Source organism: Caulobacter sp. FW305-C-30-S16, from assembly GCF_058783025.1.
The window spans coordinates 217425-273687 of the sequence record NZ_JBYSYH010000003.1; the positions used below are offsets into that span (position 1 = coordinate 217425).

51 protein-coding genes and 3 tRNA genes (2 of these 54 only partly in view) are annotated in these 56263 nt (G+C 68.6%); 26 read left to right on the forward strand and 28 right to left on the reverse strand.

Annotated elements, in window-relative coordinates:
• Both AC3WJT_RS13130 and AC3WJT_RS13135 read right to left on the reverse strand, forming a co-directional pair.
• Positions 1-282, reverse strand: partial view of an NAD(P)-dependent alcohol dehydrogenase gene (locus AC3WJT_RS13130; protein WP_492343573.1) — the beginning only. The gene continues 822 nt to the left of window position 1, outside the view; only the first 282 of its 1104 coding nucleotides appear in the window; it begins with the start codon at positions 280-282; the stop codon falls past the left edge of the window.
• 11 nt (positions 283-293) lie between these two features.
• Positions 294-1379: a phosphotransferase gene (locus AC3WJT_RS13135; protein WP_492343574.1), complete on the reverse strand. Its 1086-nt coding sequence runs from the start codon at positions 1377-1379 to the stop codon at positions 294-296.
• A gap of 186 nt (positions 1380-1565) precedes the next feature.
• Here AC3WJT_RS13135 and AC3WJT_RS13140 point away from each other — a divergent pair.
• The 3 genes from AC3WJT_RS13140 (at position 1566) to AC3WJT_RS13150 (ending at position 2192) form a co-directional block, all read left to right on the forward strand.
• Positions 1566-1642, forward strand: a tRNA-Pro gene (locus AC3WJT_RS13140).
• A 29-nt stretch (positions 1643-1671) separates the two neighbouring features.
• The gene (locus tag AC3WJT_RS13145) at positions 1672-1977 is read left to right on the forward strand and encodes an ETC complex I subunit (protein ID WP_492343575.1); all 306 of its coding nucleotides are present in this window, start codon (positions 1672-1674) and stop codon (positions 1975-1977) included.
• A gap of 138 nt (positions 1978-2115) precedes the next feature.
• A tRNA-Arg gene (locus tag AC3WJT_RS13150) sits at positions 2116-2192 on the forward strand.
• Positions 2193-2226: 34 nt separating this feature from the next.
• Here the strand turns inward: AC3WJT_RS13150 and metC are convergent.
• The gene (metC, locus tag AC3WJT_RS13155; RefSeq protein WP_492343576.1) at positions 2227-3375 is read right to left on the reverse strand and encodes a cystathionine beta-lyase; all 1149 of its coding nucleotides are present in this window, start codon (positions 3373-3375) and stop codon (positions 2227-2229) included.
• An 82-nt stretch (positions 3376-3457) separates the two neighbouring features.
• Between metC and AC3WJT_RS13160 the strand changes: the two genes are divergently transcribed.
• Positions 3458-4543: an amino acid ABC transporter substrate-binding protein gene (locus AC3WJT_RS13160; protein WP_492343577.1), complete on the forward strand. Its 1086-nt coding sequence runs from the start codon at positions 3458-3460 to the stop codon at positions 4541-4543.
• Between the two features lie 18 nt (positions 4544-4561).
• Here AC3WJT_RS13160 and sseA read toward each other — a convergent pair whose 3' ends face one another.
• From sseA to kdsA, 7 genes are all read right to left on the reverse strand, one after another.
• Entirely contained in the window at positions 4562-5413 is an 852-nt protein-coding gene (gene sseA / locus AC3WJT_RS13165) for a 3-mercaptopyruvate sulfurtransferase (protein ID WP_492343578.1), read from the reverse strand.
• Positions 5414-5420: 7 nt separating this feature from the next.
• Complete coding sequence (locus AC3WJT_RS13170; RefSeq protein ID WP_492343579.1) at positions 5421-6419, reverse strand: cysteine synthase A; 999 nt, start codon at positions 6417-6419, stop codon at positions 5421-5423.
• Positions 6420-6524: 105 nt separating this feature from the next.
• The gene (locus AC3WJT_RS13175) at positions 6525-7724 is read right to left on the reverse strand and encodes a class I SAM-dependent methyltransferase (RefSeq protein ID WP_492343580.1); all 1200 of its coding nucleotides are present in this window, start codon (positions 7722-7724) and stop codon (positions 6525-6527) included.
• Positions 7660-8583: a DUF1365 domain-containing protein gene (locus AC3WJT_RS13180; RefSeq protein ID WP_492343581.1), complete on the reverse strand. Its 924-nt coding sequence runs from the start codon at positions 8581-8583 to the stop codon at positions 7660-7662. The genes AC3WJT_RS13175 and AC3WJT_RS13180 overlap by 65 nt, the downstream gene beginning before the upstream one ends.
• Positions 8580-9884: an NAD(P)/FAD-dependent oxidoreductase gene (locus AC3WJT_RS13185; RefSeq protein WP_492343582.1), complete on the reverse strand. Its 1305-nt coding sequence runs from the start codon at positions 9882-9884 to the stop codon at positions 8580-8582. Before AC3WJT_RS13185 ends, AC3WJT_RS13180 begins: the two co-directional genes overlap by 4 nt.
• Positions 9881-11353: a cryptochrome/photolyase family protein gene (locus AC3WJT_RS13190; protein ID WP_492343583.1), complete on the reverse strand. Its 1473-nt coding sequence runs from the start codon at positions 11351-11353 to the stop codon at positions 9881-9883. The genes AC3WJT_RS13185 and AC3WJT_RS13190 overlap by 4 nt, the downstream gene beginning before the upstream one ends.
• A 60-nt stretch (positions 11354-11413) precedes the next feature.
• Complete coding sequence (gene kdsA / locus AC3WJT_RS13195) at positions 11414-12265, reverse strand: 3-deoxy-8-phosphooctulonate synthase (protein ID WP_492343584.1); 852 nt, start codon at positions 12263-12265, stop codon at positions 11414-11416.
• Between the two features lie 111 nt (positions 12266-12376).
• Here kdsA and rfaE2 point away from each other — a divergent pair, with 111 nt between their 5' ends.
• The 3 genes from rfaE2 to AC3WJT_RS13210 are packed head-to-tail and all read left to right on the forward strand — an operon-like array spanning position 12377 to position 16058.
• Positions 12377-13843 (forward strand): D-glycero-beta-D-manno-heptose 1-phosphate adenylyltransferase, encoded by a 1467-nt coding sequence (gene rfaE2, locus AC3WJT_RS13200; protein ID WP_492343585.1) that lies wholly within the window; start codon positions 12377-12379, stop codon positions 13841-13843.
• A gap of 4 nt (positions 13844-13847) precedes the next feature.
• Positions 13848-14849 (forward strand): ADP-glyceromanno-heptose 6-epimerase, encoded by a 1002-nt coding sequence (gene rfaD, locus AC3WJT_RS13205; RefSeq protein WP_492343586.1) that lies wholly within the window; start codon positions 13848-13850, stop codon positions 14847-14849.
• A gap of 39 nt (positions 14850-14888) precedes the next feature.
• Positions 14889-16058, forward strand: a complete 1170-nt coding sequence (locus AC3WJT_RS13210) for a DUF3089 domain-containing protein (protein ID WP_492343587.1) — start codon at positions 14889-14891, stop codon at positions 16056-16058.
• A gap of 5 nt (positions 16059-16063) precedes the next feature.
• Here the strand turns inward: AC3WJT_RS13210 and AC3WJT_RS13215 are convergent, their stop codons facing one another.
• The 3 genes from AC3WJT_RS13215 to recG are packed head-to-tail and all read right to left on the reverse strand — an operon-like array spanning position 16064 to position 19498.
• Complete coding sequence (locus AC3WJT_RS13215) at positions 16064-16432, reverse strand: DUF6285 domain-containing protein (RefSeq protein WP_492343588.1); 369 nt, start codon at positions 16430-16432, stop codon at positions 16064-16066.
• The gene (locus tag AC3WJT_RS13220; RefSeq protein ID WP_492343589.1) at positions 16429-17406 is read right to left on the reverse strand and encodes a phosphotransferase family protein; all 978 of its coding nucleotides are present in this window, start codon (positions 17404-17406) and stop codon (positions 16429-16431) included. The genes AC3WJT_RS13215 and AC3WJT_RS13220 overlap by 4 nt, the downstream gene beginning before the upstream one ends.
• Positions 17407-17425: 19 nt before the next feature.
• Positions 17426-19498 (reverse strand): ATP-dependent DNA helicase RecG, encoded by a 2073-nt coding sequence (recG, locus tag AC3WJT_RS13225; protein WP_492343590.1) that lies wholly within the window; start codon positions 19496-19498, stop codon positions 17426-17428.
• A gap of 185 nt (positions 19499-19683) precedes the next feature.
• Between recG and AC3WJT_RS13230 the strand changes: the two genes are divergently transcribed.
• Both AC3WJT_RS13230 and mfd read left to right on the forward strand, forming a co-directional pair.
• Positions 19684-19953 carry an FAD assembly factor SdhE gene (locus tag AC3WJT_RS13230; protein WP_492343591.1) on the forward strand — a complete coding sequence of 90 codons (270 nt, stop codon included), beginning with the start codon at positions 19684-19686 and terminating at the stop codon, positions 19951-19953.
• Positions 19946-23407 (forward strand): transcription-repair coupling factor, encoded by a 3462-nt coding sequence (gene mfd, locus AC3WJT_RS13235; protein WP_492343592.1) that lies wholly within the window; start codon positions 19946-19948, stop codon positions 23405-23407. The genes AC3WJT_RS13230 and mfd overlap by 8 nt, the downstream gene beginning before the upstream one ends.
• On the opposite strand, the gene AC3WJT_RS13240 is transcribed toward mfd, so the two are convergent.
• The gene (locus AC3WJT_RS13240) at positions 23404-23793 is read right to left on the reverse strand and encodes a hypothetical protein (RefSeq protein ID WP_492343593.1); all 390 of its coding nucleotides are present in this window, start codon (positions 23791-23793) and stop codon (positions 23404-23406) included. The two genes, mfd and AC3WJT_RS13240, sit on opposite strands and share 4 nt — an antisense overlap.
• Positions 23794-23954: 161 nt before the next feature.
• On the opposite strand from AC3WJT_RS13240, the gene AC3WJT_RS13245 reads away from it, so the two are divergent.
• Both AC3WJT_RS13245 and AC3WJT_RS13250 read left to right on the forward strand, forming a co-directional pair.
• A complete protein-coding gene (locus AC3WJT_RS13245; RefSeq protein WP_492343594.1) occupies positions 23955-24398 on the forward strand; it encodes a (2Fe-2S)-binding protein in 444 nt (147 codons plus the stop codon).
• 11 nt (positions 24399-24409) lie between these two features.
• Positions 24410-26536: a xanthine dehydrogenase family protein molybdopterin-binding subunit gene (locus AC3WJT_RS13250; RefSeq protein WP_492343595.1), complete on the forward strand. Its 2127-nt coding sequence runs from the start codon at positions 24410-24412 to the stop codon at positions 26534-26536.
• Here the strand turns inward: AC3WJT_RS13250 and AC3WJT_RS13255 are convergent.
• Genes AC3WJT_RS13255 through AC3WJT_RS13265 form a run of 3 tightly spaced genes read right to left on the reverse strand, consistent with a single transcriptional unit; the run spans position 26529 to position 29029 of the window.
• Entirely contained in the window at positions 26529-27056 is a 528-nt protein-coding gene (locus tag AC3WJT_RS13255; protein ID WP_492343596.1) for a CcdC protein domain-containing protein, read from the reverse strand. The genes AC3WJT_RS13250 and AC3WJT_RS13255 overlap by 8 nt on opposite strands.
• On the reverse strand, positions 27053-27685 hold the full coding sequence (locus AC3WJT_RS13260) for a DsbA family oxidoreductase (RefSeq protein WP_492343597.1): 633 nt from the start codon (positions 27683-27685) through the stop codon (positions 27053-27055). Before AC3WJT_RS13260 ends, AC3WJT_RS13255 begins: the two co-directional genes overlap by 4 nt.
• 18 nt (positions 27686-27703) lie before the next feature.
• Entirely contained in the window at positions 27704-29029 is a 1326-nt protein-coding gene (locus AC3WJT_RS13265) for a diguanylate cyclase domain-containing protein (protein ID WP_492343598.1), read from the reverse strand.
• 131 nt (positions 29030-29160) lie between these two features.
• Here AC3WJT_RS13265 and AC3WJT_RS13270 point away from each other — a divergent pair, with 131 nt between their 5' ends.
• The 3 genes from AC3WJT_RS13270 (at position 29161) to AC3WJT_RS13280 (ending at position 32292) form a co-directional block, all read left to right on the forward strand.
• Positions 29161-29928, forward strand: a complete 768-nt coding sequence (locus tag AC3WJT_RS13270; RefSeq protein ID WP_492343599.1) for an SDR family NAD(P)-dependent oxidoreductase — start codon at positions 29161-29163, stop codon at positions 29926-29928.
• An 86-nt stretch (positions 29929-30014) separates the two neighbouring features.
• Positions 30015-31142 (forward strand): CaiB/BaiF CoA transferase family protein, encoded by a 1128-nt coding sequence (locus AC3WJT_RS13275; RefSeq protein WP_492343600.1) that lies wholly within the window; start codon positions 30015-30017, stop codon positions 31140-31142.
• A 214-nt stretch (positions 31143-31356) separates the two neighbouring features.
• Positions 31357-32292 (forward strand): YihY/virulence factor BrkB family protein, encoded by a 936-nt coding sequence (locus AC3WJT_RS13280; protein ID WP_492343601.1) that lies wholly within the window; start codon positions 31357-31359, stop codon positions 32290-32292.
• Here AC3WJT_RS13280 and AC3WJT_RS13285 read toward each other — a convergent pair.
• Genes AC3WJT_RS13285 through AC3WJT_RS13295 form a run of 3 tightly spaced genes read right to left on the reverse strand, consistent with a single transcriptional unit; the run spans position 32246 to position 35375 of the window.
• Positions 32246-32482: a sulfurtransferase TusA family protein gene (locus AC3WJT_RS13285; protein WP_492343602.1), complete on the reverse strand. Its 237-nt coding sequence runs from the start codon at positions 32480-32482 to the stop codon at positions 32246-32248. The two genes, AC3WJT_RS13280 and AC3WJT_RS13285, sit on opposite strands and share 47 nt — an antisense overlap.
• On the reverse strand, positions 32479-33891 hold the full coding sequence (locus AC3WJT_RS13290; RefSeq protein WP_492343603.1) for a mannitol dehydrogenase family protein: 1413 nt from the start codon (positions 33889-33891) through the stop codon (positions 32479-32481). The genes AC3WJT_RS13285 and AC3WJT_RS13290 overlap by 4 nt, the downstream gene beginning before the upstream one ends.
• Complete coding sequence (locus AC3WJT_RS13295; RefSeq protein ID WP_492343604.1) at positions 33888-35375, reverse strand: UxaA family hydrolase; 1488 nt, start codon at positions 35373-35375, stop codon at positions 33888-33890. Before AC3WJT_RS13295 ends, AC3WJT_RS13290 begins: the two co-directional genes overlap by 4 nt.
• Positions 35376-35487: 112 nt before the next feature.
• Between AC3WJT_RS13295 and AC3WJT_RS13300 the strand changes: the two genes are divergently transcribed.
• Genes AC3WJT_RS13300 through kduD form a run of 5 tightly spaced genes read left to right on the forward strand, consistent with a single transcriptional unit; the run spans position 35488 to position 40484 of the window.
• Positions 35488-36549 (forward strand): LacI family DNA-binding transcriptional regulator, encoded by a 1062-nt coding sequence (locus AC3WJT_RS13300; RefSeq protein WP_492343605.1) that lies wholly within the window; start codon positions 35488-35490, stop codon positions 36547-36549.
• 3 nt (positions 36550-36552) lie between these two features.
• The gene (locus AC3WJT_RS13305; protein ID WP_492343606.1) at positions 36553-37398 is read left to right on the forward strand and encodes a CPBP family intramembrane glutamic endopeptidase; all 846 of its coding nucleotides are present in this window, start codon (positions 36553-36555) and stop codon (positions 37396-37398) included.
• Positions 37399-37452: 54 nt separating this feature from the next.
• Complete coding sequence (gene uxaC, locus AC3WJT_RS13310; protein WP_492343607.1) at positions 37453-38865, forward strand: glucuronate isomerase; 1413 nt, start codon at positions 37453-37455, stop codon at positions 38863-38865.
• 18 nt (positions 38866-38883) lie between these two features.
• Positions 38884-39732 (forward strand): 5-dehydro-4-deoxy-D-glucuronate isomerase, encoded by an 849-nt coding sequence (gene kduI, locus AC3WJT_RS13315; RefSeq protein ID WP_492343608.1) that lies wholly within the window; start codon positions 38884-38886, stop codon positions 39730-39732.
• Positions 39729-40484, forward strand: a complete 756-nt coding sequence (kduD, locus tag AC3WJT_RS13320) for a 2-dehydro-3-deoxy-D-gluconate 5-dehydrogenase KduD (RefSeq protein WP_492343609.1) — start codon at positions 39729-39731, stop codon at positions 40482-40484. Before kduI ends, kduD begins: the two co-directional genes overlap by 4 nt.
• A 34-nt stretch (positions 40485-40518) precedes the next feature.
• On the opposite strand, the gene AC3WJT_RS13325 is transcribed toward kduD, so the two are convergent.
• Positions 40519-41907, reverse strand: a complete 1389-nt coding sequence (locus tag AC3WJT_RS13325) for a pectate lyase family protein (RefSeq protein WP_492343610.1) — start codon at positions 41905-41907, stop codon at positions 40519-40521.
• A gap of 267 nt (positions 41908-42174) precedes the next feature.
• Here AC3WJT_RS13325 and AC3WJT_RS13330 point away from each other — a divergent pair, with 267 nt between their 5' ends.
• The 4 genes from AC3WJT_RS13330 to AC3WJT_RS13345 all read left to right on the forward strand — a co-directional run bounded on the left by AC3WJT_RS13330 (position 42175) and on the right by AC3WJT_RS13345 (position 47915).
• Complete coding sequence (locus tag AC3WJT_RS13330) at positions 42175-45165, forward strand: TonB-dependent receptor (protein WP_492343611.1); 2991 nt, start codon at positions 42175-42177, stop codon at positions 45163-45165.
• 106 nt (positions 45166-45271) lie between these two features.
• The gene (locus tag AC3WJT_RS13335; protein WP_492343612.1) at positions 45272-45949 is read left to right on the forward strand and encodes a bifunctional 4-hydroxy-2-oxoglutarate aldolase/2-dehydro-3-deoxy-phosphogluconate aldolase; all 678 of its coding nucleotides are present in this window, start codon (positions 45272-45274) and stop codon (positions 45947-45949) included.
• On the forward strand, positions 45946-47052 hold the full coding sequence (locus tag AC3WJT_RS13340; RefSeq protein WP_492343613.1) for a PfkB family carbohydrate kinase: 1107 nt from the start codon (positions 45946-45948) through the stop codon (positions 47050-47052). The genes AC3WJT_RS13335 and AC3WJT_RS13340 overlap by 4 nt, the downstream gene beginning before the upstream one ends.
• A 62-nt stretch (positions 47053-47114) precedes the next feature.
• Positions 47115-47915: a hypothetical protein gene (locus AC3WJT_RS13345; protein WP_492343614.1), complete on the forward strand. Its 801-nt coding sequence runs from the start codon at positions 47115-47117 to the stop codon at positions 47913-47915.
• Between the two features lie 14 nt (positions 47916-47929).
• On the opposite strand, the gene AC3WJT_RS13350 is transcribed toward AC3WJT_RS13345, so the two are convergent.
• The 3 genes from AC3WJT_RS13350 to AC3WJT_RS13360 form a co-directional block, all read right to left on the reverse strand.
• The gene (locus AC3WJT_RS13350) at positions 47930-48289 is read right to left on the reverse strand and encodes a VOC family protein (protein WP_492343615.1); all 360 of its coding nucleotides are present in this window, start codon (positions 48287-48289) and stop codon (positions 47930-47932) included.
• A 70-nt stretch (positions 48290-48359) separates the two neighbouring features.
• Positions 48360-49661 carry an MFS transporter gene (locus tag AC3WJT_RS13355; RefSeq protein ID WP_492343616.1) on the reverse strand — a complete coding sequence of 434 codons (1302 nt, stop codon included), beginning with the start codon at positions 49659-49661 and terminating at the stop codon, positions 48360-48362.
• Between the two features lie 14 nt (positions 49662-49675).
• Positions 49676-50521: a 2-keto-4-pentenoate hydratase gene (locus tag AC3WJT_RS13360; protein ID WP_492343617.1), complete on the reverse strand. Its 846-nt coding sequence runs from the start codon at positions 50519-50521 to the stop codon at positions 49676-49678.
• Positions 50522-50651: 130 nt separating this feature from the next.
• Between AC3WJT_RS13360 and AC3WJT_RS13365 the strand changes: the two genes are divergently transcribed.
• Entirely contained in the window at positions 50652-52025 is a 1374-nt protein-coding gene (locus tag AC3WJT_RS13365) for a pectate lyase family protein (RefSeq protein ID WP_492343618.1), read from the forward strand.
• Positions 52026-52062: 37 nt separating this feature from the next.
• On the opposite strand, the gene AC3WJT_RS13370 is transcribed toward AC3WJT_RS13365, so the two are convergent.
• Positions 52063-53610, reverse strand: coding sequence for a carboxylesterase/lipase family protein (locus tag AC3WJT_RS13370; RefSeq protein ID WP_492343619.1), 1548 nt, complete (start codon positions 53608-53610; stop codon positions 52063-52065).
• Between the two features lie 165 nt (positions 53611-53775).
• On the opposite strand from AC3WJT_RS13370, the gene AC3WJT_RS13375 reads away from it, so the two are divergent.
• Positions 53776-54174 carry an SRPBCC family protein gene (locus tag AC3WJT_RS13375; protein WP_492343620.1) on the forward strand — a complete coding sequence of 133 codons (399 nt, stop codon included), beginning with the start codon at positions 53776-53778 and terminating at the stop codon, positions 54172-54174.
• 42 nt (positions 54175-54216) lie between these two features.
• Positions 54217-54306, forward strand: a tRNA-Ser gene (locus tag AC3WJT_RS13380).
• Positions 54307-54317: 11 nt separating this feature from the next.
• Here AC3WJT_RS13380 and AC3WJT_RS13385 read toward each other — a convergent pair.
• From AC3WJT_RS13385 to AC3WJT_RS13395, 3 genes are all read right to left on the reverse strand, one after another.
• Complete coding sequence (locus AC3WJT_RS13385; protein WP_492343621.1) at positions 54318-55883, reverse strand: cryptochrome/photolyase family protein; 1566 nt, start codon at positions 55881-55883, stop codon at positions 54318-54320.
• Positions 55880-56044 carry a DUF2256 domain-containing protein gene (locus AC3WJT_RS13390; RefSeq protein ID WP_492343622.1) on the reverse strand — a complete coding sequence of 55 codons (165 nt, stop codon included), beginning with the start codon at positions 56042-56044 and terminating at the stop codon, positions 55880-55882. The genes AC3WJT_RS13385 and AC3WJT_RS13390 overlap by 4 nt, the downstream gene beginning before the upstream one ends.
• Positions 56045-56146: 102 nt before the next feature.
• Positions 56147-56263 carry the end of an SRPBCC family protein gene (locus tag AC3WJT_RS13395; protein WP_492343623.1) on the reverse strand. Its footprint extends 375 nt past the window's final position, so only the last 117 of its 492 coding nucleotides appear in the window; the start codon falls outside the window, past its right edge; its stop codon occupies positions 56147-56149.

Consider the following 56263-nt stretch of genomic DNA (forward strand, 5'->3'; position numbering starts at 1 on the left):
GTCGCACTGGCCGCAGGAGCGGAACGTCAGGGCCACCCGGTCGCCGGCGGCGACCTTGGTCACGGCCGACCCGACCCGCTCGACGACGCCGGCGCCCTCATGGCCGAGCACGGCGGGCATCGAGAAGGGCATGGCGCCCTCGCGGGCGACCAGATCGGTGTGGCAGACGCCGACGGCGGCGATCCGCACGAGGATCTCGTCGGCGCGCGGTTCGTCGAGCTCGACCGTCTCGAGCGTGAAATCAGCGCCCGGAGCGCGGGCGACAGCGGCGGTGACCTGCATGGCGGAGCCTCTCAAACAGTCCAGAGATCGAAGGTGTCGTGGTCCAGCGCCTGGGCGCAGGCGCCGCGCGTCATGGTCAGGAACAGCGCGTCGCCGCGCTCGGTCCGTTCCACGGCGATCGCCGAGAAGACGCCCATGAAGACGCCGTGCACCGCCATCCGGCGGTAGTCGGCCCAGCACAGGTCGGCGCTGTAGTCACTGACGCCCAGGCGGCGCAGTTCGTCATGATAGGCGCCGACCAGCTCACGCTCATTGGCGCGGCGCACCTCGGGCGAGACGCCGGCGCTGAGGAAGTAGGTCACGTCGGTCATGCCGTGGCCGATCGCGAGGGTCTGCCAGTCCAGCGTGCCCATGCGGCGAGCGCCGCCCTGGATATCAAACAGGATGTTGTCGAGGCGGAAGTCGCCGTGCTGGATCGTGAAAGGCCCCTCAGAGGCGCCCTGGAACTGGCCCATGATCTCCGGCAGGCGCGTGACCAGCGCCATATGGTCGTCCTCGAGGATGCCGTCGTAGCGCTCGCGGAAGGCGGTGATGATCCCGGGCAGGGCGGCGATGATCGCCGGGTACATGTCGACGCCGGACGTCAGCCAGGCGATGTCCTTCAGCGACGGGTCATTCCAGCGCGGCGCGTGCAGGGCCGCCGCCTCGAGCATTGCGGTCCGGGCGTCGGCGATCGAGCAGCCGGTCAGCTGGTCGCCGGCGCGCGCCGGGCCGAAGTCCTCGAAGATCAGGGTGAAGGCGGCGGTCTCCGGGTCGATCCGGGCGAAATGCGTCTTGGGCGTGATGATCCCGACGCTCGCGGCCAACTCCCGGTAGAAGCCGACCTCGCGGCCATAGAGGTTGAAGGCCGCGCCCGTCGCCCGGCTGGCCGGATCGGCCGCAGCGAACTTGCCGACCACGCTGGCCGGCGCGGAGGCCGGAGCGCCATCATAGGTGATCGCCAGACGAAAGCTGTCGCCGACCAGGCCGTTGCCGACCGGCTTCACGTCGAGCGCAACGACCTCGCCCGTCGGCAGGGCGCCGGACGCGCGCAGCGTTGCGGTCATCCAGGCCGGATCAATGGCGTCGACGCCGGCGGCGATGGCTGGTTCGGTCATGTGCGTTTCCCGATCGCCGGCGCTCGTGGCGACGCCTGGCGAAGGCTGATCCCGGCTACCGGCCTAGAGCATCCGTCCGGGTCCGAAAACCTCCTTTCGACGGGTATCGTCGGGGAACCGCGAGCCTTCTGCGCAATACGTTTGCTCCCGGGGGCGAAGCTTTGTAGAGCAAGGCCTTCGTGATCGCGGGGTGTGGCGCAGCCTGGTAGCGCATCTGGTTTGGGACCAGAGGGTCGGAGGTTCGAATCCTCTCGCCCCGACCACGGAACAGACGACCAACACGAGGCCCGGCATGCTCGCGCGCATCTATCGCCCCGCCAAGACCGCCATGCAGTCTGGCCGGGCCAAAACGAAGGACTGGCTGCTCGAGTTCGCGCCGGCCTCCGCCCGTCGCACCGATCCGCTGACCGGCTGGACCCAGTCCACCGACATGAACGGCCAGGTGCGGCTGACCTTCGAGACCCGCGAGGAGGCCGTCGCCTACGCCCAGCGGCACGGCATCGCCTTCCAGCTGTTCGAGCCGAAGGAACCGAAGAAGATCCTCAAGGCCTACGCCGACAACTTCGCGACCAACCGCCGACAGTCCTGGACGCACTAGAGCCGGTGCGTCCTTCGAGACGCGGACCTGACGGTCCGCTCCTCAGGATGACGACGAGGGGCGGATTGCACTACTGTTCGTCATGGTGAGGAGCGAGCCGCAAGCGAGCGTCTCGAACCACGCCAAACCGCCGTTGAAGACCCCATAGCTCAACCGGATAGAGCACCTGCCTTCTAAGCAGGGGGTTGCAGGTTCGAGTCCTGCTGGGGTCGCCAGCCTTCGCCCGTCGGGCTTCGGCGCGGCAAGCCGCTAGGTCCCGTAAGCATCCAGGCCGGTTCGCAGGTCCGTGGTCAGGTCGGCGGGGGCCTCGAGGCCGACATGCAGCCGGATCAGCGGGCCGCCGTAGTCGATCGGGACCTTGCGGCAATTGAGCTGCGGGTCGCAGCTGATCGCCAGGCTCTCGAAGCCGCCCCAGGAGAAGCCGAGGCCGAAGACCTTCAGGGCGTCGAGGAAGGCCTCGACGCGCTCCGGCGAGCCCGGTTGCAGCACGACGCCGAACAGGCCGCACGCGCCGCTGTAGTCGCGGCGCCAGAGGTCGTGACCCGGTGCGCCGGGCAGGGCCGGGTGCAGCACCTGCAGCACCTGCGGCTGGTCGGCCAGCCAGGCGGCGACCGTCAGGCCGCTCTCGCCGTGGCGGTCGAGGCGTGTGGCCAGGGTCCGCAGGCCGCGCAGGGCCTGGTAGGCGTCCTCGGGCGCCACGGACCAGCCGTGATCCTGGATCGAGGCCTTCATCAGCGCGGCCAGGCCCGCATCTGAGGTCGCCACCGACCCCATGAAGACATCGGAATGACCGCAGACATATTTGGTCAGGGCCTGGACGCTGATGTCGACGCCATGGGCCAGCGGCTTGTAGAGCCGTCCGGCGCCCCAGGTGTTGTCCAGCAGGGTCAGGACGCCCCGCGTCCGCGCCAGCGCCGCGATAGCGGCTACGTCCTGAATCTCGAAGCTGAGGGAGCCCGGCGATTCGAGCACGATCAGCCGGGTGGCGGGCGTGGCCAGCGCCAGCACGCCGTCGGAGCCCAGTCGCGCGTCGTAATAGTCGACCGACACGCCGAACCGCCGCAGCACCCGGTCACAGAAGTAGCGCACCGGCCGGTAGACGGTGTCGACCACCAGGACATGATCGCCGGCCTTGAGCACCGCCAGGATGGCGGCGGTCATCGCAGCGAGGCCGGAGGGATAGAGCTGAACGTCCTCCGCGGCCTCGAGTTCGGCGAGCGCGTCCATCAGGGCGAATTGCGCCGACAGGCCCGCGCGGCCGTAGCCGAGCGTGCCGTCATACAGGGCCCTGGCGTTGGGCAGCAGGACGGTGGAGCCGCGCTGGACCGGCGGGCTGACCGTCCTGGCCTGCAGCCCGTCGGTGTGGCCGGCGTGGATCAGGCGGGTTTCTTCGTCCATGCGGGTTGCCAGCCTTGGCGCGTCAGAGCGATTGTCCTTCTCCCATAGGGCGGCTTGGCGTCGCCGATCAAGGAAACCCGCCGTGAAACGACTCGCGCTCGCCCTGCTGCTCGCCCTCTCGGCGGCGGCGTGTGAGCGAAAGGCGCCGGTGACGAGCGCGCCGGACCCGATTCCGGTCGTCGACGGGGCCGGTGCGGCGGCGACCGCGAGCCGGACCCTGGCGGCGGTCAAGGCGCGCGGCGCGCTTCGGTGCGGCGTCTATCCGGGGCTCGCGGGGTTCTCGCTCGCCGACTCGTCCGGCCAATGGCGCGGGTTCGATGTCGACTTCTGCCGGGCGCTGGCGGCCGCCGTGCTCGGTGATCCCGACAGGGTGGCCTTCGTGCCGCTGACCAACGAGGAGCGGTTCTCCGCGCTCAAGGCAGGCCGGGTCGATCTGCTCTCGCGCAACACCAGCTGGACCTTCAGTCGGGATGTGGGCGAGAGCGTCGATTTCGCCGGCGTCGCCTACTACGACGGTCAGGGGTTCCTGGCCCCCAGGGACCTCGATCTGCAGAGCGCGTCGGAACTCTCAGGGGCCAAGGTCTGCGTCCAGTCAGGCTCGACCAGTGAACTGAACCTGCGCGACTGGTTCAAGGTGCGCGACATCAACTGGCAGCCGGTGCTGGCGCCGACGCTGGAGCGGGCGCGGCAGGACTATGAGCGCGGGATCTGCGACGTGCTGTCGGCCGACATTTCCGGTCTGGCGTCGGCCCGCGCGACCATGGCCGACCAGGGCGCCCATGTGTTGCTGTCGGACGTGATTTCCAAGGAGCCGCTGGGGCCGGCCGTCCGTCAGGGCGATCCCGGCTGGACCGATGTGGTGCGCTGGACGCTGAACGCCCTGATCCTCGCCGAGGAACTGGGCGTGACGGCAGACACGGCGGAGAAGCTCCGGAAGGAGTCGACCCGACCGGAGGTGCGGCGGCTGCTGGGCGTCGACACCGGCTATGGCGCCATGCTCGGCCTGGACGACGCCTGGGCCTACCGGGCGATCACCGCGGTCGGCGCCTACAATGAGATGTTCGACCGCAGCCTCGGCAAGGACTCGGCGCTGAAGCTGGAGCGGGGGCAGAACGCCTTGTGGAACGCGCGGCCGGCGGGCCTGCTGTATTCGCCGCCGTTGCGGTAGTTTGCCGCTACCTCACCGTCACGCCGGCCCCGTCACCACGGCCGTATCGTCGCGACCGCCCCATTCGGTCCATGATCCGTCATAGACCGCCGCCCGCTCCTTGCCGAGGCGAGCCAGGCCGAGTGCGAGGATGGCGGCGGTGATCCCGGAGCCGCAGCTGGTGATGATCGGCTTGTTGATGTCGACGCCCGCTTTCTCAAATATATCAGCAAGCTGCGCCGCTGACTTCATCGTTCCATCCGGGGCGATCAGCTCGCTTGCGGGCACGTTGCGGGCGCCGGGCATGTGACCGCCGCGCAGCCCGGCGCGGGGCTCGGGGGCCTCGCCTGTGAACCGGCCTGCCGGACGGGCGTCGACCACCTGCTCCCGGCCGGTCTCCAGCGCCCTGGTCACCTGGTTCAGGTCGCGGACCAGATCGCCGCTGTAGCGTGGCGTGAAGTGACGCTCGCGCGGCGGCGCGGGCATGTCCGACACCGGACGCCCTTCGGCGATCCACTTGGGCAGGCCGCCGTCGAGCACGACCACGTCGAGGTGGCCCATGGCGCGGAAGGTCCACCAGACCCGCGCCGCCGAACGCAGGCCCAGCTGGTCGTAGACCACCATGCGCGAGCCGTCGCCGAGGCCCAGCTTGCGGACGCGCGACGCGAACTTCACCCCGCTGGGCAGCATGTGCGGCAGGCCGGAGGTTTCGTCGGCGATATCGTCAATGTCGAAGAACACCGCACCCGGAATATGGGCCAGGGCGTACTCCGCCTTCGCGTCGCGCTCCTCCTGCGGGAAGTACCAGCTGGCGTCGATGATCCGGACGTCGGGAGCCTGGAGGTGCTCGGCGAGCCAGGCGGTGGAGACGAGCGGATCAGTCATCGGCATCAGGTCCCTAAAGCCAGTCAGGGACCGGCAGGCCGCGTTCGCTGAGGAACGCCGGATTGAACAGTTTGCTTTGATACCGCGATCCGTAGTCGCACAAAATGGTCACGATGGTGTGGCCCGGGCCGAGCGTGCGCGCGAGCCGCATGGCGCCGGCGATATTGACGCCCGAGGAGCCGCCGAGAACCAGGCCTTCGTGCGCGGCCAGATCGAACACGATCCGCAGCATCTCCTCGTCATCGATCCGGTAGGCGTGGTCGACGACCAGACCCTCGAGATTGGCGGTGATGCGGCCCTGGCCGATTCCCTCGGTGATCGAAGTGCCCTCGGCCTTCAGCTCGCCGGTCGTGTAGTAGCTGTAGAGGGCCGCGCCGCCAGGGTCGGCCAGACCGATAGCGACCTCAGGCTTCTTCGCCCGCAGGGCCGCCGCGACTCCGGCCAGGGTGCCGCCCGAACCGACCGCGCAGATGAAGCCGTCGACCTTGCCGTCGGTCTGCGCCCAGATTTCCGGACCGGTGGTGCGCTCATGCGCCTGGCGGTTGGCGACGTTGTCGAACTGGTTGGCCCAGATGGCGCCGTTGGGATCGCTCGCGGCCAGTTCCTCGGCCAAACGGCCGGAATAGCGGACGTAGTTGTCGGGGTTGGAGTAGGGGACCGCGTCCACCTCGACCAGTTCGGCGCCGGCGAGGCGAATGGCGTCCTTCTTTTCCTGGCTCTGGGTGCGGGGGATGACGATCGTCGTCCGATAGCCGAGCGCGCTCGCGACCATGGCGAGGCCGATGCCGGTATTGCCCGCCGTGCCCTCGACGATACGGCCGCCGGGACGCAGGAGGCCTTTGGCCTCCGCGTCGCGGATGATCCCGAGCGCGGCGCGATCCTTGACCGACTGGCCGGGATTGAGGAATTCGGCCTTGCCGAGAATCTCGCAGCCGGTCGCCTCGCTGGCGGCCTTGAGCCGGATCAGCGGGGTGTTTCCGATCAGGTCCAGGACGCTTGCGGCAGCAGACATGGGCGACGTTCCAGCGGCCGCAGGGCGACCTTGATGCAAGCCTACATCATGCGCCGCGAGCCAATCGCAACCCCAGAATATCTGAAAGCCGCCCCGCAGGATGGGTCAGGTCCGCGAGAGTCCCAGCTGGATCACGTTGGTCCGCTCGGTGCGGAAACCCGCCTCGCAGTAGCTCAGGTAGTAGCGCCACATCTTGCGGAAGCGTTCGTCGAAGCCGAGGCCGCGGATATCGTCCCACGCCGCGTCGAACCGCCTCGTCCATTCGGCCAAGGTGTCGGCGTAGTGCTGGCCGTACCGCGGCGCGCCCTCCCAGGTCAGGCCGGCGCGATCGGTTTCCTGCCGCAGACGGGTCTCGCTGGGCAGCATGCCGCCCGGAAAGATGTACTTCTGGATGAAGTCGGCGTGCCGGCGATAGCCGTCGAACAGCTCGTCGCGAATGGTGATGATCTGCAGGCCGGCGCGTCCGCCCGGCGACAGCACGTCGTGGATCTTGCGGAAATAGGTCGGCCAGTACGCCTCGCCGACGGCTTCGAACATCTCGATCGAGGCGACCCGGTCGTAGCGCCCCCCGACATCGCGATAGTCGATGAGCTGGATGTCGGCCTTCTCGGCCAGGCCCTGGTCGAACAGTCGCTTGCGGGCGAAGTCGTACTGCTCGCGCGAGATCGTGATGCCGGTCACCCGGGCGCCGACTTCAGCGGCGGCGAACTCGGCGAAGCCGCCCCAGCCGCAACCGATCTCCAGGACGGTCTGGCCGGTCTGCAGGCCCATCGAGCGGGCGAGCGCGGCGTACTTGTGCTTCTGGGCCAGCGCCAGCGGCTCGCCCTGCTGCTCATAGACCGCCGCGCTGTAGGTCATGCTGGAGTCGAGCCAGCGGGCGTAGAAGTGGTTTCCCAGGTCGTAGTGGGCGTGGATGTTCTTCTTCGACCCGCGACGGTCGTTGCGGCGCAGGGCGTGGGTGATCAGGTTCACCGCCCGCATGACCGGATTGCCGTCGACCAGCGCCTGAAGCCGGTCGAAGTTCAGCGCGAAGGCCGAGAGCAGGGCCGTCAGGTCGGGCGTCTCCCATTCGCCGGCCATGTAGCCCTCGGCAAAGCCGATCGAACCGGCCGCCAGGCAGCGCCGGATGAAGCGGTAGTCCCGCACGACCAGGCGGGCGTCCGGGCCGGGCTCGGGACCTCGACAGGGGAATTCCTGACCGTCGGGCAGAACCCAGGTCACGGTCCCGTACCGCCAGTTGTCAGCGCAGATGCGAATGGCCGTCCGCAGGACGGCGGGCGCCCGTTTCAAGGCGGGCAAGTCCATCGGCTGTCCGTTCGCAACCGGCGTCAGGTCCGTGAACGACATCGGCGCTCCTTTCCTTCCCACAGAGAGTAACATCGTTTTTTCCCGTGGCGCGAGAGGTGAGGGTCGCCCGGCTGACGCCAACGTCGGGCGAAGGGGGGCGCGGCGCGAGCGCAACGCCCTTGAGAAACAGGCGCAAGGCCTCCCAGTGGATCGCGGCGACGACCTTCAGCGTCATCAGCGGCATCGCAAGGAAAACGCCCAGCAAGGCGAGATCGTTCAACGGGCGCCGCCTGAGCGCCAGAGTGGCGGTGAAGTCCGGCCGACCGCCGCTGGTCTTGACGATCGACAGGTCGAGGCGGTCGTCGGGCGGCGTGACGTCGAAGCGGTAGCTGCCGTCGACTCCGTAGAAGGGGGAAACGAACAGGCGCTTGTCTGCGACCTGCCGTTGGCGACCGCGCCCGTTGGCGGGCGCGACATAGGCGTGGGTCTGCCCGAAGGTGCTGTTGACCTCGTAGATCACCGCCTCGAGGTTTCCGGCAGCGTCCTCGACATAGACCAGCGAGACCGGATTGAAGACGAAGCCCAGCACGCGGGGAAAGGTCAGCAGGCGGATGCGGCAGGCCGTCGCGGCGACGCCGGCTTCCGCCAGGCGGGTCTCGACCCAGCCGCGCAACGGGCGGCCGTCGCGCCAGCCGTGGTCCCGGTCATCGAGCGAGAACAGCCCGACCCGGCCGCGCCGGAGCAGCTTCAGGCCCCGCAGGTCCTGATCCAGCCGGTCTGGATCGACCAGCACCTGAAACAGGCTGTAGCGGAACCTGTGCTTCACCGCCCCCAGGCGATGGTGGGTGGTCTCGCCGACATAAAGGGCGGCGGTCATGCGGCCGTAGCGAGCGGCGCGGACGTCGCGGCGACGTCGGCGACGCGGTGGTCGACGAACGTCCACGGGATCTTGCCGCCGAGGGCCAGGGCCGCCTTGACGCCGGAGGTGACGCCGTCCTCGTGGAAGCCGTAGCCCAGCCAGGCGCCGGCATACCAGACGCCGCCACGGCCCTGGATACGCCCGAAGCGGCGCTGGGCGGCGAGGGCGGCGGTGTCGAACTGCGGGTGTTCATAGTCGAACGCGCCGAAGGTCAGCGCCGGATCCGGCGTCGGACCATTGAGGCTGACGAACAGCGGCCGGGCGGCGTCGATCCCCTGCAGATTGTTCATCCAGTATGTGACGTAGGGGTCTGTTTTTCCGTCGGAATCGGTCACGTAGTTCCAGCTGCCCCAGGCCTGTTCACGGCGGGGCATCAGTCTCGGGTCACGATGCAGCCAGGCGCGGTTCGGCGCATAGCGGATCGCGGACAGCAGGGCGCGTTCCTCGGGATCGGCGTCGGCGAGCATCGCCATCGCTTCCGGAGCGTGACAGGCGAGGATCACCTGGTCGAAGCGCTCGTCCTGGCCCCGGCTGTCGCGAACGATGACCCCGGCCTCCGTCCGCGTCACCCGCGTGACGGCGGTGTTGAGCCTGACGCTGTCGCCGAGCGCGGCGCCGATCTTCCCGACATAGGTTCGGCTGCCGCCGATCACGGTGCGCCACTGCGGCGGCTTGAACTGCAGGAGGCCGTGGTTCTGCAGGAATCGCAGGAAGCTCTCGGCCGGGAATTCGCCGATGCCGCCCTCGGTGGTCGACCAGATCGCCGCGCCCATCGGCAGCAGGAAGCGATCACGGAAGCCGCCGCCGAACCGGCGCAGCTTGAGCCAGGCGCCGAGGGTCAGGTCGTCGAATTCACCGCGCAGCAGATCGGCGCGCGCAACGGCGTAAAACCGCCGTATGTCATTGAGCATGCCCAGGAAATCGGGCCGCACGAGATTGCGCTTCTGGGCGAAGACGCCGCGCGGGAAGTTGGATGACCACTCCACGCCGCCGCCGGCGCAGGCGAAGCTCATGTCGGTCAGGCGAGTCTCGACGTCGAGCGCACTCAGCAGCCCACGCAGGTTGGGGTAGTTCTCCTCGTTGTAGACGATGAAGCCGGTATCGACGTCGATGCGAGCGCCGTCGTAGTCGATCGTCACCGTGTTCGCGTGGCCGCCCAGACGGTCGGCGGCCTCGTAGAGGACGACCTCGTGCAGGCCTTCCAGCGCCCAGGCGGCGCCGAGGCCGGCCACTCCGGATCCAATGACGGCGATCTTCATGCGGCGTTCCTGACGGCGGCGTAGGCGGCGAGGGCCCGGTCACGGGCCTTTGCGTGGTCGACGATCGGCGCGGGGTACGTCTGGCCGAGGGCCACGCCGGCCTTACGCAGGTCCAGCGGCGACGCCGTCCATGGCGCGTGGATCACGTCTTCAGGCAGTCTGGCCAGCTCCGGAACCCAGCGGCGAACGTAGAGGCCCTTCGGGTCGAACTTCTGGCCCTGAGTGACCGGATTGAAGATGCGGAAGTAGGGCGAGGCGTCCGCGCCGGAGCCGGCCACCCACTGCCAGTTGGCGGCGTTCTGGGCGATGTCGGCGTCGAGCAGGGTGTCCCAGAACCAGGCTTCGCCGCGCCGCCAGTCGATCATCAGGTCCTTGATCAGGAAGGAAGCGACGATCATCCGCACGCGGTTGTGCATGAAGCCGGTGGTCCACAGCTCGCGCATGCCGGCGTCGACGATCGGATAGCCCGTCTGGCCACGCGACCAGGCCCGGAAGCCCGGCTCGTCCTCCCGCCAGGTGAACTGGTCGAACGCCGGCTTGAAATTTTCGCGCGGCAGGTCGGGCCAGTGGAACAGGATGTGGTGATTGAACTCGCGCCAGCCGATCTCGGAGAGGAACTTGTCCGCTTCGCTATCGGGGGCGGCGCCCTTCACGGTCGCGGCGTGAACCGCGCGCCAGATCTGACGCGGACCGATCTCGCCGAAGTGCAGGTGCGGGGACAGGCGCGAGGTGCCCTCGACGCCCGGCAGATTGCGATTGTCGCCATAGCCGCTGATCGCGCCGGTCAGGAACCGGTCGAGGGCCGTCGCAGCGCCGGCTTCACCTGGCGTCCAGTCCGAGAACCCGGTCGACCAGTCCGGCGTCGTCGGATGCAGGGACCAGTCCGCGAGCGCATCGCTTTCGGGCCAGATCCGCGGCGGGGCCAGGCGCACGGGCGCGGGAAGCGCTGGAACGTCGTCGACCATCGCCCGCGCCGCGCGCCAGTAGGGGGTGAAGACGCGGTACGCCTCGCCAGAGCCATTCCTGACGGTCCAGGGCTCGTTCAGGAGCGATCCGTTGCAGGAAACGACCTCGATACCGTCGGCGGTCAGATCCGACTTGATGCCGCTGTCACGGGCGACCGCGTGCTTGTCGTAGAGGCGGTTCCAGTAGACTGCCGACGCGCCGGTCGCGGCGATCATCTCGCGCAGCTGGTGGGCCGGATCGCCGCGGCGCAGGACCAGCTTTCCCCCGCGCGCCGCGATTGCGTCGCCCAGGACGGTCAGCGACTTGTCCAGCCACCACAGGCTCGCGCCGCCGAGCGGCCGTGCGTCCGGCGTTTCATCCAGAATGTAGAGGGGGATGATCGCCCGCCCGCTGGCGACCGCCTCGGCGAGGGCCGGGTTGTCCGCAAGCCGCAAGTCCTGACGGAACCAGACGATGGCCGGGCCGGCGGAACGGGACGGGTCCTGGGGAAGCGCGCTGGTCACAACAGGTCTACGCCGCGACCGGCCGGTCGGATCATCCCGCCACGAAAATCGGCCCGCGGATCAGGCGCGGGCGGCTTCGTGCAGCGCCTTCAGGGTCTTCAAAAGGGCTGCGGCGCCATCGAGCGGCAGACAGCTGGGGCCGTCGCAGAGCGCCTTGTCCGGTTCCGGGTGGAACTCGAGGAACACCCCGTCCGCCCCGGCGGCGATGGCGGCCTTGGCGATCACCGGAACGCCGGCGCGGCGGCCGCCCGTCGAGGCGCCGCCGGTGCGCGGATCGGCGCCGGGCAGCTGGACGGCGTGGGTGGCGTCGATGGTCACCGGAACGCCGAGCTTCTGCATCTCGCCGATGCCGAGCATGTCGACGACCAGGTTGTTGTAGCCGAACGAACTGCCGCGCTCGCAGAGGATGATGTCGAGGTCAGGGGCCGCCTCGCGGGCCTTGTCGATGATGTTCTTGCAGTCCCAAGGCGCGATGAACTGCGCCTTCTTGACGTGCATGACGCCGCCCGCCGCCGCCGTGGCGCGGGCCGTGGCGACGATCAGATCGGTCTGGCGACAGAGGAAGGCCGGCACCTGCACCAGATCCGCCACCGCGGCCACCGCTTCGGCCTGACCGGCTTCATGCAGGTCGGTGGCGATCGGCACGTTCAGCTGCGCCTTCACCTCGGCCAGCATGGCCAGGCCGTCCTTCAGGCCGGGCCCGCGATAGCTCTTGATCGAGGACCGGTTGGCCTTGTCGAAGCTGGCCTTGAAGACATAGGGCAGGCCGAGATCAGCGCAGATCGCCTTGAGTTCCTTGCCGACGCTCAGGGCCAGATCGAGGTTTTCCAGCACGTTCAGGCCAGCGATGACTACCAGGGGATGCCCCTCGCCGATGGCGAAGTTCCAGCGTTTCAGGGTCACCACAGGCATCGGTCACATTCCGGGTCTTGAGCGAGTCGGCGGCCGGGCCGACATTTCGAGGGCAGCTATATAGGACGGCCCGCTTGACCACCCTAGCGTCAAAGCTCACACCCTGACCGCATGGATCTGGCTTCCCTTCAGTCATTGCTGACCGCCGTGAGCGGCGTGCGTGTGGTCTGCGTCGGCGACGTGATGATCGACCGCTTCGTCTATGGCGAGGTTCATCGGACCTCGCCCGAGGCGCCCGTGCCCGTGCTGGCGCGCGGTCGGGAGACCACCATGCTGGGCGGGGCCGGCAACGTGGCGCGCAACGTCGCCGCGCTCGGCGGCCTCGCCGCCCTGACCGGCGTGATCGGCGATGACGCGGCCGCCAACGAGGCCCTGGGTCTTGTCGGCGACGAAGCCGGGATGGAAGGCCATCTGGTCGCCGAGCGCGGCCGACCGACGACCGTGAAGACCCGCTATGTGGCCGCCGGCCAGCAGCTGCTGCGCGTCGATTCGGAAGACTCGCGGCCTGCGAGCCGTGAGGTGGAGGCCCGCCTGGTCACCGCCATTCGCCACGCGTCGGGCGAGGCGGGTGCGATTCTGCTGTCCGACTACGGCAAGGGAGCGGTGTCGCCCGCGGTGATCGAGGCCTGCCTCGCCGCTGCGAAGGCCACGGGCGCCGTTCTGATCGTGGACTCCAAGGCGCGCAGCTTCGCTCGCTACGGCGCGGCCGACATCGTCAAGCCGAACGCCGCCGAACTGGCCGCGGCGACCGATCTGCCGACCGAAACCAACGAACAGGTTGAGGCGGCCCTCGCCCGGGCGCTGGACCTCTCACGGGCGAAGGCGGTTCTGGTTACACGCGCCGCCAAGGGCATGAGCCTGGCGGTTCGCGGGCAGGGCGTGCGCCATTTTCCCGGCCAGCCGCGGGAGGTGTTCGACGTTTCCGGCGCCGGGGACACCGCGCTCGCGGCCCTGGGCCTGGCGCTGGCGGCCAAGGCCTCGCCTGATCTGGCCGTGGCGTTTGCGCTGCTTGCCTCCGGCGTCGTGGTCGGCAAGGCCGGCACCGCCGTGGCAACGCCGCATGACCTGATCGAGGCCGAGATCGCCGCCCACATGGCGCCGGCCGAGGCCAAGGTCGTCCTGCCCGCGCAGATGGCCGAGAAGGCCGCCGCCTGGCGCGCCCAGGGCCTGAAGGTCGGCTTCACCAACGGCTGCTTCGACATCCTGCACAAAGGGCATGTGGCCTATCTGGCCCAGGCCCGCAGCTGGTGCGACCGGCTGATCGTCGGCGTCAACAGCGACCGCTCGGTCCGGGCGCTCAAGGGCGAAGGACGGCCGGTCAACGATCTGGAGTCCCGGGCGCTGGTGCTGGCGGGCCTCGGCTCTGTGGATCTGGTCGCGCCGTTCGACGAGGACACGCCGGTCGAGCTGATCCGCGCCGCCCGCCCCGACGTCCTGATCAAGGGCGCCGACTACACCGTCGAGGGGGTCGTCGGACACGACCTCGTCCAGTCCTGGGGCGGTGAGGTCAGGCTGGCGCCGATCGTCGAGGGCTATTCCACCACCGCCGCCATCGCCCGCATGATCGAGAAAGCCTGACCCCATGAGCCGCCGCATTGTTTTCGTCACCGGCGGGGCCGGGTTCATCGGCTCCAACATCATCGCCAGGCTGGCCGAGGACCCGTCGCTGGACCTCGTCGCGTGCGACTGGCTGCACGAGGCCGACCTCGGCAAGTGGCGCAACCTCTCCAAGCATCCGATCGGCGACTTCGTCGCGCCGGAAAACATGATGGAGTGGCTGGAGAAGCGCTGGCAGGATGTCGCGCTTGTCGTCCACATGGGCGCGATCAGCTCAACCACCGAGCCTGACGCCGACAAGATCATCCACCAGAACTTCGGCCTCTCGCGGGATCTGTTCCGCTGGTGCGCCGATCGCCAGCGCCGGCTCATCTACGCCTCGTCTGCCGCCACCTACGGCGACGGGGCCCAGGGGTTCGAGGATCGCGACGACATCGACTCGCTGAAGGCTTTGAGGCCACTGAACACCTACGGCTGGTCCAAGGCTCTGTTCGACCTGTTCGCCGCCCGTCAGGCCGCCCGCGACTACGCGCCGCCGCAGTGGGTCGGACTGAAGTTCTTCAACGTCTACGGGCCCAACGAAGAGCACAAGGCGTCGATGAAGTCGGTCGCCTCGCAGATCTGGCCGCATGTGAAGGACGGCCGGTCGGTGCAGCTCTTCAAGTCGCACCATCCCGACTACGAGGACGGCGGCCAGCTGCGCGACTTCGTCTACGTCCGCGACGTCGCCGATGTGGTGCAGTGGCTGAGCCAGAACGAGCAGGTCAACGGCGTCTACAATCTCGGGTCGGGCAAGGCGCGCTCGTTCCGGGACATGGCCGAGAACGTGTTCAAGGCCGCCGGGCGCGATCCGCAGATCGACTACATTCCGATGCCGACCTCGATCCGCGACAAATACCAGTACTTCACCGAGGCGAAGATGGATCGTCTGCGGGAGGCCGGCTATCCGGGCCAGATGACCACGCTGGAAAGCGGGATCGCCGACTATGTCGGTGGCTATCTGAACACCGGCGACCCCTACCGATAGGGTTCTCGACCGCCGGTCTGTCGTGTAACGCTCGGGGCCATGGTCGTGACCGGATTCAAACGCTGGATCGCTGTGGGGCTGGCGGTGCTGTTCGTGCTGGTGGCCGTCAGCGCGTTTGTGTTCCGCGTCGACATCCTGCGGACTTCGCTTGACCCGAAGGTGCCGTTCCAGGCCTACACGCCGCCCCGCACGCCGAACTATGCAGACGCCAAGGCCTGGGCCTTGCCGATCAACGTCCGGCCGGGGCCGGAACTCCCGGCGGACGTCTTCCTGGTTCACCCGACCACCTTCGACGGCGGCAACCACTGGAATTCGCCGTTCCGCGACCAGGACGCGATGCGGCAGCTCGACCGGGTGATGCTGCCCAACTACGCCGGTCCCTTCGCGCGGGTCGGACGGATCTTCGCCCCCCGCTATCGCCAGGCCAGCCTGTACTCCCAGCTGACGTTGCGCGAGGACGCCCGCGCCGCGCGGGGCTTCGCCTATGGCGATGTGCGAGAGGCGTTCCGCTACTGGAAGGCCAACCACGACCGCGGCAGACCGCTGGTGATCGTCGGCGTGGAGCAGGGCGGCCTGCTGCTCGAACGGCTGCTGCGCGAGGAGATCGCGCCGGACGCGGCGCTGCGCGCGCGACTGGCGGGCGTCTATCTGATCGAGACCATTGTTCCGGCCAGCAGCTATGACGGCACAGCGCTCGTGCCGGCCTGCACCAGCCGCAACCAGGCCCGCTGCGTAGTCGCCTGGGCGACGCCGCGGGACGGAGACCGGCGCCGGACCCGCGACAGGGCCCTGATCTGGGACGACAGCGGCATCCTGACCGGCCTGCAGGGCCGTGAGGTCCTGTGCGTAAACCCGCTGACGGGGACCCGGACCAACGCCGCTGTCGGCGAGCAGGCGAGCCTGGGCGCCGCCAACGCGACGGGGATGGGCTACGGCGTTCGGCCGCCGTTCCTCAAGCGTCAGGTCCGCACGCAATGCATCGAAGGCTTCCTCGATGTGTCGAAGGCGAAATCGTCCGCCTTCCGGCCGGCGCGCGGCTGGGCCGACCAGTTGAAGGTCACGCCCTACAACCTGTTCTATGGCGATCTGGAAGCGGACGCCCAGGCGCGCGTCTCAGCGCTGCTCGGACGTCAGGTCTATGGCCGGATGGCCCCGCCGCTGACGGCTCCGGTCGAGGTCAGGACCTCGCCGGTTCACCGGATCGACTGATCAGTTCAGGACGTCAGGGTCTTCAGGCCGCTGTACTGCGGCTGGTCGATGCGCACCTGGTCGATGATGCTGGCCTTCATGTGCGCCAGCACCGCCGGATCGAGCGGATCGATGGCGCCGGACTGAATGCCGTCGCAGAGGGCCGCGTTGAGCGTGGCGAAGTCGCCGTCCTGCCCCAGCAGGGCGCGCAGACGCTCGACAGCCACAACCTCCGCCGCAGGACCCTGCTCGATCTCGCGCTTCACGGCGGCCAGGGCGTTGACGGCGACCCGGCAGAGGAAGGCGTCGCGGTCCTTCAACTGCGGCGCGGCGCGCTCCTCGATGAAGCGGATGACCGAGTCGATCAGTTCGGGCGCTGTGGGATGGGTGATCATGCCGCGCGCTCCAGCAGGGCCATCAGGTCGATTTCACATTCCGAGGTGCGGCGGCCGATCATCGCCCGCTCCACCGACGGATCCGTGCCGTTCGCGAAGGAGGCGTACATGCCCTCGCACATCACGCCCCACTTCAGCGACCCGAGCATCTGCCAGTAGAGCACCCGCTCCAGCGGGATCGGCGTCCCGCCGGCGGCCTCGTAGCCGGCCAGCAGATCGGCGTAGTCGCCGAAGCCGCCCACGGGCTTGGCCCCGCCGAAGCGCCAGGAGGCGGTGCAGACCCACCCCATGTCCTCGGCCGGGTCGCCGATGTGGACCAGCTCCCAGTCGAGCACGGCGGCGAGGCCCGTCTCCGGCTGGAACATGATGTTCCCGTTGCGAAAATCGCCGTGCAGCATGACCGGACGGTCCAGCGGCGGCGCGCGGTCCTTCAGGTAGCGGAAGGCCGCCTCGAGGATGGGCCGACGGGCGCCGAGGTTGCGATAGACCGTCTCGTATTTCTCCAGCTCATCCAGGGCGCTCGAGCGGTTGAGCGGCGGCAGGCTGTCGTCCAGCGGGATGGCGTGGATCTTCGCCAGCGCCTCGCCGCACTGGAACGCCAGCTTCGGGCGGATGGCGGCGAAATTGTCGTCGCGGGCGATGCGTTTTCCGAGCGTCTCGCCCTCGACCGCGGCCATGACGTAGGCCTCGCCGACGTCGCTGTCGGGATCACAGATGGCCAGCACTTCCGGCACCGGCGCACCCTGCAGGGCGGCGGCGCGGATCAGCGCGGCCTCCGTGGCCAGCGGCGTTGCGGTTCCGGTGACGCCGGCCGTGCCCGGGGGCTTGCGGCGCAGGATCAGCGGCCGGCCCGTATCGAGGCTGAAGGCCCAGGTTTCCTGGCTCGCCCCACCTGACAGGCGACGCAGGTTCTCGATGGTGATCCCGCCCAGCTGGGGCGCGATGGCGGTGAGGGCGGCGTGCAGATCGCTCATGGGACTGGATTGGGACCCTTCACCCGGCGTCAGTCAAACCGCCCGCGCGCCAGTCGAACAGTTCCTGGAGAATCCGGACCGCCTGGCCGCGCGGCGAGGTCAGGTCCGGATCGCGGTTCAGGATCAGCCGGGCGTCGTCGGCGGCGGCCGCGATCATGGCGCGGTGGGCGACGGGGTCGGCCAGGCGGTAGGCCGGGAAACCGCTCTGTTTCAGGCCCAGCGGATCGCCGCCGCCGCGCAGTTCGAGGTCCTTCTCGGCGATCAGGAAGCCGTCGTCGGTCTTGCGCAGGATATCGAGGCGCTGCTGGGCGGTTTCCGACAGCGGCGGATCGTACAGCAGCACGCAGGCGCTCTCCCGCCGACCGCGCCCGACGCGGCCGCGCAGCTGGTGCAACTGGGCCAGACCGAAGCGTTCGGCCTGTTCGATGACCATGATGGTGGCGTTGGGCACATTGACGCCGACCTCGACCACCGTGGTCGCGACCAGCACCGGCAGGCGACCCTCGGCGAACTGCGCCATCACGGCGTCCTTCTCGGCCGACGGCATCTGGCCGTGCACCAGGCCGACCTGGGCGCCCATGATCTTCTGCAACTCGCGGGCGCGAATCTCCGCGGCGGCGAGGTCGGCGAACTCGCTCTCGCTGACCATCGGACAGATCCAGAAGGCCTGGGCGCCGCCCCGGACCGCCTCCTGGAGCCGTGCGATGATCTCGCCCATGCGCGGGGAGGGGACGGCGCGGGTCGCCACGGGCGTGCGGCCCGGCGGCTTCTCGTCGATACGGCTGACGTCGAGGTCGCCGAACACCGTCAGCTCCAGCGTGCGCGGGATCGGCGTGGCCGACATGGCCAGCAGATGCACGCTCTCGCCCTTGTCCTGCAGTCGCTTGCGTTCGCTGACGCCGAAGCGGTGCTGCTCGTCGATGACCGTCAGGCCGAGGCTGCGGAAGCGGACGTCGTCCTGGAACAGCGCGTGGGTGCCGACGGCGATGTCGGCCGTGCCGTCCATCAGGGCCATCAGCTTCTCGGTGCGGACCCCGCCCTTGTCGCGACCCGTCAGCAGCACGACCCGCAGGCCCTGGGCTTCCAGAGGCGCGGCGATCGTCTCGAAATGCTGACGCGCGAGGATCTCGGTCGGCGCCATCAGCACCGACTGCAGCCTTGCCTCCGCCGCGTCGGCCATGGCCAGCATGGCGACGATGGTCTTGCCGGCGCCGACGTCGCCGTGCAGCAGCCGGCTCATCCGCTCGCCCGACTGCAGGTCGCCGCGCACTTCGGACAGGGCGCGGATCTGGGCGCCGGTGAGCGTCCAGGGGAGAGCGGCTTCGATGCGGTCGGCGAGGCCGCCGGCAGGGATCACGGGGGCCGGCTGCGACCGCCGCGCCGCCTTGCGCTGGGCCAGCGCCAGCTGGTGGGCCAGCAGTTCGTCGAAGGCCAGCCGTCGGCGATGCGCGGACAGTGGCGACAGGTCAGCGTCGCTCTGCGGGTTGTGGAACCGCTCCAGCGCCGCGCGCCAGGTCGGAAAGCCCTCGCGGGCCATCCAGGTGGGGTCCTGCCACTCGGGCAGCTCCGGCGCGCGCGAAAGGGCCTCATGCGCCATCTTGCGCACGTTGCGGGCGGGCAGGCCGGCCGTGGCGGGATAGACGGCCTCGGTCTCGGGGATCTCGGCGGCGCGCTCGACCGGGACGATATAGTCCGGATGCGCCATCTGGATCTCGTTGCCCCAGCGCTCGATCTTGCCGCTGACCACCCGTTTGGACCCGACCGGGTGCTGACGCATCAGGTGGTCGCCGTGGCCCTTGAACCAGATCAGGGTCAGGAAGGCCGTGCCGTCGAAGCAGCGGATCTTCCAGGGGATGTCCATGCGGGCCGGTTTGGTGTGCAGCTCGACATCGACCGTCAGGGTGTGGACCTGGCCGTCGACGACGCTGTCGACGGTTGTCGGCGTGCGATGGATCAGCGACTGCGGCCCGAGGAACAGCATGTCCCGCACCAGCGGCCCGGCGACCCGCTCGACCAGCGGCTCAACCTTCGGCCCCACGCCTTTCAGCGTGCTGACCGGGGCAAAGAGCGGGAACAGAATCTCGGGGCGCATCGCGGGGAGTGTAGCGCGGTCTTGGTGCGTCCTTCGAGACGCGATCCAGAGGGATCGCTCCTCAGGATGACGGACAGGGGCGGCCAGCCCCCTTCCGTCATGGCGAGGAGCGAGCTTCAAGCGAGCGTCTCGAACCACGCACACTGGCGCAGCACGGCAACCCGCTCTATATCCGCCGCCTCCACATGGACGACATCCGCCTCAAGAAGATCAGGCTGCGGGCCTGGCGCCGTGGCTTCCGGGAAGCGGACCTCATTCTGGGGCCGTTCGCGGACAAGCATTGCCCGCAGATGACCGACACCCAGCTCGACGCCTTCGAGGCGCTGATGGATGAGGCCGACCAGGACATCTACGACTGGTACCTCGGCAAGACCCCGGTCGCAGACCACATCGATCCCGAGATCTTCGCCCTGTTGCAGGCGTTCGATCCGTCAGGACGACCGGCCGGTGGCTGATCTCAAGTATGTGGCGAAGGCCGACGGTCGCCTCGAGCTGACCGGTGCGCCTGAAGGGTTCGACGCCCTGGTCATGGCCGACATCGCCCGGGCGCGCGGCGGTCTGACGGTGTTCGTGGCGCGGGACGGAGCGCGGGCGAGCGCCTTCATCGACGCCATGCGGTTCTTCGCGCCGGAGATCCCGGTGCTGCAGCTGCCGTCGTGGGACTGCCTGCCGTTCGACCGGATCGGGCCCTCGGCCGGGATCGCCGCGCAGCGGATGGCGACGCTGTCGCAGCTGGCGCGCGGGGACTTCGCCGGCAAGGCCACGCTGCTGGTGACGGCCGCGCCGGCGATCCTGCAGCGTCTGCCGTCGCGGGCCGATCTCAAGCGGGCGGGCTACAGCGCAAAACCCGGCCAGGATGTCGCGATCGGCGACCTGGAGCGCTATTTCGCGGTCAACGGCTACAGCCGGGCCTCGACGGTGTCCGAGCGCGGCGAGTTCGCCATCCGCGGCGGGGTGATCGATGTCTTCCCGCCGGGCGGCGAAGAGCCGGTGCGGCTGGACCTGTTCGGCGACACCCTGGAATCGATCCGCGCCTTCGACCCCGAGACCCAGCGCTCGACGAAGCAGCTGAAGGAAATCGACCTGCTGCCCGTCAGCGAGGTGCTGCTCGATCCAGACGCCATCGCCCGGTTCCGCAAGGGCTATGTCTCGCGGTTCGGCGCCCCGGGCGACGACGCGCTCTACGAGACGGTCAGCGCCGGCGGCCGCAGGGCCGGCATGGAGCACTGGCTGCCGCTCTACTACGAGCGGCTCGAGACGCTGTTCGACTACCTGCCGGGAGATACGCTGGTCGCCATGGACCACCTGGTCGGCGAGGCCGAGGCCGAGCGGATGGCGATGATCGCCGACGCCTATGACGCCCGGGCCAGCGCCGACCGCAAGTCGTCCTACCGGCCGGTCGAGCCCGACGCGCTCTACCTGACCGCCGAGGAGCTGGCCGCCCGGGTGTCCGAGCGCCCCAACCGATGGTTCACGCCGTTCCAGAGCGACGCCATCGGCGCGGTGGACATGGGCGCCAAGCTCGGCCGGACCTTCGCGGCCGAACGGTCGCAGGACAGCGTCAATCTGTTCCAGGCGACGGCCGATCACGCCACCGCCCAGTCCGCCGCCGGCAAGCGCGTGCTGTTCGCCTCTTGGACCGAAGGCTCGTCCGAGCGGCTCGGAACCATGCTGTCGGATCACGGCCTCAAGCGCGTACCGTTCTCGCCCTACTGGCAGGCGGCCAAGGCGGCGGACCCGAAGATCCCGCAGCGCGTCGTGCTGCCGCTGGAAGCCGGCTTCGAGACCGACAACCTCGCGGTCATTTCCGAGACCGACATCCTCGGCGACCGGCTGGCGCGACCGCGCAAGAAGCGCCGGGCGGCCAACTTCCTGGCCGAAGCCAGCGCCCTGACGCCGGGCGATCTGGTCGTGCACATCGATCACGGCATCGGCCGCTATGCGGGGCTGAAGACGCTGGACGTGCAGGGCGCGCCGCACGACTGCCTCGAACTGCACTACGCCGGCGAGGCCAAGCTCTACCTGCCCGTCGAGAACATCGACCTGCTGACGCGCTACGGCGCGGACGGCGAGAACATCCAGCTGGACAAGCTGGGCGGCGCCGGTTGGCAGAGCCGTAAGGCCAAGGCCAAGCAGCGCCTGCGCGAGATGGCCGAGGGCCTGATCCAGATCGCCGCCGCCCGCCAGCTGAAGGCCGTCGAGGAGATCGATCCGCCGTCCGGCCTGTTCGACGAGTTCTGCGCCCGCTTCCCGTACGAGGAGACGGACGACCAGCTGAACGCCATCGCCGACGTGCTGACGGACCTGGGCTCCGGCAAGCCGATGGACCGGCTGATCTGTGGCGACGTCGGCTTCGGCAAGACCGAGGTCGCCCTCCGCGCGGCCTTCATCATGGCGATGAGCGGCAAGCAGGTGGCCATCGTCTGCCCGACGACGCTGCTGGCGCGTCAGCATTTCAAGACGTTCAGCGAGCGTTTCCAGGGGTGGCCGATCAAGGTCAGCCGACTGTCGCGTCTCGTGCCGGCCAAGGAGGTCGCCGAGACCCGCGAGGGGCTCTCGAACGGCGAGATCGAGATCGTCGTCGGCACCCACGCGGTGCTGAGCAAGCAGGTCAGCTTCAAGGACCTTGGGCTGGTGATCGTCGACGAGGAGCAGCACTTCGGGGTCAAGCACAAGGAGAAGCTCAAGGAGCTTCGCGCCGACGTGCACATGCTGACCCTGACCGCGACGCCGATCCCGCGCACCCTGCAGATGGCGCTGAGCGGCATCCGCGAGATGAGCATCATCGCGACGCCGCCGGTCGACCGGCTGGCCGTCCGCACCTACATCACGCCCTGGGACCCGGTGACCCTGCGCGAGGCGCTGCTGCGCGAGAAGTACCGTGGCGGGCAGGCCTATTTCGTCGTGCCGCGGATCAAGGACCTGACGGACGTCGAGCGGTTCCTGCGCGAGCAGGTGCCCGAGGTGAAGTTCGTCGTCGGCCATGGCCAGATGAGCCCGACCCAGCTCGAGGAGGTGATGAGCGCCTTCTACGACGGCCAGTACGACGTGCTGCTGGCGACGACGATCGTCGAAAGCGGTCTGGATATCCCCACGGCCAACACCCTGATCATCCACCGCGCCGACATGTTCGGCCTGGCCCAGCTGTACCAGCTGCGCGGGCGCGTCGGCCGGGCCAAGGCGCGCGCCTACGCCTACATGACGACGCCCGCCGAGAAGCAGCTGACCCTGTCGGCGGAGAAGCGACTCAAGGTGCTGCAGTCGCTCGACAGCCTGGGCGCCGGCTTCCAGCTTGCCAGCCACGACCTCGACCAGCGCGGCGGCGGCAATCTGCTGGGCGACGAGCAGAGCGGACACATCAAGGAAATTGGCGTCGAGCTGTACCAGCAGATGCTGGAGGACGCGGTCGCCGAGCTGCGGCAGCGTCAGGGCGCCGAGGCGCTGGCCGATCGCGGCTGGTCGCCGCTGATCAACACCGGCGCGGCCGTGATGATCCCGGAAGCCTATGTCCCGGACCTGAACGTGCGGCTGGCGCTCTATCGCCGCCTGTCCGAGGCCGAGCAGGCGCAGGACCGGGAAGCGCTCGCGGCCGAACTGATCGACCGGTTCGGCCCGATCCCGCCCGAGGCCAGCAGCCTGCTGAAGGTTGTGGCGATCAAGGGGCTGTGCCGCGAGGCCAACGTCGCCAAGATCGATGTCGGCCCCAAGGGCGCCGTCGCCAGCTTCCGCAATGACACGTTCGCCAACCCTATGGCGCTGGTGAAGTTCATCCAGGCCAACCAGATCGTCTGGAAACTGCGGCCCGACCAGAAGATCGTCATCAAGGGCGAGTGGGACACCCCCGCCCAGCGGCTCGACGCCGCCGAGCGGATCCTGACGACCCTGTCGAAGCTGGCGAAGGCGGCCTAGGTCGGGCTCGCCGGCGCGCTGGCCGGGACCGGCTCGGCGGTCGCCGAAGGCGGGTTCATGATCATCGCGCCACCGAGGATGAAGCCCAGCAGCGGGACGATGAAGGCCCAGTAGCGGGTCGGGACGAAGAAGAACGAGCCGGCGCTCGGCTTGACCGTGAAGTGTTCGTTGGTTTTGGCGTCGATGAACTCGCGGCCCGGCTTGGACTCCTGCCAGCGCGCCGTGAAATAGATCGCGCCGCCGGCGAGGGCGCCGGTGAGAAGCATGCCCACGCCGACCCCCAGATCCTCCGAAAGGTGGAACGGCGTCAGAGCCAGAATCACCAGGAAGAAGGCGAGCACCACGTAAAGCGGGACCTGAATCCCCCAGCCAGACCAGACAATCATCGAAACCCCCAGATACTGAGCGCCGGCCCCCGCCGGACAAGGTCCGGATAATGCCTGCCGCCACCGATCTGGCAAGCCGGCCGCGGATTGTCGCAATTCCGCGCTGGCGTGGCCGGCGCCAGTTCCCCTAACCTCGTGGCGACGGCGTGGAGGATGGGCCCATGACAAGGCTGACGATCAACGGCAAGACGATCACGGTGGCCTCCGATCCGGACACGCCGCTGCTCTGGGTCCTGCGTGATGAGCTGGACCTCAAGGGCGCCAAGTATGGCTGCGGCATCGCCCAGTGCGGCGCCTGTACGGTCCACGTCGGCGGTCAGCCGGTGCGGTCCTGCAGCGTGCAGATCGGTGATCTCGACGGCCAGTCGATCACCACGATCGAGAGCTTTGACGGAAAGCATCCTGTTCAGCAGGCCTGGGTCGCCGCGCAGGTTCCGCAGTGCGGCTTCTGCCAGCCCGGCCAGATCATGAGCGCCGCGGCCCTGCTCAATGAGAACAAGGCGCCGAGCGACGACGACATCGATGCGGCCATGGCCGGAAACATCTGCCGCTGCGGGACCTATCCGCGCATCCGCGCCGCCATCAAGGCGGCGGCCAAGGCCTGAGGGAAACGCACATGAACGCTCCCAGCCTCGACCGCCGCGCCTTTCTGACTGCCGCCGGCGCCTTCACCCTCAGCTTCACCGTCGCCGACGCGCGCGCGCAGCAGACCGGAACACCCGCCCCGCAATGGACGGCATACCTTGCGATCGGAACAGATGGACGGGTCGCGCTCCAGTCGCCGACCACGGAGATGGGGCAGGGGACCCACACGGCCCACGCCGCCATCATCGCCGACGAGATCGGCGTGCCGCTGAGCTGGGTCGGCGTCGAGACCGCCCTGCCGTCCGATCCCTTCCGCCGGAACGGCGCGATGGGCTCCGGCGGGTCGGCAGGCGTGCGGGCCTGGTACGCGGCCCTGCGCCAGGTCGGCGCCAATGCGCGGGCCAGCCTGATCGCCGCGGTCGCGGGCAAGACCGGCGCGCCGGTGGGCGAGGTCACCCTGGTGGACGGCCGGTTCATGCGGGCCGGCAAGGCGCTGCCCGTCGCGCTGGGCGAAGCAGCGGCGCTGGCGGCGGGACAGCCGCCTGTGCAGGGCGCCCTGCGCGATCCGGCGACGTTCAAATACGTCGGAAAGGCCACGCCGCGCGTCGACATTCCGGCCAAGGTGCGGGGCGAGCCGATCTTCTCGCAGGATTTCACCCGGCCCGGCATGGTCTACGCCTGCGCCGTGCTGGCGCCGGTCTACGGCGGGGCGGCCGACGGGTTCGATGACAGCGCGACCCTGGCGATCAAGGGCGTCCAGCAGGTGGTCGCCATCCCGGGCGGCGCGGCGGTTGTGGCGACATCGCAATGGGCGGCCATGAAAGGCGCGGCGGCTCTGAAGGTCCGCTGGAAATCCACGGCGATCGACGGTCTGACCTCCGGGGCCATTTCGGCCGCCATGCTGGCCGGGCTCGACAAGGACGCCGAGGCCATTGTCGGCAAGGCTGAGGGCGATACGGCCGCAGCGCTGGCCGGCGCGGCGCGGGTGTTCGAGGCCGACTACGAGGTTCCCTATCTCTGCCATGCGCCGATGGAGCCCTGGTCCGTGACCGTTGAGCCGACAGCGGACGGCGGCCTCGAGATCTGGGGGCCATTCCAGACCCAGGACCGCAATCGCAGCACGGCCGCCAGGACCGCAGGCATCGATCCGTCGAAGGTCACACTGCACACCCTGATGCTCGGCGGCGGCTACGGCCGGCGCCTGGGCGATGACGGCACACCCGGCGCTGTTCTGGTGGCGCTGGCCGTGAAGAAGCCGGTGAAGTTCTTTTGGCGGCGCGAGGACGAGATCGGCCAGGGCTGGTACCGGCCGGCGCAGGTCGCGCGGCTGCGGGCCGGGATCGACGCGAGCGGCAAGGTCGTCGCCCTGCATGTGCGCACCGCGGGTCCGTCGATGCGCCACACCTTCTCGCCGACCGGCCTGCCGAAGGGCGAGATCGACGGCTCGTCCGTTCAGACCCTGACCGACACCCGCTATCGCACCGGCGCCTATCGGGTCGACTGGGTGAGGGTCGATCAGGCGGTGCCGATGGCCCCCTGGCGGGCCGTCGGGGCCACCCAGAACGGCTACTTCATGGAGGCGTTCGTCGATGAGCTGGCCCGGTCCCTGAAGAAGGACCCGGTGGCGTTGCGGCGGGAGCTGCTGGCCCACGATCCACGGGCGTTGAAGGTCATAGACGTGGCGGCGAAGGCCGGTGACTGGGGCAAGCCGCTGGCTGCAGGGCGGGCGCGCGGCTTCGCCTATGTCGAAAGCTACGGCAGTCTCTGCGCCCAGGTGGTCGAGGTCTCGCTGAAGGACGGCGCGGTCACGATCCACAAGGCGACCTGCGTGCTCGACTGCGCCCAGGTGGTCACGCCGGACGGCGCGCGGAACCAGGTCGAGGGCGGCATGATCCAGGGCCTGTCGTCGGGGCTGTTCGAGGGGATCGAAATCGCCGGCGGTCAGGCGACCAATCGAAACTTCGACAGCTACCGGATCATGCGGATCAACGAGGCGCCGCACGCGGTGAAGACGGTCTTCATCGAGAACAGCGAGACCATCGGCGGCGTCGGCGAGCCGCCCGTGCCGCCGGCGACGCCGGCCCTCGTCAATGCGCTGTTCGCCCTGACCGGCAAGCCGATCCGCAAGCTGCCGATCGCGGCGACGTTGGCTAGCTGACGATCTTCCCGGCGGCGCGGGCGTCTTCGAGGAGCCTGCGCGCGCGCAGGAACATCTCCAGCCGGGTGACCGCCAGCAGGCCGACGGCGAAGACGACGAAGACGTCGGTCACAAAGGCGGCCGAAACATGCAGCGCGCCGGCCTCCTCGGTCAGAACGGACCGCAGGCCGAAGCGGATCGCGACCAGAACGACGAGGAAGATCATCGCCGCCGGCGACGCCTGCTGGTTCAGCATGTGCGTCTGCGGGTCGACCGTGATGGCCATCAGCCGACCGCGTTGCCATCCGAGGCCCGCGCCGGCTCCAAACGCCAGGGCGAGCCAGAGCCATTCCAGCCCCTGGGGCGGAAACTGGGAGATCAGCGCGCAGGCGAGGGCGATCAGAACGAGCGGCATGACCCACATCCACTCGAGCTTCAGCGGTCGCTGCTTCTGGCCGCGCAGCAGCCGGATCGACATCACGACCACCAGCACCGCAACGCCGATGAGCGGGCCGAGGGTCTCCCGGTCGAGCGCGTTCACGCGGCCAGTTCCAGCGCCTTGTCGATCGCCTTGACCAGGCGCTCCGGCGGCTCGGCGCCCGAGACGGCGATCTTGCCGTCGAAGATCATGAACGGCACGCCGGAAACCCCGGCCTGATGGGCCTGGAAGTGCTCGCGCGAGACGGCGTCCTTGTCGGTTCCCTCGGAAAAGGCCTGAAGCAGCCGCATCCGGTCCATGCCGGCCTTCTCGCCGATGTCCGCCAGCACCACCGGATCGCCGATGTCGCGCAGTTCGGTGAAATAGGCGGCCAGCACGCCTTCCAGAACAGGGCCCTGCAGGCCTTCGCCCTGGGCCCAGCGGATCAGGCGATGGGCGGCGTTGGTGTTGGGCGATACGGGAATGTCCGCCAGGTTCCAGGTGATGCCATCCTCGGCCGCGGCCTGGTCGAGCACCTTGCCGATCTCGGCGCGGCGCTCGGTGTTCGGAAACTTGGCGGCCATATAGTTGCGCCGGTCCACACCCTCTTCAGGCAGGGTCGGATCAAGCTGGTAGGGCCGCCATGTGATGGTGGCGTTGAGATCCGGCCGCATGGCCAGCGCCTTCTCCAGCCGTCGCCAGCCGAGGTAGCACCAGGGACAGACGACATCGGCGATGAAGTCGATCTGCATGGCGGGATCTCCTGAAAGCTAGCCGGCTTCGCGCTGCAGGGCGCGGCTGGCGGCGCGTTCCAGCGCGCGGGCGGCGTTCTCGCCCGGTTCGAGCTGGGCGATGCCGATATCGAAATCGACGGTGAAAGGCGTCTTGCCCTCGCCGGCCTCGAAGGCCGTGCAGGCGATGACGGCGGCGATCCGCTCTGCGGCGGCGCGACCGGCCGACTGCGGCGTGGCGGGCAGGGCGAGGGCGAAAACCTCCGGCCCGAGCCGCGCGGCCGTGTCTTCAACCCGCACAAGACGGCCGATCATCGAGCCGATCTGGGGAATAGCGCGATCGAGCCAGCCGCCGGCGCGGGCGGCCGCGGTCTCCGGCCGGTCGGCGAGACGCAGCACGCAGACGCTCATCGGACGATTGCGGACCCGCGAGGCATGGGCGAGCCGGACCAGGTGCCCGGCGAACAGGTCACGGGTGAACAGGCCGGTCGCGGCGTCCATCAGGCCGCTGCTGCGGGCCCGCTCCAGCGCCTTGCGGATCGACACCGCCCGCCGATAGCTGCGGGACAGCTCGATGACGCGCTTGGCGGTTTCGGTCTCGGGCGTTTCGGGCGAGGCGACGTCGGAGACGCCGCGATGGAAGGCTTCGGACGTTGTGACGTAGCTCTCGCCGCGCAGATAGAGCAGGGCGGGGATGTGATAGAGCCGGGTGTTGCGGCGCATGCCCGCGGCGATGCTGAGCGCCTCGGCGCTGTTGTCGCCGGCCCAGAGCACCACCGAGTCGAAGTCCCGCTCATGCAGGTAGTCGAAGGCGGTGAAGGCGGTAAAGGCGCCGACGACGTCCGCGCCGCTGCGCGTCAGGGCGTTGCTGAGCGCCAGGAACTGCGGGGCCGGCTCGCCGACGGCCAGCACGCGATAGGGATCGGCCTTGGGCTCGGGCAGGTCGAGGCGACGCCCCCGCTCGGCGAAGGTTTCCAGCCGCAGTTCGAATTCTTCCTCGGCCACGGCCATCCGGACCAGCGACTCCAGCCGCAGCACGGCCTGGGCCGGATGCAGCGGCGGGGCCAGCGTCAGGTCGAAGGCGTAGCTGTCCAGCTGCGGGTCGGGATCGCCGATAGCGATGACCGGCAGCCGACGCGGCGCGCAGGCCGCCTTGAGCCGCCGGGCCAGGGTTAGAGCGTCGTGGCCGCCGCTGGCGACGTCGACGATGGCGGCTTCGATGGCGAGGTCGCCGAGCGCGGCGATCGCCGCATAGGGCCCCCGCGCCGTGATCGTGCGCCAGCCAAGCCGATCCAGCCCTTCGGCCAGCGGTCCGGCGAGCGCATCGTCGCGCGCCACGATCAAAATGCGGGCCTGAATTGACAAGCCGTCTGAACTCCCGCCCTTGACGCCGCCGGGCCCCCGTCGGCTATCCGCTGCGCGTCAAGATTCGCAACGGTTCACCATAGCAGAGGCATGGGGCGGGCATAGCGATACAGCGCCGCAGGAGGCTTCCGATGAGCGATAAACCACTGGCCGGCCGGGTTGCGGTCGTTACGGGCGCCTCCAGCGGGCTCGGACGCCGCTTCGCGCACGTGCTTTCAGACGCCGGCGCGGCGGTCGCGCTGATGGCCCGGCGCACCGACCGACTCGACGCAGAGGTCGCCGCGATTGTCGCCAGGGGCGGCAAGGCGGTGGCGATTCCGCTGGACGTCCAGGATGTGGCGGCCATCGGTCCGGCGTTCGACGCGGTGGAAGCGGCGCTGGGGCCGATCTCGATCCTGGTCAACAACGCCGGCGTCGGCGGCGACGGCATGGCGATGGACATGTCCGTCGAGACCTTCGACCAGACCTTCGCCGTCAATGTGCGGGGCGTCTATTTCGGCGCGGTCGAGGCGGCCAGGCGCATGATCGCCAGCGGCGTGGCCGAGGCCGGCGAGGCGCGGATCATCAACATTGCCTCCATCGCCGCGTTCAACCAGCTGCCGGGCCTCAGCGTCTACTGCGCCTCCAAGGCCGCCTGCGCCTCGTTGACCAAGGGCCTGGCCCGCGAATGGGCGCGCCCGCGGATCGCGGTGAACGCCATCTGCCCCGGCTATATCGAGACCGAGATCAACAGCGACTGGTTCAAGACCGAAGGCGGTCAGAAGCAGATCAAGAGCTTCCCGCGTCGCCGGCTGATGGACGAGGACGTGCTGGACGAGGCCCTGCTCATGCTGGCCGGCCGCCGCGCGCATTTCATCACCGGGACGCTGATCAGCCTGGATGACGGGCAGACTCTCTAGGTCATTGAGCGCCATCGACGGGAGGGACGGTGCTTGCCTGACCGAACGTCACCGCCTCTAGTTCTCTCCCAAACGGGAGAAACACCATGGGCAAGGGTCCGCTTTCGGGTCTGAAGATCGTCGAGTTCGCCGGCATCGGGCCGGGGCCGTTCTGCGGCATGCTGCTGTCAGACCTGGGCGCCGACGTGGTGCGGGTCGACCGCAAGGGCGCGGGCCGCGCTTCGCCCGCCGACGTCACCAGCCGCGGCCGACGGTCCGTGGCGCTGGACCTGAAGTCGCCGGCCGCCATCGAAGCGGTGCTGAAGCTGCTGGAGAGCGCCGACGGCCTGATCGAGGGCTTCCGCCCCGGCGTCATGGAGCGCCTGGGCCTTGGTCCTGACGTCGTCCTGAAGCGCAATCCCAAGCTGGTGTTCGGACGGATGACCGGCTGGGGCCAGTTCGGCCCCTACGCCAAGGCCGCCGGGCACGACATGAACTACATCGCCATCACCGGCGCGCTGCACGCCATCGGCACAACCGACAAGCCGGTGCCGCCGCTGAACCTGGTGGGGGATTTCGGCGGTGGCGCACTCTACCTGGCGTTCGGCCTGATGGCGGGCATCATCCACGCCCGGGAAACCGGCCAGGGCCAGGTCGTCGACTGCGCCATGAGCGACGGCGCGGCCTCGCTGATGGCCATGTTCTACGGCTTCAAGGGCGCGGGCATCTGGAAGGACGAGCGCCGCAGCAACCTGCTCGACGGCGGGGCGCACTTCTACGACACCTACCAGTGCTCGGACGGCAAGTGGATCTCGATCGGATCCATCGAGCCACAGTTCTACGCACTTCTCCTTGAAAAGACAGGGATTACAGACCCGCAGTTCGCCAATCAGATGAGCCGCGACGAGTGGCCGGAACTGAAGGCGAAGCTGGCCGAGGTTCTGGGCAAGAAGACCCAGGCCGAATGGTGCGCGATCATGGATGCGACGGACATCTGCTTCGCCCCGGTGCTGACCCTCGATGACGCGCCCAAACACGCCCACAATGTCGCCCGCGAGACGTTCGTGACGGTCGAGGGGGTCGTCCAGCCTGCGCCGGCGCCGCGGTTCTCGGCCACGCCGGGCGCGATCCAGGGGCCGCCGCCCAAGATCGGCGCCCACAACGAGGAAGCGCTCGGCCAATGGGGCTTCTCGGCCGGTGAGATCGACGCCCTAAAGGCGTCCGGCGCGATCTGAGGGACAACGCCGGCTGCCTGAACCGTTCAGCCACGGTTCAGCCGGCCGATTCCATCTTCGCACCTGTAGCCGGTCGCTTTGCTCTCCCGTCCCTCGAAGCGGCGGCCGGCTACACAGGAAGAAGGCAAGGTCATCCTGTCAGGCGCGTCGTGGCCAAAAGCCGCGGCGCGCCTTTGACGTTGCGCGGCATGGGTTGCGCGGGCAGGGTCGTCTCATGTCGACCCCCAAGGACCCGGACGTTCCGGGAAAGCTCGAACTGGATCCCGTGCACTGGGCGCAGGCGACGGTGGACGTGCTGGGCAAGGCCCTGCAGCGCCTCTGGGGCCGCGACGTCATGCTCTACGTCGGCGGCGTGTCCTTCTGGATCATGCTCGCCGTGTTCCCGCTGCTGGTCATCGCCGTCGGTCTCTACGGCATCCTCGTCACGCCCGAGCAGGTCGCCAGCCAGGCCGCGGCGCTGGCGCGGATGCTGCCGGCCGACGCCCGGGACCTGTTCCAGGGCGAACTCCAGCGGCTGGCCCATGCGCCGCACGTCGCCGTCTCGGCCCAGAGCCTGATCGCGCTCGTGATCGGCGGATACGCCTCGCATCGTGGATACAAGGCGCTGCTGGCCGGCCTGTCCTTCATCCATGACGAGGAGAACCAGCGCGGCTTCGTCAGCTTCAACGTCATGGCGCTGCTGGTGCTGGTCGCGTCGCTCGTTCTGGTCGGGCTGGTTTCGGTGCTGTTCCTGGGGCTGCGGGTCGCCGCGGCGGCCTGGAACCTGAAGCCGCTGGCGGGCCTCAGCTGGCTCTACAGCGAATGGACCTGGACGAGCGTCTGTATGCTGCTGGCCATGAGCCTGATCTACCGGTTCGCCATGTCGCGCGAGCCGGTCGCCTGGCGGGCGTCCATTGTCGGCGGCGTGGCCTCGGCGGTGCTGGCGCTGGTCGCGTCCTGGCTTTGCGCGATCTATGTCGAGCAGATCGCCCATCTGGGCGCGACCTACGGCTCGGTCGGCACCGTGGTGGTGTTCCTGATCTGGCTGAGCTGGAACGTGAACGCGCTGTTCTTCGGCGGCGCGCTGGCGACCGAGATGGAAATCGCCCTGCACACCCGGAGGATCAAACCGGTCTTGAAACGACGAAAAAAAGCCCCGGCGGCGGGCTGATCTCGCCGCTCTCGACGAGGGTGTAGCCCTTCTCGCCTGCGAAGTGCGGCACGTCGATCCGCGCCATCGGATCGTCGGCCAGCAGTCGCACCGCCGAGCCGGGACCGGCCTCTTCCAGCGCGCGCCGCAGCCGCAAGGTCGGCACGGGACAATGGTGGCCGCGCGCGTCAACGAGGATGGGATCGCTCATGGGTACCATGCGGGAAGGCTGCCGGACTGCAGCGCCTCGTAGGCTTTCCGAAGCGGCCCTGCAAACGCAGGATCGCCAGCCAGCGCCGGGGGAAACATCGCGCTGAGGGCCAGAAAGGCGTCCACGCCGCCCGTGCGGCCGACCTGCGCCAGTTGCTCCGCCAGAGGATCGACGACCGCCACGCCGGACGTCGCCTGCCGCTCCACAAACAGCATCCACGCCGCGACGCCGACGACCAGGCGCCCGACGGGTCTGCCCGACGCCAGGGCGTCGGAGATCGTCCCCAGGATTCTGATCGGCAGCTTCTGCGACCCGTCCCAGGCGATCTGCGAGAGACGATGGTCGATGGCCGGGTTGCTGAACCGGGTCAGGAGCGCGTCGATGTAGGCCGGAACGTCCAGCCCGGCCGGCGCGGCCAGCGACGGGGCGATGTCCTCGCACATCATGGCGCCGACCATCCCGGCGAGCGCGGAGTCGGCCATCGCCTCGCGCACGCTCCCGTGGCCGCGCAGCAGCCCGGCATAGGCCAGCGTCGAATGAGCGCCGTTGAGCAGGCGCAGCTTGGCGCGCTCCCAGGCCTCGACATCGTCGGTGAGCGTCACGCCGACGGACGCCAGGTCCGGCGCGTCGGGGCCGAGATCGTCCTCGATGACCCACTGGGTGAAGGTCTCGCGCTGGATCGGCCAGGCGTCTTCCACGCCCATCTCCGCCAGCACCCGGGCGCGCAGGGCGTCGTCGGTGGCCGGGGTGATGCTGTCGACCATCGAGCAGGGGAAGCGGGCCCCGGCGGCGATCCAGCCAGCAAGGGCAGGGTCGCGGAACCCGGCCAGACGAACCACCGCCGCCTTGAGCTTTCGGCCATTGGAGGGAAGGTTGTCGCAGCTGAGCGTCAGGAAGGGCGGCAGGCCCGCCGCCCGTCGCCGGGCGAGCCCCTCGACCAGCCAGCCGATGACGCTGACGGGGTGTTCGGGCGCGGCGAGGTCGTGGCGGATTTCCGGATGATCCAGGTCCAGCAACCCGTCGGCCGCGAGGCAGTAGCCCTTCTCGGTCACGGTCAGGGTGACCAGGCGGGTGTCCGGCGAAGCCAGCCGGTCGGCGACACGGTCGCGATCCTCCCCGGCTACAAGCAGTTCGCGTATCGCCCCGATGGTGCGGAACCGGGTCGTCTCGCCCAGTTCGACCAAGGTGTAGAGCCCGTCTTGCGGCGCGAGGGCGTCGCGTACGCCGGCAGTCTTCAGCGCCACGGCGCTGATCGCCCAGCGCGCATCCTTGGCCAGCAGGTCGTCGGCATAGGCGGCCTGGTGGGCGCGGAAGAAGGCTCCCGGCCCGAGGTGGACGATGCCGATCGTCGTCGCGGCGCGGTCGTAGGCCGGAGGGTGCGGCAGGGTCGCCGCCGACAGCCGGATCACAGGGTGACGCCTCGCTTCCAAAGCGCGATCTCGCGCTCGCCGTTCTCTTCGGCGCGGGTCGGCTGGCCGGACGCCGTCGCCAGAACCAGATCGATCAGGGCCTCACCGGCCGACGCCATGTCGACTCCGGCCAGCACGACGCCGGCGTCGAAGTCGATCCAGCGCGGCTTGCGCTCGGCCAGCGTGCTGTTCGAGGCGATCTTCAGCGTCGGCGCCGGGAAGCCCAGCGGCGTGCCGCGGCCGGTGGTAAACAGCACGACCGTCGCTCCGGCGGCCACGAGCGCGGTTGAGGACACCGCGTCATTGCCCGGCGCCTCAAGGAGCGCCAGCCCAGGCTCGCGTACCCGGTCGCCATAGCCCAGCGCCTGGGTCAGGACCGCGTGACCCGCCTTCTGCACCGCGCCGAGGGACTTCTCCTCCAGCGTGGTGATGCCGCCGGCGATGTTGCCGGGCGAGGGGTTCTCGTGGACCGGCTGGCCGTGATCGAGGAAGTGGCGCTTGAAGCCGTTCACCAGGCCCGCAGCGTCGTCGAACACCGCCCGGCTGACCGCCCTGTCCAACAACAGGTGTTCCGCGCCGAAGATCTCGGGGATTTCGGTCAGCACCGGCGTTCCACCGGCGGCGGCGAGCGCGTCCGCGACGTAGCCGACCAGCGGATTGGCGGTCAGGCCGGAAAAGCCGTCCGAGCCGCCGCATTTCAGGCCGACCACCAGATCCGACAGCGGGCAGGGGTCCCGTTCATCCCGTTCAGCGACCGCGACCAGGTCGGCGATGGCCGCAAGGCCGGCTTCGAACTCATCGCTCTCGCCCTGGGTCGTGAACGCCCGGATGCGGGAACGGTCCGGGATGTCGCCGAGCAGGGCGTCCAGCTGGTTGGATTCGCAGCCAAGGCCGAGGATCAGTACGCCGCCGGCGTTGGGGTGCAGGGCCAACGCCGCCAGCATACGCCGCGTCGCCGACAGGTCGTCGCCCAGCTGCGAGCAGCCGAACGGATGGGGGAAGGCGTGGATGCCTTCGACCCGCCCGGCGAACCTGCGCGTGGCCGCGTCCGCAAGACGCCGGGCCGTGTTGGCCACGCAGCCGACGGTGACGAGGATCCAGATCTCGTTGCGCGTTCCGACCCGTCCGTCCGCGCGGCGATAGCCGAGGAAGGTCCTGCCGTCGGCGACCGGATCGGGCCGCCTGGCCGGCGCCGTGAAACTGTAGTCCAGCTCACCGGCCAGGCCGGTCGCCAGGTTGTGGCTGTGAACGTGATCGCCGGCCGCGATGTCGGAGGTCGCGACCCCGATGGGGAATCCGTACTTGCGGACCGGAGCGCCGGTAGCGACGGTGGTCAGCGCGACCTTGTGGCCCTTGGGAACAGCCGCCCGCATGACGAGGTCGCCGACACGCTCGCCGGCGGCGATGTCCCGCACGGCGGTCGCGACGTCGTCGCGCGGATCGACGCGGTGAACCGCGGCGGCGAGGGGCTGGTCATCGGCCATGGGCGAGCCATGATACCGTTAGACACCGGTGTCAATCGATGGGCGGCGGGCCGCTGGCGCGCCGCCCGCTGGCGGGCTATCACTGGCTGGACAGCCTTGCCGGAGCCTCCGCTTGAGTCCCAGGACGCCGAAACCCGCCGATGACGCCGCCCTCGAAGGCGGCCGGCGCAGGGCCACGATCAACGACATCGCCCGGATCGCAGGGGTCTCGAAGAAGACCGTCTCGCGCGTCATCAACCGCTCGCCGTCGCTTCGGCCGGAAACGCGGGAGAAGATCGAGGCGGTCATCGCCAAATACGGCTACGCGCCCGATCCGCAAGCGCGCGGCCTTGCGTTCCGCCGCTCGTTCCTGATCGGGCTGATCTACGACAACCCCAACCCGCAGTACGTCGTGAACATGCAGCTGGGCCTGCTGGACGGCATGCGCGGCTCGGGCTTCGAGCTGGTGGTCCACCCCTGCGATCGCGGCAGCACGACCCTGGTGCCCGACATCCGCGCCTTCATCGAGCGGCAGAAGCTGTTCGGCGTGGTTCTGACCCCGTCGGTTTCGGAAGACGAGGGGGTGGCGGCGATGCTGCGCGAGATCGGCTGCGAGTATGTCCGGGTCGCCTCGGTGGCGGTGGACGAAGCGTCCCACTCGATCGTCACCCAGGACCGGCACGGCGGGCTGCTGGCCGGGCGGCATCTGGCGGAACTGGGACACAGGACGGTCGGGTTCATCTCCGGCCCCCTGACCTTCCGGTCCTCGTACGAGCGGCGGGGGGGCTTCGAAGAGGGACTGGCCGAGCATGGACTGTCCCTGGCGGCCGAACATGTCGCGGAGGGCGCCTACACCTTCGAGTCGGGCCTGGAGGGGGCGGCGAAGCTGCTGGCCCTGCCCAACCGCCCGACGGCGATCTTCGCCGGCAATGACGAGATGGCCGCCGGGGTGTTGCACGCCGCGCGTCGCGCCGGCCTGTCGGTCCCGGAGGATCTGTCGGTGGTCGGGTTCGACGACTTCCAGATCGCGTCCCGCGTCTGGCCGCCACTGACGACCGTGCGCTCGCCGACGCGGGAGATCGGCCGGCTCGCCTCCGAAAAGCTCATCGGCCAGACCGGCGAGGACAAGCGCGATCCGGCGGACCGGCTGCCATCGCTGGTGGCGCGGGAGTCGACGAGCAAACCGAAGGGGTAGGGTATGACCACGACCAGGCAGATCTTCATTTACCTCGGCCTTCTGGTCGCAGCCTGTGTTCCGCTGAACATCCTGATCCTGCGGGGCGGCGGGATGAACGGCCCCAACGCCGCCATGCTGATCCTTGTCCTGATGTGGGCGCCGGCCGTGTCGGCCATTCTGACAAAGCTGATCGCCACCCGATCGCTCAAGGGTCTGGGGTGGTGGCCGAAGCGGTTCAGTCCCCTGGGGACGGCCTGGCTCGCGCCGGTCATCTACGGCGGCCTGCCGTTCCTGGTCGCGGGCCTGGTTGGAGCCGGGACCTTCACGACGGAAGCCTGGTCGAAGCTGGCCGTGCAGTTCGGGTTCGAGGCCTCGCCGTGGATCGGCCTGGCGCTCTTCGCGGGTCTGGGCACCCTCCAGTCCCTGATTTCAGCGACGGGCGAGGAGATCGGCTGGCGCGGCTTCCTGGTCCCGGCCCTGGCCGAGAAGTTCGGCTTCTGGATGCTGTGTCTCGTCAGCGGCGTGATCTGGCTGCTGTATCACCTGCCGATCCTGCTGTTCGGCGGCTACTCGGGCGAGGGAGTTCCGATCTGGTACAGCCTGGTCTGTTTCACGCTGCTGGTGTTCGGGATTACGCCGTTTGTCGCCGCCCAGCGGCTTCGCTCGGGGAGCTTCTGGCCCGGCGCCCTGCTGCACGCCTCGCACAACCTGTTCATCCAGGGCGTCTTCGTCAGCGCCCTGATCGCCAACGGGAAAACGCCCTGGCTGGTGGGCGAGTTCGGGATTCTGACCCCGCTGTTCCTGATCGTCCTGGTCGCGCTGTACCTTCGGGTCACCGGCGTGCCGAAAACGGGTCCGGGCGCCTGACAACGGCGGGCGATCTTGCTTGCCCCACGGAATGACACCGGTTACCTAGCCTTCATGTCCGCCCCGCTTGTCCTTCACGAGGATCGCCTGTTTCCCGCCGAGCCGTCGGCGCGGGGCGTGGCGCGTGAGCTGTACGGCGAGGTGAAGGCGCTGCCGATCATAAGCCCGCACGGGCACACCGATCCGGAGTGGTTCGCTACCAACGCGCCGTTCGGGAACGCCGCGGAGCTGCTGCTGCAACCCGATCACTACCTCTACCGGATGCTCTACAGCCAAGGTGTCTCGCTCGAGGCGCTGGGCGTGCCGGCGTACGGGCGGCCGTCAGCCGCCGACCCGCGCGAGGCTTGGCGGCTGTTCGCGGCGAACCAGCATCTGTTCCGCGGCACGCCGTCGTCGATGTGGCTGGACCACGTGTTCGCCGAGGTCTTCGGTTTCTCCCGGCGGCTCAGCGTCGAGACCGCCGACGCGTATTTCGACGAAATCGGTGCAGCCCTGGCGACGGACGCGTTCCGCCCCCGAGCACTGTTCGAGCGGTTCAACATCGCGCTGCTGGCAACCACCGAGGGCCCGCAGGAGGACCTCGTGCACCACCGCGCCATCCGCGACAGTGGCTGGACGGGCAGGGTGGTCACCGCCTATCGGCCCGATCCGGTGATCGACGCCGAGCATGAGCAGTTCCGAGCGGCGCTCGCCGCCTTCGCCGCCCTGACCGGGCAGGACGTCCACAGCTGGCGGGGCTATCTTGAGGCGCACCGCCTCCGCCGGGCCGCCTTCGCAGACATGGGCGCGACCTCGACCGACCACGGACACCCGACAGCCGCGACCGCAGACCTCTCGCCGTCCGACGCCGAAGCGCTGTTCGGCCGGATCATCGCCGGCGGCCCGTCTCCCGCAGAGGCCGAACTGTTCCGGGCCCAGATGCTGACCGAGATGGCCCGCATGAGCCTCGACGACGGGCTGGTGATGCAGATCCACCCCGGCAGCTTCCGCAACCACAACCGGATGCTGTTCGAGGGCTACGGCCGCGACAAGGGCGCAGACATCCCGACTTCGACCGACTACGTCCGCGCGCTGAAGCCGCTGCTGGACGCGTTCGGCAATGACCCGCGCCTGTCGGTGATCGTGTTCACGCTGGACGAGACCGCCTACAGCCGCGAGCTGGCTCCGCTGGCCGGCCACTATCCCTGTCTGAAGCTGGGCCCGGCCTGGTGGTTCCATGACAGCCCCGAGGGCATGCGCCGGTTCCGCGAACAGACCACCGAGACCGCCGGCTTCTACAACACGGTCGGCTTCAACGATGACACCCGCGCCTTCCTGTCGATCCCGGCGCGCCACGACGTGGCCCGGCGGGTGGACTGTTCCTTCCTCGCCCGGCTGGTGACCGAGCATCGCCTGGACCTCGACGAGGCCCGCGACGTCGCCGTCGACCTTGCCTACACCCTGCCCAAACGGGCGTACAAACTCTAGCCGACCCGGAGCGCCGACATGTTCAACAAGACCTATCACGCCACCCATCCCGACATGATGGAGCTGGTGGACAACGACCAGCTCCGCGACCGCTACCTGGTCACCGACCTGTTCGTGCCGGGCGAGGTGATGCTCAACTATTCGCACAACGAGCGGTTCGTGATCGGCGGGGCGGCCCCGATCGGTGCACCCGTCAGCCTGCCTGACCAGACCGAGCCGGCCTCCGCCGCCGGCCACCCGTTCCTGGAACGCCGGGAGCTGGGCCTGATCAACGTCGCCGACGGCGCTGGCAAGGTGACCGTCGACGGCGTCGCCTACGACATCGGACCCAAGGACGGGCTCTATGTGCCGATGGGCGCCAAATCGGTCGTGTTCGAGAGCGTCGATCCGGCCAATCCGGCCCGCTACTACCTTGCCTCGACGCCGGCCCACGCCGCCTACAAGGTGCAGAAGATCTCCATCGCCGACGCCACGCCGCTGGAGCGCGGGTCGCTGGAGACGTCCAACGAGCGGACCATCTACCAGTACGTCATTCCGGGCGTCTGCCAGTCGGCGCAGCTGCTGCTGGGCCTGACCATCCTGAAGACGGGCAGCGTGTGGAACACCATGCCGCCGCACCTGCATGACCGGCGGTCGGAGATCTACTTCTACTTCGGCCTGAAGCCGGACGAGCGGGTGTTCCACTTCATGGGCGAGCCGGACGCGGCGCGCCACATCGTGGTCGCCAACGAGGAAGCCGTGATCAGCCCGCCCTGGTCGATCCACATGGGTTCGGGCACCGCCAACTACGCCTTCATCTGGGCCATGGGCGGGGAGAACCTCGACTACACCGACATGAACGTCCTCGATATCTGCCAGCTGAAATGAGCCATCCCTTCGATCTCACCGGCAAGGTCGCACTCGTTACCGGCGCCAACACCGGCATCGGCCAGGGGATCGCCTTGGCCCTGGCCGCAGCAGGCGCCGACATCGCCGCCGCCGGCCGGTCCGCGCCGGTCGAAACGCAGAAGGCCGTCGAAGCCCTGGGCCGGCGCTTCGTCTCGATCCAGGCGGACTTCGGCTCGACCGAGCCGGTTCAGCGGGTTGTCGACGAGGCCGTGGCCTCGCTGGGCGGCCTCGACATCCTGGTCAACAACGCCGGCATCATCCGCCGGGCGGACTCGATCGACTTTTCCGAGGACGACTGGGATGCGGTGATGAACACCAACCTCAAGACGGTGTTCTTCCTGACCCAGGCCGTCGCGAAGGTCATGCTGGCCAACGGGGGCGGCAAGGTGATCAACATCGCCAGCCTGCTGAGCTTCCAGGGCGGCATCCGGGTGCCCAGCTATACCGCCTCCAAAAGCGGCCTGGCCGGGCTGACGAAGATCCTCGCCAACGAATGGGCGGCGAAGGGGATCAACGTCAACGCCATCGCGCCCGGCTACTTCGACACCAACAACACCGAGGCCTTGCGCGCGGACGAGAACCGCAACCGCTCGATCCTGGAACGCATCCCCGCCGGCCGCTGGGGTCAGCCCGGCGATATCGGCGGGGCGGCGGTGTTCCTGGCGTCGTCGGCGAGTGACTACGTCCACGGCGTAACCCTGCCGGTGGATGGAGGCTGGCTGGCGCGATGAACCGCCGGGGACATGCACCAGGGGTACGTGTCCCCTAATCGGGCTGCTGGTTTGGGGGACACGTACCTGCGGTACATGTCCCCTGGATCAGCGAATTCAGCCAATCCTCGAGGTTGGTTCGGCCGTCCCCGTCGCGGTCCTTCGCGCCGTCGGCCGCATCCTTCGCGTCAAACCCGTGCGCGCGCTCCCAGCTGTCGGGCATCCCGTCGCCGTCGCTGTCGATCCAGGCGGACCCGCTCTCCAGCACCGGCCAGCCGCCGACGTCGGCCTGGCTGTTGATCAGGCGGCCCGTCTGGTCGCGCACGCCGGCGATGATGCGCAGGTCCACGGCATCGCGCACCCTCGACGCCCCGGCCGACGCCAGCACCCGCTCATAAGCCCGGGCCGCCGTGTCGGTGGCGATCCCGGAGTCCGCCAGCGGAGCCGGCGCGCGATAGCCCGCACCGGGCGTGCAGCCGACCAGGCTCCAGGGATCCGCCGGCACGCGCCCGTTCAAGGCGTTGCCGGCGAACCAGGCGCGGGCCAGCGGATTCTGTTCGCAGAAGGCGAGGGCGCCCTCACTGTCCGGTCCGGCCTGATACCAGTTGGCGATGAAGTCGTAGGCGGCGAGCGAGTCTGTATCGACGTTGTAGCCCGCCCGGCCGCCGCCCCAGTTGTAGAAGACGTTGTTGCGGAACTCGAACAGTGGCCCCTGCGGATCGACGGCCGCGCTGTTGTAGTTGCCCGGGCGCGGCATCCGCGCCTTGTGGTCGGCCCACAGGTTGTGGTGCCATGAGAAGCGGGCGCCGTACCCGCCGCGGATCAGACTGCCGTAGCCGTGTTCGCCCTTGAGGTGGACGGAGCCGTTGAGGGACTCCGTGATCAGCGACCACTGGACCGTCAGGTCATAGATGCCATCCTCCGGCGGGCTGTAGCGGCTGCCGGCCGACAGCGTCTCGTCGACGGACCAGCTGGTCGAGACGTGGTCGATGATGATCCTCCGGCCTCGCGTGATCGACAGGGCGTCGTCCTGGACCCGGGTCTCGTCGCCCAGGCGGATCCGCAGGTAGCGGACGACGACATCGTCGGCGGCGATGATCAGCGGCTGACCGCGCAGGGTGATCCCGTCGCCCGGCGCCGTCTGCCCGGCCAGGGTGATGTTCGCGCGGCCAACCTTCAGGGGGCTTTCCAGCACGATCGTTCCGCCGACGTCGAAGATCACCGTCCGTGGCCCCCTGGCCTCGACCGCTGCCCGCAGACTGCCGGGACCCGAATCGGCAAGCGTGGTGACACGGAGAACCGCTCCGCCGCGGCCGCCTGCGGCAAACCTGCCGAAGCCTTCCGCGCCCGGAAAGGCGGTCGGCGGCGCCGGCATCGCCGCGGTCGCGGCTCCGGTGAGCGCCGAGGCGACGAAGGCCAGAACTGTCAAAGGCTTGTGGATCAAGGAAATCTCCGGAGGCCCGGCGGGGTTGAAGGACGGGATTCGCGCCCTGCGAGAAAGTGACGATGTTGTGGCTTGAATGGCTTGTCATCGGCCTCTGTCTTACGGTATCCATACCGATGATACCGGTGTCAAACAGATTGCTTCGCGAAATGACACCGGTGTCACCTGATCAGCGGCGCCGAGCGCGGTCGACGGTCAGCGGGTCGAATGACAAATACCGGCGGCACAGATCGTCGGGGAAACGCGCCGAAGGGGAGGGAGTTGGACGTGTCGAATGCTAACCGTTCGCGTCAAGGGGGGCTGCATTTCGGCGCCTCGCTGGCCGTAATCGCTTTCAGTCTGGCGACCGCCGGCGTCGCCCAGGCGCAGGACGCGCCCACGACGACCGCGGCCGACACCGAGGTTGACGCTCTGGTCATCACCGGTTTCCGCGCAAGTCTCGCGACCGCCCTGGCGACCAAGCGGCAGGAAACCGACATCGTCGACGCCATCAAGGCGGAAGACATCGCCGACTTCCCCGATTCCAACCTCGTCGAAGCGATCCAGCGTATTCCGGGCGTCTCCATTGACCGTGACGCCGGCGAAGGCCGCACCCTCACGGTTCGCGGCCTTGGCCCCGACTTCACCCGCACGCGCATCAACGGCATGGAAGGCCAGGCCACGACCGGCGGCACCGACAGTTCGGGCGGCGCCAACCGCGGTCGCGGCTTCGACTTCAACGTCTTCGCCTCGGAACTTTTCAACAGCGTCACGATCCGCAAGACCGCCTCGGCCGAAGTCGAGGAAGGCTCGCTCGGCGCGACCGTCGATCTGCGCACCAGCCGCCCCTTCGACTACAAGGGCATGAAGTTCGGCGGCTCGCTGCAGTACGGCTACAACGACCTGTCCGAAGAGTGGGATCCGCGCGCGGCGCTGCTCTACAGCAACACCTTCCTGGACGGGAAGATCGGCGTGCTGGCGTCGCTGGCCTACAGCGAGCGTAGCTCCCTTGAAGAAGGCTTCAGCTCGGTTCGCTGGGAGCGGGCGACCGACAACGGCGGCTTCTGCAGTCCGCTCGGCTTCGCGCCGCAGAACCCGACCAACAGCGGTTCGACCGGCAGCAGCGCGGCCAACTGCGCGACGGGCGTCGCTCGCCCCGCCAATACCGCCGCCAATAACACCGCCTACACCACCGCCAACCAGGCGACCGTGTTCATTCCGCGCCTGCCGCGCTACGGCCGTCTCGTCCATGAACAGGACCGGACCGGCTTCACCGGCGCGATCCAGTATCGCCCGACGGACTCCACCACCGTCAGCCTCGATGTCCTCTATTCGGATCTGAGCTCGACCCGTCAGGAGAACTTCCTCGAGTCGCTGTCCTTCAGCCGGAACGCGGCGGCGGGCGGCAAGACCCAGATCCATGTCGTAGACGCCTTCATCGATCCCTCAGGCCAGCTGGCCCGCGGCACGTTCAACAACGTCGATGTGCGCAGCGAGCAGCGGTACGACGAACTGCAGACGCAGTTCACGCAGTACACCCTGACCCTCGAGCAGGACTTCGGCGACCGGTTCAGCATGCGCGCCTTCCTGGGCACGTCGGAATCCGACTTCCAGAACCCGATCCAGACGACGGTGACGTTCGACCGCCAGAACACCCAGGGCTATTCCTGGGACTTCACCGGCGGCAACAACAGCACGCCTCTGATCAACTATGGTTTCGACGTCGCCAACCCGGCCAACTGGTCGTGGCGCGACACGACGCTCGGCAATGCGACGGCGGCTCTGCCCCGGTCGGAAATCCGCATGCGCCCGAACGGCGTGCTGACGACGTTCAACGCCGCGCAGCTCGACTTCCAGTGGGAAGCGACCGACTTCCTGACCATCAAGTTCGGCTACAATTTCAAGAAGTTCGAATCCGACTCCTTCGAGAACCGTCGCGCTGACGAAACGGTCGTTCCGGTGCTGCCGGTCGGCACCACGATCGCCGACATCTCCCAGCTGCTCACGGGCTTTGGCCGCAACCTCGAGATGCCGGCCGGCAACGCCACCCAGTGGATCGTGCCGAACCTCAACGCGATCACCAGCCTGTTCAACATCAACTGCAACTGTGACACCGGCGTCGCGGGCGGCAACTTCACCCTGACCGGGATCACCAACGGCAACGCCCGTGGCGGCAACCGCTTCATCAGTGAGGAAAGCCGCGGCTACTACATGCAGGCTGACTTCCGGACGGACATCTTCGATATGCCGCTGCGCGGCAACTTCGGCTTCCGTCAGGTCGAAACCAACCTCTACGCCGAGGGCTACAGCTCGACCGGCGGCGGGACGCGCGTCTCGGGCACCAACAAGTACGAGAACACCCTGCCGTCGATGAACCTGGCCCTCGAAGTGACGGATACCATCATGGTGCGCTTCGGCGCCGCGAAGGTCATGGCGCGCCCGCAAATCGGCAACACGCTGGCGGGCACCAACTACCTCGTTCCGACGACGTCGCTGGCCGCGAGCGGCCCGAACTTCACGGCCAGCATCGGCAACGTGGATCTCGCGCCGTTCCTGGCCAACACCTACGACCTCAGCTTCGAATGGTACTTCGCGCCGGAGTCGCTGTTCTCGGTGTCGCTCTTCAAGAAAGACATCAACAGCTACATCCAGATCATCCGCCAGGACCTGCAGTACCAGGAACTGACGGCGATCAATCCGATCGCGTTCGCCCCGGGACTGTGCATCGGCGCCTGTACGCCGACCCAGGTGTTCCAGCTGACCAGCGCCGTGAACACCGAAGGCGGCCCGCTGACCGGTTTCGAGGTCAGCTTCCAGGCGCCGTTCAGCTTCCTGCCCGCGCCGTTTGACCGCTTCGGCATCCAGGCCAACTACACCCAGGTGAAGTCCGAGATCGACTACTGCGACACCACGGTAAACGCGCTCTGCACCGCGTTCATCACCGAGGATCTCGTGAACCTGTCGCCCAAGGCCTACAACGCGACCCTCTACTACGAGGATGACCGCCTGAGCGCCCGGGTGTCTGCGGCCTATCGCGAAGGCTACCTGCAGAATATTCCGGGCCGGAACGCCAACGCCCTGGAAGGCAAGCTCGACAGCTTCAACGTCGACGCCGCGGCCAGCTGGAAGGTCACGCCGCAGGTCAGCCTGACGTTCGAAGGCCTGAACCTGCTCGATACCTTCAACCGCCAGTGGGTCGGCAACGACGACCGCCAGAGCACGTCGGTTTACCACCACACCGGTCGGCAGTTTAACTTCGGCTTCAAGTACACGTTCTAGTTCAACCTCCTTGCGCAGACTGGGCGCCGGGCACACCCCCGGCGCCCTTCTTTTTTCCACTATCCGGCGTAAGGCTGGAGCAGGCGCAAGGACGTGAGAGACGCACATGACCAAGGACCGCATGGCCGTACTGGCCGCCATGATCGATCAGGGGGTCATCCCCGTCTTCTATCACCCTGACGTCGAGACCTGCGTCAACGTCATCCAGGCCTGCGCCAACGGCGGGGCGCGCTGCATCGAGTTCACCAACCGGGGCGAGTTCGCGGCGCACACCTTCCTCGATGTGACCCGCCATTTCGCCAAGGCGGACCCGAGCGTGATCATGGGCGTCGGCAGCATCGTCGATGCGCCCACCGCCGGCCTGTACATCGCCAATGGCGCGAAGTTCGTCGTCGGGCCGATCCTCAACGCCGAGGTCGCGCGGGTCTGCAACCGCCGCATGGTGCCCTACAGCCCCGGCTGCGGCAGCGCGACGGAGATCAGCTACGCCCAGGAGCTGGGCAGCGAGATCGTCAAGGTCTTCCCCGGCGAGAGCGTCGGCGGTCCGACCTTCGTCAAGAACGTTCTGGGGCCGATGCCCTGGACCAAGATCATGCCCACCGGCGGGGTCGACCCGGACGAGGCGTCCCTGCGGGAATGGTTCGGCGCGGGCATCGTCGCCGCCGGCATGGGCAGCAAGCTGATCACCAACGACCTGCTGAAAGCGGGCGACTGGGCGGGCATCGAGGCCCGCGTGCGCAAGACCGTGGATCTCATCGCCAAAATCCGGAGAGAGCTCGCTTGAGCACCAATGTCCTGACCATCCGTCCCGCCAGCGAGACCCGCTGGGATTGCGCCTCGTTCGGCGAGGTGATGCTGCGCTTCGACCCCGGTTTCGGCCGTGTGCGCAACGCGCGGCAGTTCCATGTCTGGGAAGGGGGCGGCGAATACAACGTCGCCCGCGCGATGCGCAAATGCTGGGGCAAGCGCGCCACGGCGGTGACCGCCCTGCCGGTCAATGATCTCGGCTGGCTCGTCGAGGACCTGGTCATGCAGGGCGGCGTGGACATGAGCCACGTGGTCTGGCGCGAGTTCGACGGCCTCGGCCGCAATACGCGCGTGGGCCTGAACTTCACCGAGAAGGGCTTCGGCGTCCGCCCGGCGCTGGGCTGCAGCGACCGCGGCCACAGCGCCGCCTCACAGATCCGGCCCGGGGAAGTGAACTGGGAGAAGCTGTTCGGGGAGGAAGGCGTGCGCTGGTTCCATACCGGCGGCATCTTCGCCGCCCTGGCCAGCAACACCGCCGAGGCGGTGATCGAGGCGGTCGAGGCGGCCCGCAAGTACGGCACGGTCGTCAGCTACGACCTGAACTACCGCGCCTCGCTGTGGAAGAGCCAGGGCGGCAAGCCCGGCGCCCAGAAGATCAACCGCGAGATCGCCAAGTACGTCGATGTGATGATCGGCAACGAAGAGGATTTCACCGCCTGCCTCGGCTTTGAGGTCGAGGGTCTCGACGAGCACATCAGCGAGATCGATCCGGCCAACTTCAAGCGGATGATCGAGACGGCGGTCAGCCAGTTCCCGAACTTCAAGGTCGCGGCTACGACGCTGCGCAACGCCAGGACCGCCAGCGTCAATGACTGGTCCGCCGTCCTCTATGCTGGCGGCGAATTCTATCAGTCGATGATGCGCGAGAACCTGGAGATCTACGACCGGGTCGGCGGCGGCGACGGCTTCGCGTCGGGCCTCGCCTACGGCTTCCTGGAAGGAAAGGGCCCGCAGGCCGCCGTCGAGTACGGGGCGGCCCACGGCGCGCTTGCCATGACCACGCCTGGCGACACCTCGATGGTCCGCGCCGCTGAGGTCGAGGCGGTGATGCAGGGCAAGGGCGCGCGGGTCATTCGCTAGCGCCTCTATCGCCCTGTACCTCGCGCGCGATAGGCTGGCGTCTGGTCCGGAGCCACGCCGCCATGAGCTGGATTGTTCGTTTCCTGTCAGCGCTCGCGCTGTCGCTGGCCTTCGCCGGCGGCGCGCCGGCGCAGTCCGCCTCCGACGAGGCGGCCCTCAAGCGGGCGGCGACCCGCGGCGCGCAGATCTACGCCTATGACCAGGCGGCCTGGGTCACCACGGACGTCATGCTGAAAAAGCTGCCCGATCCGGGCAAGGCCGGGATCAAGGGATGGGTCATCCTGCCGAAGGGCGAGGGACTGACGGCGATCTATTACGGCGAGAAGGACGGGACGCCCTTCGCCGTGTTCTCCGGCGACGTCAGGGGTCGCAAGGTCGTGGCCAGCAAGGTCTTCGCCCCCGATGACGACCGAAGCCTGTCTTCGGAGGCCGCTGCTCTGGTGAGGGCGACGCGCGCGATCACCGTCACCGACCAGCGCCCCTGCACGCGCGGCGCCTTCAACAGCGTGACGCTGCCGCCGGAAGGACCCGACGGCCCGACCCTGGTCTATCTCCTGTCGCCGCAGGTCGAGGCCAACATCTATCCGTTCGGCGGCCATTTCCTGTTCGAGGTCGGGCCAGACGGCAAGGCGCCGTCGGTAAGGGGCTTCACCCGCAGCTGCCTCAACATGGCGGCCGTCGACCAGGGGGGCAGATCCGTCGCCGGGCTGTTCATCACGCATCTGCTCGACCAGACGCCGACCGAGATCCACGTCTGGCTGTCGCTGTGGACCGGCAAGACGGTCTACGTCGGGACCACCGCGCCGCAGCGCGTTTGGTCGGTGGAGGGGACGAAGATCACCCTGATCAAGACCGGCCCGTAGCCGGACAAGGCGCGTCAGGCGGCGGTTTCAGGCTGCCACAGCTCGATCGGATTGCCCTCCGGATCATGGAGCCGCGCGAAGCGGCCGACACCTGGCATGTCCCATTCGGGTTTGGTGATAACTTCAATTCCGGCAGCCCGGAGCGTCGCGCAGAGGCCGTCGATGTCGTCGACGCGCAGATTCACCATCCATTGGCGGTCGGCCGGAAAGTAGTCGGTATCGGCCTTGAACGGCGCGAAGACGCTCGGCCCCGCCTGGGTCTGCCATTCGCCGTAGGGCGATGAACCCACGCCGAGATGGTCCGCATACCAGGCGGTCAAAGCCTTCGGGTCCTTTGCGCGGAAGAAGATGCCGCCGATGCCCGTCACGCCCATGTTCGTCTCCCGGGTTCAAACCGGCACAAGCTTTAGCAGGCCTTTCGGCGTGGCGCACAACAGCGGCGGTCTAGAGCGCCACCGGCTCCATCTTCGGCGTCAGCAGGTGGACGACGAGGATCGCCAGTAGATAGACGCCGCCGCAGACCGCGAAGATTGGGCCATAGCCGCCCATGCCCTCGAGCACCTGGCCGACCGATTTGGCCATGACCATGCCGCCGATGCCGCCGACCATGCCGCCGATGCCGATGACCGAGCCTACGGCTTTCCGCGGGAAGACGTCGCTGGGCAGGGTGTAGAGGTTGGCGGAGAAGGCCTGGTGCACCGCGGCCAGCCATCCGACCAGCAGGGTCGCGACCCACAGGCTGGTGATCCCGGTGATCAGGAAATAGGGCAGGGCGCCGACGGCGAAGATCAGCAGGGTGGTCTTGCGCGCCCGGTTGATGCTCCAGCCCATGCTCATGAACCGCGAAGACAGCCAGCCGCCGCCGACGCTGCCGATGTCGGAGATGATGTAGACGATGGCCAGAACCAGGCTGTAGGTGCCGATCTCGCCCAGCTGGAACCCGCCGATCGACAGCTTCAGGTCAAAGGTCTTCTTGAAGAAGTCCGGCAGCCAGAACAGCAACATCCACCAGACCGGATCGATGAGGAACTTGCCCAGGGCGTAGGCCCAGGTCTCGCGCTTGGTCAGAACGGAGAACCACCCGACCTTCTTCTCGTCATCGGCGGGATCCTGCTCGATGTGCGCCAGCTCGGCGGCGTTGACACCCCTGGCCTTGCGCGGCTCGTTGTAGAGCGTGAACCAGGCCACCAGCCAGAGCAGGCCGATCAGGCCGGTGATGACAAAGGCCGCCTGCCAGCCCCACAGCAGCATGATCGCCGGCGCCGCCAGCGGGGTGATGATCGCGCCGATATTGGCGCCCGCGTTGAAGATGCCGGTCGCCAGCGCGCGCTCCTTCTTGGGGAACCACTCGGTGACGGCCTTGATCCCGGCCGGGAAGTTGCCGCCTTCGCCGATCCCCAGCAGGACGCGGACCGCGAAGAACTGCCCGAGGCTGCTGGCGCCCGCATGCGCGATATGGGCGATCTGCCAGATGAAGAACGCGGTCGCGTAGCCGATCTTGGCGCCGACCCGGTCCACGAAGGCGCCGAACAGCAGGTAGGACACCGCATAGGCGGCCTGGAAGTAGAAGACGATGTCGGCGTAGTCGGTCTCCGACCAGCCGAGATCCTCGGAGATGAAGGGCTTGAGCACGCCCAGCATCTGACGGTCGACGTAGTTGATCACCACGGCGGTGAACAGCAGGGCGCAGATCACCCAGCGTTGGCGAGTCATCCGGCCTTCGGATGCAGCAGCGTCTTCCGCCATGACGTTTCGACTCCCTAGCGGGCGGTCGGTCTTGCGATCTCTGCAGCGCAGAGGATCTCGCCGAACTCACCAAAACTGACGCGGGCCGTCTGGCCCGCCTTGATCTCATGAATGCCGGTCGCGGCGCCGGTGGTGACGTACATGCCGGCCCTCAGCGGCAGGCCGCGGGCCGCGCAGTGTCCGAGCAGAAAGGCCAGCGCCGGGGCCGGGCCGCCGGGGACCGAGGCGGCCGCGCCGGCCCCGACCGACAGGTCGTCGATGAAGGTCTCGCAGGTCAGGGTCGCATCCGGCCGCTCGCGCCAGCCCTCGATCTCCGGTCCGACGACCAGGGCGGCGTTGTTGCCGAAATCAGAGGCGACGACCGTCGATCCGAGGTCATTGATCGTCTTGAGCGGGCTGCCGGCGAACTCCACGCCGATATGCAGCGATGCGGCGATCGCCAGCGCTTCGGATGTCGTCCAGTCGGTCTTGCCGGCCGGCGCGTCAGCCGCGAGGCGATAGACGAACTCGGCCTCGACGGCGCCAAAGCCGCCGGCGATCACCGGCAGGCGCACGGTTTCGCCGCGCAGCGGGAGGCGCAAGGCGCCCCGGAAGGTGGGTCCGCCGATGCGTTCCTCGCCCAGCCGGGCCTGAAGGTCGGGCGGCACCCGGCCGACCTTCCAGCCGGCGATATCATCCGGATAGTGCCCGATGGCGATGTCCTGAATGGCGTAGGCCTCGGCCAGACTGCCGGGGATCTCACCCGGAAAGCCGGGCAGGGACCTGGCGCCCAGGCGGGCTGCCACGAAGGCGCGGGCTATCTCGACCGGCGTCGCGCCGGTCGTCGTCGGAGTCGTCGAAGCGCTCGCCCCTGCTGTCACGCCTCTTGTCCTCCCTCACGCGATGGCCCCGGTTTCAAGGTCTCGATTGTGTCTAAAGGAAACCGGTGTCATTTTCAACGGCATGCGGTGCGAAGACCCGCAAATGATCTGAAGTCCGGGAGTGAAACACGTGTTGCGACCTGTCCTGATCGGCCTTGGCGTGAGCCTGGCGATGGCGTCCACGGCTCTGGCCCAGTGGCCGTTCCGCAAGAGTGATTCGGCCGCCCAGACCGCGCCGTCAGCGGCGCCGCTCGCCTTTCCGGGCGCCCAGGGCTGGGCTGCGACGACCCCGGGCGGTCGGGGAGGCCGGATCCTGCGGGTCACCACGCTGGCCGGGGAGGGACCGGGCTCGTTCCGCGAGGCGGTGGAAACAAAGGGCCCCAGGATCATCGTCTTCGAGGTCGGCGGCGTCGTCGACCTGGGCGGCAAGACCCTGACCATCCGCGAACCGTTCCTGACCATCGCCGGCCAGACCGCTCCGTCACCGGGCGTGACCTTCATTCGCGGCGGGATCGACATCGCAACCCATGATGTCGTCGTGCGTCACATCCGGGTCAGGCCCGGGGAGGCCGGCTTCCCGAAGAAGAGCGGCAAGGACTTCGACTCCATCTCCACCCAGGGGATCGCCTACAACATCATCGTCGACCACTGCACCCTGACCTGGGGCACGGACGAGAACCTGTCGGCCTCCGGTCCCCGCTTTGTCGGCAAGACGCCGGACGAATGGCGTGCAGGCACCTCGCGCAACATCACCTTCTCCCAGAACATCATCGCCGAGAGCCTGCGCTACAGCACCCATGGCAAGATCGAGCACTCCAAGGGCACGCTGGTGCACGACAACGTCACCGGCATCCTGATCTGGGGGAACCTCTACGCCCACAACTACGAGCGCAATCCGATGCTCAAGGGCGGCGTCTGGGCGGCGATCGTCAACAACCTGATCTTCAATCCCGGCCAGCGGGCGATCCACTACAACCTGATGGCCGAGGAGTGGGGCGCCAACCCCTGGCAGATCGGCAAGCTGTCAGTCGTCGGCAACGTCCTGCGCGGCGGACAGGACACGCCGGAAGGCCTGCCGCTGTTCATGCTCGGCGGCTACGCGGACGTGGAGTACTTCGGCCGCGACAACACCGCTGTCGATCGCTGGGGCCAGCCGCTGCCGATGTTCGGCCGCTACACCACAACCCCGGCGAAGATCATCCTGCTGAACCGCGCGCCGGTCTGGCCCGCCGGGCTGGTCGCCATTCCGGCCGAGCAGGTCCAGCAGTGGGTGCTCAGGAACGCCGGCGCCCGTCCCTGGGACCGCGACGCCAACGACGTCCAGCTGATCTCCGACGTCGCCGAGGGGCGGGGCAACATCATCGACTCCGAGAACGACCTGCACGGCTACCCGATCGAGACGCCGACGGCCCGCCCGTTCGTCGAGGCCGACTGGAACCTCGCGGACATGACCCCGAAGCGTACGGAGCTGCTGGATTCGGGAGCAAAGGCGAAGGGCACCTGAAGCGGGTGTTTAGCGCCGACCGGGCGTCTCGCGATGGTCAGGTCCCCGGCTGGATGTAGGGCACGCGGGCGAACAGCTCTCGCTCGGCGCCGCGCGGATCGTCTTCCATGCGCGGCGAAGCATCGAAGATCATCGTCTGGCGCCGGGGCAGGGTGTAGGGCGCCCAGCCCGGGTCGCCGGTCCGGGCGAAGGCGATGAAGGCGTCCTGCATCGCGTCGGACACGGCCCTGGCGTCCGGCGCCGCGCCGGTGATCGAGCCGGGGGCGTCGAGCGTCCCGAACACCAGCGGGATGTCGAGCGTATGGGGCGCGCCCCATTTGCCGCCGTCCTTCGGACTTCGCCAGTCCAGTTGGTAGACGAAGGCGGGCGCGCCCTGGATCGCCCGGGCCTCGGCCTCGATAACCGCCGCCCGCCAGGAGCGTGAGGCCGTGCTGGCGGCGAAAAACACCTCGCTGGCGGACCAGGCCGGATAGAGCCGCCGGTACTCCGCCACGACCGTCTCCGGACTGATGTCCACCCGCAGTTCCGGCGCCAGTCGGGCCGGCAGATCGTCCCAGGTCAGGCTGTGGTTGCGCGCCTCGCCGCCGAGGAAGGCGCGGGTCTCGTCGCGTGTGTTGCCGATCATCATCGGAACGCCCGCCGACTGGGCCGGCGCGTCGGGCCAGAACGGGTGGCGGGTCAGGCTGCGGTCGTCGAGCACCGGCCCGAAGTAGAGGGAGGCCATCGGCCCGATCGGGTCCCTGGCCGCCATCCCCTCGACCAGCCGTGAGGCAGGCAGGGTGGCGAGGTCGCCCGGACGCTCCGCTGACAGACCCAGCGCCGACAGGTAAGCTTCGGTGCGTCGGTGGGCGTTCAGCGGTCCAGACGCAGTGACCTGCTGGCCGCTCATGGTCGCGGCGCGATGGAACAGACCCTTCGCCGCGGGCATGGCCATCAGGGTGGCGATCTTGGCGCCGCCGCCGGACTGTCCGAAGACGGTCACCTTGCCGGGGTCGCCGCCGAACCCGGCGATGTTGTCCCGCACCCACTGCAGCGCCAGGACGAGATCAAGCTGGCCGGCGTTGCCGGAGTCCGCCCAGAGCGGTTCGTCGAACCGGCCGAGCGACAGATAGCCGAACGGGCCCAGGCGATGGTTCAGGGTGACCACAACGACATCGCCGCGCACCGCCAGCCGCGTCCCGTCATAGAGCGGACTGGAGCCGGACCCGGTACTGTAGGCGCCTCCATGGATGTAGACCATCACCGGCCGGGCGGCCGCATCGGCGCCGGGCGTCCAGACATTGAGGAACAGGCAGTCCTCGGAGGTATTCGGCTCGTCGCCACGCTGGGGGCAGCCGGGGCCATAGGCGAGGGCGTCGCGGATGTCCGTCCACGCCTGCGGCGCCAGCGGCGGCTGGAAACGGCGCGGGCCGGTGTCGGCGCCGTAGCGGACACCCTTGAACACCAGCAGGCCGCCTTCGACCCGGCCGCGAACCCTGCCCCCCGTCGTGCCGACCACCGGCCCCGGCTTCAAGGCGGCGAACGCCGGGGTCGCGGAAGCGGCGGCGAGAGTGGTCAAGGCGGCGCGGCGGGTCAGAGCGGTCATCCCCGCAAGGGTGACACCGGTAGCTGGGTGACGGCAAGGCAGGTCGGGTCGGCGCCCCGCTCTGGATCTGCGGAGCGGCCGGGTCGCCGGGTGATGACGTCCGGTTTCCGCGCGCAGAGCGGCCGGCCACGCGTCAGAACGTGGGACCACACAGAGGAGCCCGTCATGGCCACCATCCACATCGAGACTTTCATCGACGCCCCGGCCGACCAGGTCTGGGACGCCATCCGCGACTACGGTGCGCTGCATACCCGCCTCGTGCCCGGTTTCGTCATCGACACGCGGCTGGAGGGCGACTCCCGGATCGTCACGTTCGGCAACGGCATGACCGCGCGTGAACGCATCGTCGGTCTGGACGATGAGGCTCGCCGCTTCGCCTACGGCGTCGTCAGCGACCGCATCGATCACCACAGCGCCTCCAACCAGGTGTTCGCCGAAGGCGACAGCCGCTGCCGGTTCGTCTGGATCGCCGACGTTCTGCCCGATGCGATGGCCGACACCATGGCGCCGATGATGCGGCAGGGCGCCGACATCCTGAAAGCCACAGCCGAAACCGCCCGTTAGCACTGGAGGCTGCGCCCGGGCGCTGATAGAAGCCGCGCCAACGGACGGGTGGTCGAGTGGTTTAAGGCAGCGGTCTTGAAAACCGCCGTAGGTGGAAGCCTACCGTGGGTTCGAATCCCACCCCGTCCGCCACTCCGCGCTCTCTAGCGCGCAAGGGCCCCGAGCGCGGCGCGCGCGGCGTCCGCCTCGGCCAGCAGGGCGCGGCGGCGGTCCTCGCCGAAGCCGTCGAGGGTGCGGTAGGGCATGGCCAGCCGCGCGTTGCCGCCCAGGACCGCCCGGTTGCGCTCGAGAAAGCCCCAGTAGAGCCGGTTGAACGGGCAGGCGTTGTCGCCGGATTTCGCCTTCACGTCGTAATGACAGCCGCCGCAGTAGTCGCTCATCCGGTTGATGTAGGCGCCGGAGGCGGCATAGGGCTTTGACCCGACAATGCCGCCGTCGGCGAAGGTCGCCATGCCCCGCGTGTTGGGCATCTCGACCCATTCGAACGCGTCCGCGTAGACGGTCATGTACCAGTCATCCACCGCGTCCGGATGGACGCCCAGCAGCATGGCCAGGTTGCCCGTGACCATCAGGCGCTGGATGTGGTGCGCGTAGGCGTTGGCGCGGGTGGTTTCGACCGTGTCGGCGACACAGGCCATGTCGGTCTGCCCCGACCAGAAGAACCACGGCAGCTGACGGTCCGCGCCCAGCGCGTTGCGCAGGCCGTACTCCGGCATCTTCAGCCAGTAGACGCCGCGCACGAACTCGCGCCAGCCGAGGATCTGGCGGATGAAGCCCTCAACCGCGTTCAGGGGCGCCAGGCCGGCGCGGTAGGCCGCCTCCGCCCGTCGGCAGGTCTCCAGCGGATCCAGCAGTCCGATGTTCAGCGAGGTCGAGATCAGGCCGTGCCACATCCAGGGCTGACCGCTCGCCATGGCGTCCTGCCATTCGCCGAAGTCCGGCAGGATGTCGGTGATGAAGTCGTCCAGGACCTGTTCGGCCTCCGCAACCGTCGTGGGCCAGCCGAAGGTCTCCAGGTCGCCGAAGTGATCTGGGAACAGTCGTGCGACGTCGGCCATGGCCTCACGCGTCGTGACGTTGGGTGGGACTCTCGGCCGGGCCGGCGGCCGCAGCCCCTTCGGCAAACCCTTGCGGTTCTCGGCGTCGAAGTTCCACCGGCCGCCCTCCGGCTCGGCCCCGGACATCAGCAGGCCCGTTTCACGGCGCATCTCGCGGTAGAAGTACTCCATCCGCAGCTGGCGGCGATCCCCGGCCCAGGTCCGGAAACGCCCGGCCGAACAGATGAACCGCCGGTCCTCGCGGACCTCGACCGGAACCGGCGAGGCCGCCGCGAAGGCCTTCAGCGCCTCGGCCAGCCGCCACTCGCCGCACGCCGTCATGATGACGCGCGCGCAACCGGTTTGCGCCAGCGCCCGCCCGATCTCGCCGACGATCGCGTGCGTGTTTCCTGGCGCATCGATCCGGACGTAGCGGACGGTGACGCCCTTTGCCGAAAGGCGCGCCGCGAAGTTGCGCATGGCGGCGAAGATCAGGGCGATCTTCTGCTTGTGGTGGCGGACATAGGTGGCTTCGTCGCGAACCTCGGCCATCAGCACGACGTCCCTGGCGACGTCGATGCCCTCAAGCGCGGTCAGGGAGTCGGACAGCTGGTCGCCCAGCACCAGCCGGACCGCGCCGCCGCTCCCGGCGTCTTTCGCTAGGGAGGTCATGGGGCCGTCGGGCGGTTCAGCGCCGAGCGCTGGCCCCGACACCGGTCAGAGCAGTAGCGGACCTCGTCCCAGCAGGCCGCCCATTTGCGTCGCCAGGCGAAAGGGCGCTGGCAGGCGGCGCAGATCTTCGTCGGAAGATCGGCCTTGCGTCTGGTCTTCATGCCTGCCCCCGATCGGCCAGCCCGGCGCCGAGCCGTGGCCGGCTCAACCCCGGACGGCGGGTCTCCGTCGGCGGCGAGACCTAGGGCGATCGGCGCGCGCGCCTACCCCAGCCCGAACCGCTTCGGCTCGGCGGCGATCAGGGCCTCAAGCTTCGGCAGACCGGCTCTGATGCCGCCGGCGAGCTGGCGGGAGATCAGCCAGCCGAGCGGGAAGGGCGC

Bases quoted from the DNA above. Each gene is read 5' to 3' on its own strand.
- AC3WJT_RS13135 (WP_492343574.1), bottom strand. From the start codon at position 1,379: ATGACCGAACCAGCCATCGCCGCCGGCGTCGACGCCATTGATCCGGCC.
- AC3WJT_RS13145 (WP_492343575.1), top strand. From the start codon at position 1,672: ATGCTCGCGCGCATCTATCGCCCCGCCAAGACCGCCATGCAGTCTGGC.
- metC (WP_492343576.1), bottom strand. From the start codon at position 3,375: ATGGACGAAGAAACCCGCCTGATCCACGCCGGCCACACCGACGGGCTG.
- sseA (WP_492343578.1), bottom strand. From the start codon at position 5,413: ATGCCGATGACTGATCCGCTCGTCTCCACCGCCTGGCTCGCCGAGCAC.
- AC3WJT_RS13170 (WP_492343579.1), bottom strand. From the start codon at position 6,419: ATGTCTGCTGCCGCAAGCGTCCTGGACCTGATCGGAAACACCCCGCTG.
- AC3WJT_RS13175 (WP_492343580.1), bottom strand. From the start codon at position 7,724: ATGGACTTGCCCGCCTTGAAACGGGCGCCCGCCGTCCTGCGGACGGCC.
- AC3WJT_RS13180 (WP_492343581.1), bottom strand. From the start codon at position 8,583: ATGACCGCCGCCCTTTATGTCGGCGAGACCACCCACCATCGCCTGGGG.
- AC3WJT_RS13185 (WP_492343582.1), bottom strand. From the start codon at position 9,884: ATGAAGATCGCCGTCATTGGATCCGGAGTGGCCGGCCTCGGCGCCGCC.
- kdsA (WP_492343584.1), bottom strand. From the start codon at position 12,265: ATGCCTGTGGTGACCCTGAAACGCTGGAACTTCGCCATCGGCGAGGGG.
- rfaE2 (WP_492343585.1), top strand. From the start codon at position 12,377: ATGGATCTGGCTTCCCTTCAGTCATTGCTGACCGCCGTGAGCGGCGTG.
- rfaD (WP_492343586.1), top strand. From the start codon at position 13,848: ATGAGCCGCCGCATTGTTTTCGTCACCGGCGGGGCCGGGTTCATCGGC.
- AC3WJT_RS13210 (WP_492343587.1), top strand. From the start codon at position 14,889: ATGGTCGTGACCGGATTCAAACGCTGGATCGCTGTGGGGCTGGCGGTG.
- AC3WJT_RS13215 (WP_492343588.1), bottom strand. From the start codon at position 16,432: ATGATCACCCATCCCACAGCGCCCGAACTGATCGACTCGGTCATCCGC.
- AC3WJT_RS13220 (WP_492343589.1), bottom strand. From the start codon at position 17,406: ATGAGCGATCTGCACGCCGCCCTCACCGCCATCGCGCCCCAGCTGGGC.
- recG (WP_492343590.1), bottom strand. From the start codon at position 19,498: ATGCGCCCCGAGATTCTGTTCCCGCTCTTTGCCCCGGTCAGCACGCTG.
- AC3WJT_RS13230 (WP_492343591.1), top strand. From the start codon at position 19,684: ATGGACGACATCCGCCTCAAGAAGATCAGGCTGCGGGCCTGGCGCCGT.
- AC3WJT_RS13240 (WP_492343593.1), bottom strand. From the start codon at position 23,793: ATGATTGTCTGGTCTGGCTGGGGGATTCAGGTCCCGCTTTACGTGGTG.
- AC3WJT_RS13245 (WP_492343594.1), top strand. From the start codon at position 23,955: ATGACAAGGCTGACGATCAACGGCAAGACGATCACGGTGGCCTCCGAT.
- AC3WJT_RS13250 (WP_492343595.1), top strand. From the start codon at position 24,410: ATGAACGCTCCCAGCCTCGACCGCCGCGCCTTTCTGACTGCCGCCGGC.
- AC3WJT_RS13260 (WP_492343597.1), bottom strand. From the start codon at position 27,685: ATGCAGATCGACTTCATCGCCGATGTCGTCTGTCCCTGGTGCTACCTC.
- AC3WJT_RS13270 (WP_492343599.1), top strand. From the start codon at position 29,161: ATGAGCGATAAACCACTGGCCGGCCGGGTTGCGGTCGTTACGGGCGCC.
- AC3WJT_RS13275 (WP_492343600.1), top strand. From the start codon at position 30,015: ATGGGCAAGGGTCCGCTTTCGGGTCTGAAGATCGTCGAGTTCGCCGGC.
- AC3WJT_RS13280 (WP_492343601.1), top strand. From the start codon at position 31,357: ATGTCGACCCCCAAGGACCCGGACGTTCCGGGAAAGCTCGAACTGGAT.
- AC3WJT_RS13285 (WP_492343602.1), bottom strand. From the start codon at position 32,482: ATGAGCGATCCCATCCTCGTTGACGCGCGCGGCCACCATTGTCCCGTG.
- AC3WJT_RS13295 (WP_492343604.1), bottom strand. From the start codon at position 35,375: ATGGCCGATGACCAGCCCCTCGCCGCCGCGGTTCACCGCGTCGATCCG.
- AC3WJT_RS13305 (WP_492343606.1), top strand. From the start codon at position 36,553: ATGACCACGACCAGGCAGATCTTCATTTACCTCGGCCTTCTGGTCGCA.
- uxaC (WP_492343607.1), top strand. From the start codon at position 37,453: ATGTCCGCCCCGCTTGTCCTTCACGAGGATCGCCTGTTTCCCGCCGAG.
- kduI (WP_492343608.1), top strand. From the start codon at position 38,884: ATGTTCAACAAGACCTATCACGCCACCCATCCCGACATGATGGAGCTG.
- kduD (WP_492343609.1), top strand. From the start codon at position 39,729: ATGAGCCATCCCTTCGATCTCACCGGCAAGGTCGCACTCGTTACCGGC.
- AC3WJT_RS13335 (WP_492343612.1), top strand. From the start codon at position 45,272: ATGACCAAGGACCGCATGGCCGTACTGGCCGCCATGATCGATCAGGGG.
- AC3WJT_RS13345 (WP_492343614.1), top strand. From the start codon at position 47,115: ATGAGCTGGATTGTTCGTTTCCTGTCAGCGCTCGCGCTGTCGCTGGCC.
- AC3WJT_RS13350 (WP_492343615.1), bottom strand. From the start codon at position 48,289: ATGGGCGTGACGGGCATCGGCGGCATCTTCTTCCGCGCAAAGGACCCG.
- AC3WJT_RS13355 (WP_492343616.1), bottom strand. From the start codon at position 49,661: ATGGCGGAAGACGCTGCTGCATCCGAAGGCCGGATGACTCGCCAACGC.
- AC3WJT_RS13370 (WP_492343619.1), bottom strand. From the start codon at position 53,610: ATGACCGCTCTGACCCGCCGCGCCGCCTTGACCACTCTCGCCGCCGCT.
- AC3WJT_RS13375 (WP_492343620.1), top strand. From the start codon at position 53,776: ATGGCCACCATCCACATCGAGACTTTCATCGACGCCCCGGCCGACCAG.
- AC3WJT_RS13385 (WP_492343621.1), bottom strand. From the start codon at position 55,883: ATGACCTCCCTAGCGAAAGACGCCGGGAGCGGCGGCGCGGTCCGGCTG.
- AC3WJT_RS13390 (WP_492343622.1), bottom strand. From the start codon at position 56,044: ATGAAGACCAGACGCAAGGCCGATCTTCCGACGAAGATCTGCGCCGCC.